Origin of the sequence: Ligilactobacillus salitolerans, from assembly GCF_003864415.1 — a bacterium.
GTDB classification, from domain to species: Bacteria; Bacillota; Bacilli; order Lactobacillales; family Lactobacillaceae; genus Ligilactobacillus; species Ligilactobacillus salitolerans.
In genome coordinates this window covers 1-57,671 of record NZ_BFFP01000010.1, presented here as the reverse complement: position 1 = coordinate 57,671, position 57,671 = coordinate 1, and the positions used below count along the sequence as shown (strand labels likewise).

48 protein-coding genes (1 of these 48 running past the window's edge) are annotated in these 57,671 nt (G+C 43.6%); 17 read left to right on the top strand and 31 right to left on the bottom strand.

Annotated elements, in window-relative coordinates; genetic code table 11:
- From LFYK43_RS04295 to LFYK43_RS04280, 4 genes are all read right to left on the bottom strand, one after another.
- On the bottom strand, positions 1-317 hold the 5' end (the start) of the coding sequence (locus LFYK43_RS04295) for a dipeptide epimerase (protein ID WP_124975779.1). The gene continues 754 nt to the left of window position 1, outside the view; the window shows 317 of its 1,071 coding nt (coding positions 1-317); its start codon is at positions 315-317; the stop codon falls past the left edge of the window.
- A 140-nt stretch (positions 318-457) separates the two neighbouring features.
- Positions 458-1,300, bottom strand: coding sequence for a formate/nitrite transporter family protein (locus LFYK43_RS04290; protein ID WP_229717948.1), 843 nt, complete (start codon positions 1,298-1,300; stop codon positions 458-460).
- Positions 1,301-1,826: 526 nt separating this feature from the next.
- Positions 1,827-4,289, bottom strand: coding sequence for a flavocytochrome c (locus LFYK43_RS04285; protein ID WP_124975775.1), 2,463 nt, complete (start codon positions 4,287-4,289; stop codon positions 1,827-1,829).
- A 15-nt stretch (positions 4,290-4,304) separates the two neighbouring features.
- Positions 4,305-4,847: an NADPH-dependent FMN reductase gene (locus tag LFYK43_RS04280; RefSeq protein ID WP_124975773.1), complete on the bottom strand. Its 543-nt coding sequence runs from the start codon at positions 4,845-4,847 to the stop codon at positions 4,305-4,307.
- Positions 4,848-5,107: 260 nt separating this feature from the next.
- Between LFYK43_RS04280 and LFYK43_RS04275 the strand changes: the two genes are divergently transcribed.
- Both LFYK43_RS04275 and LFYK43_RS04270 read left to right on the top strand, forming a co-directional pair.
- Positions 5,108-6,046 carry a LysR family transcriptional regulator gene (locus tag LFYK43_RS04275; RefSeq protein WP_124975771.1) on the top strand — a complete coding sequence of 313 codons (939 nt, stop codon included), beginning with the start codon at positions 5,108-5,110 and terminating at the stop codon, positions 6,044-6,046.
- Positions 6,047-6,255: 209 nt separating this feature from the next.
- Complete coding sequence (locus LFYK43_RS04270) at positions 6,256-6,573, top strand: hypothetical protein (protein WP_124975769.1); 318 nt, start codon at positions 6,256-6,258, stop codon at positions 6,571-6,573.
- A gap of 282 nt (positions 6,574-6,855) precedes the next feature.
- On the opposite strand, the gene LFYK43_RS04265 is transcribed toward LFYK43_RS04270, so the two are convergent.
- From LFYK43_RS04265 to LFYK43_RS04200, 14 genes are all read right to left on the bottom strand, one after another.
- Positions 6,856-7,578: an ABC transporter ATP-binding protein gene (locus tag LFYK43_RS04265; protein ID WP_124975767.1), complete on the bottom strand. Its 723-nt coding sequence runs from the start codon at positions 7,576-7,578 to the stop codon at positions 6,856-6,858.
- A gap of 14 nt (positions 7,579-7,592) precedes the next feature.
- Positions 7,593-8,297 carry an ABC transporter permease subunit gene (locus LFYK43_RS04260; protein ID WP_229717947.1) on the bottom strand — a complete coding sequence of 235 codons (705 nt, stop codon included), beginning with the start codon at positions 8,295-8,297 and terminating at the stop codon, positions 7,593-7,595.
- A 101-nt stretch (positions 8,298-8,398) separates the two neighbouring features.
- On the bottom strand, positions 8,399-9,364 hold the full coding sequence (locus tag LFYK43_RS04255) for an aliphatic sulfonate ABC transporter substrate-binding protein (protein WP_439957203.1): 966 nt from the start codon (positions 9,362-9,364) through the stop codon (positions 8,399-8,401).
- Positions 9,365-9,439: 75 nt separating this feature from the next.
- Positions 9,440-10,930 carry an AMP-binding protein gene (locus tag LFYK43_RS04250; RefSeq protein WP_124975766.1) on the bottom strand — a complete coding sequence of 497 codons (1,491 nt, stop codon included), beginning with the start codon at positions 10,928-10,930 and terminating at the stop codon, positions 9,440-9,442.
- Between the two features lie 19 nt (positions 10,931-10,949).
- Positions 10,950-12,119, bottom strand: coding sequence for an acyltransferase (locus LFYK43_RS04245; RefSeq protein ID WP_124975764.1), 1,170 nt, complete (start codon positions 12,117-12,119; stop codon positions 10,950-10,952).
- A gap of 281 nt (positions 12,120-12,400) precedes the next feature.
- On the bottom strand, positions 12,401-13,339 hold the full coding sequence (locus LFYK43_RS04240; RefSeq protein WP_174713959.1) for an ATP-binding cassette domain-containing protein: 939 nt from the start codon (positions 13,337-13,339) through the stop codon (positions 12,401-12,403).
- Positions 13,339-14,412 (bottom strand): ABC transporter ATP-binding protein, encoded by a 1,074-nt coding sequence (locus tag LFYK43_RS04235; RefSeq protein WP_124975760.1) that lies wholly within the window; start codon positions 14,410-14,412, stop codon positions 13,339-13,341. The genes LFYK43_RS04240 and LFYK43_RS04235 overlap by 1 nt, the downstream gene beginning before the upstream one ends.
- Before the next feature lie 29 nt (positions 14,413-14,441).
- Positions 14,442-15,386, bottom strand: a complete 945-nt coding sequence (gene oppC, locus LFYK43_RS04230) for an oligopeptide ABC transporter permease OppC (RefSeq protein WP_174713960.1) — start codon at positions 15,384-15,386, stop codon at positions 14,442-14,444.
- A gap of 43 nt (positions 15,387-15,429) precedes the next feature.
- Entirely contained in the window at positions 15,430-16,926 is a 1,497-nt protein-coding gene (locus LFYK43_RS04225; RefSeq protein WP_124975758.1) for an ABC transporter permease, read from the bottom strand.
- A gap of 177 nt (positions 16,927-17,103) precedes the next feature.
- The gene (locus LFYK43_RS04220; RefSeq protein WP_124975756.1) at positions 17,104-19,068 is read right to left on the bottom strand and encodes a peptide ABC transporter substrate-binding protein; all 1,965 of its coding nucleotides are present in this window, start codon (positions 19,066-19,068) and stop codon (positions 17,104-17,106) included.
- A gap of 540 nt (positions 19,069-19,608) precedes the next feature.
- Positions 19,609-21,393, bottom strand: coding sequence for an ABC transporter ATP-binding protein (locus LFYK43_RS04215; RefSeq protein ID WP_124975754.1), 1,785 nt, complete (start codon positions 21,391-21,393; stop codon positions 19,609-19,611).
- A complete protein-coding gene (locus tag LFYK43_RS04210; protein ID WP_124975752.1) occupies positions 21,386-23,143 on the bottom strand; it encodes an ABC transporter ATP-binding protein in 1,758 nt (585 codons plus the stop codon). The genes LFYK43_RS04215 and LFYK43_RS04210 overlap by 8 nt, the downstream gene beginning before the upstream one ends.
- 144 nt (positions 23,144-23,287) lie before the next feature.
- Positions 23,288-24,616, bottom strand: coding sequence for an MFS transporter (locus LFYK43_RS04205; protein ID WP_229717942.1), 1,329 nt, complete (start codon positions 24,614-24,616; stop codon positions 23,288-23,290).
- Positions 24,617-24,756: 140 nt separating this feature from the next.
- Positions 24,757-26,535: an oligopeptide ABC transporter substrate-binding protein gene (locus LFYK43_RS04200; protein WP_124975787.1), complete on the bottom strand. Its 1,779-nt coding sequence runs from the start codon at positions 26,533-26,535 to the stop codon at positions 24,757-24,759.
- Between the two features lie 369 nt (positions 26,536-26,904).
- Between LFYK43_RS04200 and LFYK43_RS04195 the strand changes: the two genes are divergently transcribed.
- Positions 26,905-27,315: an acyl-CoA thioesterase gene (locus LFYK43_RS04195; RefSeq protein WP_124975750.1), complete on the top strand. Its 411-nt coding sequence runs from the start codon at positions 26,905-26,907 to the stop codon at positions 27,313-27,315.
- An 83-nt stretch (positions 27,316-27,398) separates the two neighbouring features.
- Here LFYK43_RS04195 and LFYK43_RS04190 read toward each other — a convergent pair whose 3' ends face one another.
- Positions 27,399-28,022, bottom strand: coding sequence for a DUF3862 domain-containing protein (locus tag LFYK43_RS04190; RefSeq protein WP_124975748.1), 624 nt, complete (start codon positions 28,020-28,022; stop codon positions 27,399-27,401).
- A 38-nt stretch (positions 28,023-28,060) separates the two neighbouring features.
- Complete coding sequence (locus LFYK43_RS04185) at positions 28,061-28,381, bottom strand: hypothetical protein (RefSeq protein ID WP_124975746.1); 321 nt, start codon at positions 28,379-28,381, stop codon at positions 28,061-28,063.
- A 227-nt stretch (positions 28,382-28,608) separates the two neighbouring features.
- On the opposite strand from LFYK43_RS04185, the gene LFYK43_RS04180 reads away from it, so the two are divergent.
- Positions 28,609-28,887 (top strand): hypothetical protein, encoded by a 279-nt coding sequence (locus LFYK43_RS04180; RefSeq protein WP_124975744.1) that lies wholly within the window; start codon positions 28,609-28,611, stop codon positions 28,885-28,887.
- 507 nt (positions 28,888-29,394) lie between these two features.
- Here the strand turns inward: LFYK43_RS04180 and LFYK43_RS04175 are convergent.
- Positions 29,395-30,009: a sugar O-acetyltransferase gene (locus LFYK43_RS04175; RefSeq protein ID WP_124975742.1), complete on the bottom strand. Its 615-nt coding sequence runs from the start codon at positions 30,007-30,009 to the stop codon at positions 29,395-29,397.
- 30 nt (positions 30,010-30,039) lie between these two features.
- The gene (locus LFYK43_RS04170) at positions 30,040-31,089 is read right to left on the bottom strand and encodes a PTS sugar transporter subunit IIC (protein ID WP_124975740.1); all 1,050 of its coding nucleotides are present in this window, start codon (positions 31,087-31,089) and stop codon (positions 30,040-30,042) included.
- 573 nt (positions 31,090-31,662) lie between these two features.
- Here LFYK43_RS04170 and LFYK43_RS04165 point away from each other — a divergent pair.
- From LFYK43_RS04165 to LFYK43_RS04125, 10 genes are all read left to right on the top strand, one after another.
- Positions 31,663-31,911, top strand: coding sequence for a hypothetical protein (locus tag LFYK43_RS04165; protein ID WP_124975738.1), 249 nt, complete (start codon positions 31,663-31,665; stop codon positions 31,909-31,911).
- 134 nt (positions 31,912-32,045) lie between these two features.
- On the top strand, positions 32,046-33,272 hold the full coding sequence (locus LFYK43_RS04160; RefSeq protein WP_124975736.1) for an argininosuccinate synthase: 1,227 nt from the start codon (positions 32,046-32,048) through the stop codon (positions 33,270-33,272).
- A gap of 22 nt (positions 33,273-33,294) precedes the next feature.
- On the top strand, positions 33,295-34,689 hold the full coding sequence (argH, locus tag LFYK43_RS04155; RefSeq protein WP_124975734.1) for an argininosuccinate lyase: 1,395 nt from the start codon (positions 33,295-33,297) through the stop codon (positions 34,687-34,689).
- On the top strand, positions 34,676-34,930 hold the full coding sequence (locus tag LFYK43_RS12805) for a hypothetical protein (protein WP_229717941.1): 255 nt from the start codon (positions 34,676-34,678) through the stop codon (positions 34,928-34,930). The genes argH and LFYK43_RS12805 overlap by 14 nt, the downstream gene beginning before the upstream one ends.
- Positions 34,931-35,536: 606 nt before the next feature.
- Positions 35,537-36,580 (top strand): ketopantoate reductase family protein, encoded by a 1,044-nt coding sequence (locus LFYK43_RS04150; RefSeq protein WP_124975732.1) that lies wholly within the window; start codon positions 35,537-35,539, stop codon positions 36,578-36,580.
- Between the two features lie 49 nt (positions 36,581-36,629).
- On the top strand, positions 36,630-37,676 hold the full coding sequence (locus LFYK43_RS04145; protein WP_124975729.1) for a branched-chain amino acid aminotransferase: 1,047 nt from the start codon (positions 36,630-36,632) through the stop codon (positions 37,674-37,676).
- 19 nt (positions 37,677-37,695) lie between these two features.
- On the top strand, positions 37,696-38,670 hold the full coding sequence (locus LFYK43_RS04140; RefSeq protein ID WP_124975727.1) for an L-lactate dehydrogenase: 975 nt from the start codon (positions 37,696-37,698) through the stop codon (positions 38,668-38,670).
- A gap of 338 nt (positions 38,671-39,008) precedes the next feature.
- Complete coding sequence (locus LFYK43_RS04135) at positions 39,009-40,604, top strand: Nramp family divalent metal transporter (protein WP_124975725.1); 1,596 nt, start codon at positions 39,009-39,011, stop codon at positions 40,602-40,604.
- Positions 40,604-41,044: a universal stress protein gene (locus LFYK43_RS04130; RefSeq protein ID WP_124975724.1), complete on the top strand. Its 441-nt coding sequence runs from the start codon at positions 40,604-40,606 to the stop codon at positions 41,042-41,044. The genes LFYK43_RS04135 and LFYK43_RS04130 overlap by 1 nt, the downstream gene beginning before the upstream one ends.
- Before the next feature lie 490 nt (positions 41,045-41,534).
- The gene (locus LFYK43_RS04125) at positions 41,535-42,299 is read left to right on the top strand and encodes a CPBP family intramembrane glutamic endopeptidase (RefSeq protein WP_124975722.1); all 765 of its coding nucleotides are present in this window, start codon (positions 41,535-41,537) and stop codon (positions 42,297-42,299) included.
- Positions 42,300-42,322: 23 nt separating this feature from the next.
- Here LFYK43_RS04125 and LFYK43_RS04120 read toward each other — a convergent pair whose 3' ends face one another.
- On the bottom strand, positions 42,323-44,425 hold the full coding sequence (locus tag LFYK43_RS04120) for a Na+/H+ antiporter (RefSeq protein WP_124975720.1): 2,103 nt from the start codon (positions 44,423-44,425) through the stop codon (positions 42,323-42,325).
- A gap of 45 nt (positions 44,426-44,470) precedes the next feature.
- Entirely contained in the window at positions 44,471-45,040 is a 570-nt protein-coding gene (locus tag LFYK43_RS04115; protein WP_124975718.1) for a recombinase family protein, read from the bottom strand.
- Positions 45,041-45,993: 953 nt separating this feature from the next.
- On the opposite strand from LFYK43_RS04115, the gene LFYK43_RS04110 reads away from it, so the two are divergent.
- Genes LFYK43_RS04110 through LFYK43_RS04100 form a run of 3 tightly spaced genes read left to right on the top strand, consistent with a single transcriptional unit; the run spans position 45,994 to position 48,910 of the window.
- The gene (locus LFYK43_RS04110; RefSeq protein ID WP_439957202.1) at positions 45,994-47,019 is read left to right on the top strand and encodes a branched-chain amino acid aminotransferase; all 1,026 of its coding nucleotides are present in this window, start codon (positions 45,994-45,996) and stop codon (positions 47,017-47,019) included.
- A 27-nt stretch (positions 47,020-47,046) separates the two neighbouring features.
- The gene (locus tag LFYK43_RS04105) at positions 47,047-47,985 is read left to right on the top strand and encodes an L-lactate dehydrogenase (RefSeq protein WP_124975716.1); all 939 of its coding nucleotides are present in this window, start codon (positions 47,047-47,049) and stop codon (positions 47,983-47,985) included.
- 28 nt (positions 47,986-48,013) lie between these two features.
- The gene (locus tag LFYK43_RS04100; RefSeq protein ID WP_124975714.1) at positions 48,014-48,910 is read left to right on the top strand and encodes a C40 family peptidase; all 897 of its coding nucleotides are present in this window, start codon (positions 48,014-48,016) and stop codon (positions 48,908-48,910) included.
- A 131-nt stretch (positions 48,911-49,041) separates the two neighbouring features.
- On the opposite strand, the gene LFYK43_RS04095 is transcribed toward LFYK43_RS04100, so the two are convergent.
- From LFYK43_RS04095 to LFYK43_RS04065, 7 genes are all read right to left on the bottom strand, one after another.
- Positions 49,042-49,542 (bottom strand): phosphatidylglycerophosphatase A family protein, encoded by a 501-nt coding sequence (locus LFYK43_RS04095; RefSeq protein WP_124975712.1) that lies wholly within the window; start codon positions 49,540-49,542, stop codon positions 49,042-49,044.
- Positions 49,543-50,231: 689 nt separating this feature from the next.
- A complete protein-coding gene (locus tag LFYK43_RS04090) occupies positions 50,232-51,578 on the bottom strand; it encodes an aspartate kinase (RefSeq protein ID WP_124975710.1) in 1,347 nt (448 codons plus the stop codon).
- Between the two features lie 157 nt (positions 51,579-51,735).
- Positions 51,736-52,401 carry an aggregation-promoting factor gene (apf, locus tag LFYK43_RS04085; protein ID WP_124975708.1) on the bottom strand — a complete coding sequence of 222 codons (666 nt, stop codon included), beginning with the start codon at positions 52,399-52,401 and terminating at the stop codon, positions 51,736-51,738.
- Positions 52,402-52,763: 362 nt separating this feature from the next.
- Entirely contained in the window at positions 52,764-52,955 is a 192-nt protein-coding gene (locus LFYK43_RS04080; RefSeq protein ID WP_229717940.1) for a hypothetical protein, read from the bottom strand.
- Positions 52,955-53,260 (bottom strand): hypothetical protein, encoded by a 306-nt coding sequence (locus LFYK43_RS04075; protein ID WP_124975706.1) that lies wholly within the window; start codon positions 53,258-53,260, stop codon positions 52,955-52,957. The genes LFYK43_RS04080 and LFYK43_RS04075 overlap by 1 nt, the downstream gene beginning before the upstream one ends.
- A 146-nt stretch (positions 53,261-53,406) precedes the next feature.
- Positions 53,407-54,294: a hypothetical protein gene (locus tag LFYK43_RS04070; protein WP_124975704.1), complete on the bottom strand. Its 888-nt coding sequence runs from the start codon at positions 54,292-54,294 to the stop codon at positions 53,407-53,409.
- A 160-nt stretch (positions 54,295-54,454) separates the two neighbouring features.
- Positions 54,455-57,214 (bottom strand): YhgE/Pip domain-containing protein, encoded by a 2,760-nt coding sequence (locus LFYK43_RS04065; protein ID WP_229717945.1) that lies wholly within the window; start codon positions 57,212-57,214, stop codon positions 54,455-54,457.
- Positions 57,215-57,671 lie beyond the last annotated feature (457 nt).

Here is a 57,671-nt window from a genome sequence, read left to right as displayed (position 1 = left end):
TCACAGGCAGCCTTGGCTGGTTCATTGCTTTTGATCGCACCATGCAAGCCCGCCAGCAATTTCTCCCACTGGGTAAAGTCTTGACCAAGCAAATGCGGGCGCAAAACCTCCTTGATCACGGTCAGAGCCGAGTCTAAGGTATCGCCTGTCACAACCTCATTGGCGGTTGCAGCTCCGTGTCCGACTAAACCATTATTTAACTTGATAGTAACCCCGATAGCCGCAATGTCATTGACAGTATGTTTAGCCGTAACAAAGGGATGCTTTAAAGGGGTATGGGTTGTCTGGCTGGTAAAATCTGTAATTGTTAATTTCATCTTACGTTTTCCTCCACCGCTCTAGTTTGCATTTCATTATACACCAGCAAGTCCCACAGCAAGCATAGATGAAACAAAAAACACCCAAAACATCACTCACAATATGTGTGATGTTCCAAGTGTTAAGTTCAATTATGATTTTAATCCACGTAGGTAGATGGAGTTTTATCCAGCCAAGCATAGGTCAACCCAATGACCAGCCCTCCACCAATATAGTTCCCGATCAAGGCAAAGAAAAGGTTATGGAGTACACTCATCAGATTCATGTCATAGATCGTTCCATGGGAAGCGAAGAATGCCAGCGAGAAAGCCGGGAAATTGGCGATAACGTGTTCGTAGCCAAGGAAAGCAAAAATAAAAATGATAAAGATGATAGCGAAAACTTTGCCAGCGTCATCTTTCATCCGCAGGTTAACGAAGAAAGCAGTGTTGACGACTATGTTAGCGAAAATCCCTTCAATCAGGATCTGTAAAGTTGATTTATCTAACTTAGCCGTGATCCCAGCAAACATATAGTTGTCGACCGGCAAATGCTGGAAGGGACCTGTCAACGAGATCAGATAACCAAACAAGATCCCGCCAATCAAGTTGAAGAGTAGACAAGTGAACAGGATCTTGCAAGCCATCCCCAGGCTGATTTTTTTGCGGTAGACGCCGACTGTCATAAAAAGCATGTTGGATGTTCCTAGTTCAGCGTTCATAAAAATAATCATCACTAAAGACCAGCTGAACATGAAGGCAAAGGCAAATTTGCCTAAGCCAGGTGCGACTTTTTCGGTTTGAATTGCCGTGCCAAAAGCAACCGCTGTTCCTAAAGTTAAAAATAAAGTTGCCATCACCGAACGAATGGCGTAGCGCATATAACTGCTGGAAATCAACGTTACCTTATTTTGTATGGCGGCATCAATTTTCTGAAAAAGCGGTGATTGAGTCGGAGCTGCTGCAACTTTATCTTTAGCTGTACCGGCTGGCAGCTCTTCCATAATTGTTCCGGTTTCCATCGTAGTTTTCATCTGTGATTCAAGTTCCATAATTTCTTCCCCTTATGTTTTAAAACTGTGCTGTCGCCATAAAAAAAGCCGCCCAATTCGACCGGCTGACAAGCGCTCTGTTTTCAAGTGCTTTTTTCAATTGGCAACATCACTAATTACTTAACGAATCATAATATATTTCAAATTGTTTGTCAAAGTATTTTTTACTTTCTAAATAGTATAAAATTATTAGGTTTTGTACAATATTTTGTTGAAAACGTCAGAAACCGTTTTCTTTGAAAGACTAATACATTTCCATTAACATATTTTTTAGCTAAATTTATTGATTTACATTAAAAAATAAAAACCGACCAGTCATTCAAAATCAACAGCCCGATCTTCAACCACCTCATCGTCAATGATTGACCAACAATGTAATCAATTTATTTAACCTGCCTGTTTTCCAAGACAGTTCTTTTGCAGCAAAATAGCCGCCAGCTCTTCTCAGAGAATGGCAGCTATATTTGCTTGCTAAATTTTATTTGTCGCTTTGACTAGCGCCAGTGGTGGCATCAGTCTCGACAGGTGCTGGTTTTTCATTTGCAGCCGTCCGTGCAGCAATCCGGCCAAACGTGAAGATGTCCGCTAAGGAGTTCCCGCCCAGGCGATTGCCGGCATGCAAGCCGCCAGCAACTTCACCCGCAGCGTATAAACCGGGGATGACTTGGCCTTCTTCGTTTAGAACATGGGTCTGTGGATCAATTTTTAACCCACCCATCGTATGGTGCAGGGCTGGTTTACGCGGTGTGGCGTAGAATGGTGCTTGTTCCACCTTCAAGTCAAAGACGTCTTTACCGAACTCGGGATCTTTACCGGCGTCAACGTATGAATTATACTTGTTGATCGTCTTTACTAATTCAGCTGGATCGACCTTGATCTGACGTGCCAACTCTTCCAAGGTGTCAGCACGGAACAGAGTTCCAGCAGCGACTTGCTCGTCGATTTTTTCTTGACTGGTATTATAAGCTGTAGCTTTGATGTTATTATCAGCAATCAAGTAGAATAGCCCGCCATTATCAATTGCAGCTTGGGACAAGACATCACGGCTCTCATATTCATCCACAAAACGGTCCCCTTGTTGGTTGACCATCACAAAATTGGCTGGCGGCACCTGCAGTCCAGTAAACAGTTCGCCTGTGACCGGGTCAGAAACTGGCATCATCTGGGTGAAACCCATCCCAACTAAGTCTGCACCAACTGCAGTCCCAAGTTCGATCCCGTCGCCGGTAATTGCTGGGGAATTGGAAGTTGCAATATCATCGTCGACTTTTGTCCAATATGTGTTATACTTCTGGACCATCTTGGTGTTGGCACCAAAGCCGCCGGCAGCCAAGATCACCGCATTAGCGTGAATGATGACTTGCTGGTCATCCGCATTGCGTGCCTTTAAGCCAACAATTTTCCCGTTTTCTTGCAGTAACTTGGTGACCCGTGTTTCCGTCAAGATCTGACCGGCATGCTTTTCAACGTAGCTTTGCAAGGCTGAGATATAGGCAAAGCCTTGTTCTTTAAGCGGTTTATGTCCACGACGCCACTTAGCCCCGACCGGCATTGAAACCTCACTTGGATCAAATTCAACACCAACCTTTTCCAACCACTTAACTGATTCTAACGCATTGTCAACCAGGGTCTTAACTAACTGATAATCGCCGTGGATCTCATTGCCTTTTAAATCAGTTCTCTTGCCGCCCAGATAAGTCTGGATCTCATGCAGCAGTTTAGAATCAAATAAAACATCCTTTCTGCCGGCAAGATATGCATCAAGCTGTGCTTGTAACTGCTTGAAGTCAGCCTGATATTCCGGATCGATCTGGTCGATTGGAATCTCCAGCAGGTGCTTCAGAGTTTCTGCTTCACCTGGCAGAGCCGCAAAGGTGTTTTGCCACTCTGGGTTAGCTGCGTTCATTGGGCCGCCGGCTCTAACCGTGTTTCCACCCAAGGCCGGGAATTTTTCGACTAAGATAGTCTTTTGTCCGGCCTCTAAAATAGTTGCAGCCGCACTCAGCCCAGCACCGCCGCCGCCGACAACAACAACGTCGGCTTGATACTCAGTCGGAGCAGCGGCAACTTTCTTGCTGGCTTTAGGCCGTTTCTTCAAAACATCCGGATTAGCGCCAGCCAAGGCAACTGCGTCCGCCACACCATCAAGCACCCCACGACTGGTAACTGAGGCGCCAGAAACGACATCGACGTTTAATGTTTGCCCGTTTAAGATCTGATCTGGCACCCTTTCCCAGACAGTGTCAGCGATTCCGGTCGTTTCACCGCTCGTATCGATATCGATGTCTTCGATCCGGTCCTCAGAGAAGGTCACTTTCATCGGAACCGTTCCGTTATGACCAGTAGCCGTCACGGCATAGGTTCCAGGCTCATATTTGATTTCTTCCGGCGTATTTAAAACATCTGCGACTTGGATGAACTTTAAGAATGTCTTGAAACATTTGCCCAAAAAATCGACAGTCCCTTGATCTTTCAAATTACCAGCTGCATCAAAAGCAGTCCTGCTGGAACTTAGTAAGAACTCATTGCCTGGCATCACTATGCCGCCGACACCTGGTGCATCAAAAATCTGCCGCAAAGCAAGCTGAGCACTGGCTGAGCCTTGTTTAGTGATTGATGTCCCAACGATCATCACTGGTTTACTATTGAAAGGATGCACTTTATAAGACATCCACTCCAAAAAGCTCTTTAAACTCGAGGGAATCAAACGATTATGCTCGGAAGTAGCGATGACCACGCCATCTGCATCTTCGATCCGTGCAGCATCGCCTGCGATCAAGTCTGAATCACTCTGATCATCCGAAACGTTGAACATTGGGTAATCTTTGATCTCCAAAAGTTCGATCTGTGCTTGCTGTGCAAATTGTTTTTGCATAAATTGCAGCAGCTGACGGGTCGCTGAATTTTCCGAGTTAGTTCCAATAACTCCAATAATTTTCATCTGTTCTACCTCACTTTACCGATTAGCCGCGGCAAATTTTTCGAAATCTGCCATGTGTTCTTCCAAAGACTGCACTTGGGCTTGATCCGTCAATTGTCCTTGCTGATCAAAGACTTGCAGCGAATGCCCCAGCAAAAATTCTTGTCCCGGCAAAACGCGGGCTTTGATGTCTGGCGCATTGAGAATCGTCCGTAGATGACCTTGTGCCCGTGATGTTCCTAAAGCACCATATGAAGCGCCAACGATCAGCACCGGTTTGTCCTGGAGCGGCTGAGTCGTATAGGCGAACCATTCTAAAACATTGATCAAAGCTGCTGGAACTGAATGGTCATATTCAGGTGTCGCGATGATCACGCCGTCTGCTGCGGCGATCTGGTCTGACATTTCTGCAATCGGAGCTGGTGCGACGTGAGAAGCCGGTTTATTAAAGGCTGGGAGATCCTTGACCTCACATAAGCTGATTTCGTGCTGTCCTGCAAAATGCAGTTTAATATACTGCAATAAAGTCCGATTCGTCGAATCAGCAGCATTATTCCCTACTATTCCTACAAATTTCATACGCAATGATTCCTCTCTGAGATAATGTGAATACTTCACTATTTAAACTATGAAAAACTATATTATGTGTTCAAATTAAAGTACACAAGACGATAGCCAAAACTAAAAACCCAGTTTTGTTACTACATTGGCTAGTAACGATCACTGGTAAAAAAAGATAATTGTATTTACACTTTAAGTTTAATGAACAGGCTTGCTTTTGTGAAATACTTATTTTACTATTGTATTATAACAATAATGTTATTATAAGGAGACCAACCATGACGACAAAAGATCCCGGACTGCTCTTACAGTATTTAGATACACTTTTACGTTACGGTAATTTCACTAAAGCTGCGCAAGAGCTGTTTATTTCACAGCCTTACTTAACTCAGTTGATCAAAAGAAAAGAAGACGAACTCGGGGCAGTGATCATTAACCGCCACAGTACACACTTAAAGCTGACTGAAGCTGGCAAGCTTTACTACCAGTATCTGGAAAACATTAGCCGTGAAAATGCAGAATTTAAGCAACGACTGACACAATATAATTCCAAGGAGCAAATTACCCTACGTCTTGGCGTGCTCTCTTCGTTAGGCACCTTCATCTTGCCGCTCTTTTTACCCTTCTTCACCCAGCTGCATCCAAATGTGCAAGTGATTTTGGAAGAAGATATCCCTGAAAAAAGTGAAAAGAAAGTACAAAACGGCGACATCGATTTTTACCTTGGTCAGACTCCAGAAACCGTCTCGCCCAACCTCAATGTCGTCACGGCCGGCTATGAACCTTACTATGTCGTCTTGCCGGAGGGCTCTAATTTTTATGATCGGCGTTTTAAGTTACTTGAGCCCAACTCCTTACCACTGGCAGAAATTTTAGCCGAACCGTTAGTTTTAAGTAAAACGGGGTCTGCAATCAGGCACCAAGTCGACGGATTACTGCACAAAAACAAGGTTGAGCCACAGATCGTCTTTGAAAGTGAGAACATTGAGATCATTGCTGGACTAGCAGCGTATGGAATGGGTAGTACGATCATTCCGCAAAGCATCGTTGACCGCTTATCCGCTGGTAAATTCAACCTTTATCCGCTATCAAAAACAGACCTGATTTTGAAACATTTCATCGCTTACCCTGCAGCCAAAAAATTGAGTCCTTTGGAACAAGAGTTGGTTGAAAGTTTTTCCTCGATTGCAGAACGGACCAGCCAAATTCGCCAATAATCACTTGATCTTGACCGCACCCATAGCAAAATTACAATATCAGCATAAGCAGTGACAGAGTCGCTTGGTAAGCGCTGCCTGCTTCCTTAAATGTGTGACCTTTATGTTACGAAAGCTTTACGAATCGGTAACAATGTATTATCCTATTCATTAGGTTAACTTGTTGGTAACCAGCTTTTAACTGCAAATCAGCAAAAGGAGATTTTTTTATGAGCGAAAGTACACAGGGCATTCCAGCGAAACTTTTGGCAGACTTTGCTGATTATTGTCTGTATCTTTCACCAAATAACGTGATCGAGCAGCGCTTTAGCATGGAACATTTTATCACGGGAGGATATACAGATCGTGAGTTTCCTATCAGCCAGCGCCAATTAAGCCAGTTAGAACAACTGGTAGCTCGCCATAACAATAGTGATCCACTGCAATCAGAACAGATCAAAAAAGAAATTGAAAGAAAATTTTTAACCGAGCGGAACACGACGCTCAGAAGACGAACACATTTACAATCTAAAAGTGACCGAGCCTAATTTGCTTTAAGCGAAATTGGCAATAGCTGCTTTAACCGCTTGGGTACAAATCATGTGCGGCTTCTAAAATGAGCTTGGACAAAGTGATCGATTCTAGTTTTGAATATAGGGCTGTACAGCGAGGATTTCTTTGCCTCAATGTACAACCCTATTTTTTCCAAGTTTTTTTAATTTTTGGTCGATATATTACTGCTTAAACCTTCTCAGGATCTATAGCTTATTGCTTATTTTTACTCCAACCGCTTTGTATTTGAGCAAATTTCAGTCTGTTTACCTTATTTCTTACTCTTGCATGATTTCATCTGTAATTTGATTGGACAAGTTATCTTGCCCTTTTTTAGACTCCTCATCCATTTGTCCCTGAAATTCATTGTGATATTCCTGCACAACTGTGGCATCTTTAACGACAAATATCTTTTGTGACATGCGCACGGCTTCATTAATGTCATGAGTCACCAGGACCATTGCGATCCCTGTATTTTTCCAGATCTGCAAGATCAGGTCCTGCATCTTCATTCTGGTCAAGGCATCAAGGGCTCCTAACGGCTCGTCTAATAACAAGATCTCCGGTTGCGGCATTAAAGCACGAGCCAAAGCAACTCGCTGCTTTTGTCCGCCAGAAATTTGTTTCGGATATGCGGAAATGTACTTCTCCAAGCCAACTTGTTTTAATAAGAAAAGGGCCCGTTGAATAGCTGAATCGTTGTTCTCCCCCAAAGTTACATTATGCAAAATGTCCATCCACGGCAGTAGCCGATCATCTTGAAACATCATTTTGACTTTCGGATTAAGGTTAGTGACTTCTTGACTATCCTGTGTTATCTTGCCGGCTGTCGGTTTTTCTAGACCAGCGATCATCCGTAAAAGAGTACTTTTGCCGCCGCCGCTCATCCCCACCAAAGAGACAAATTCACTTTTGACGATGGATAAGTTAACGTTTTGTAAAACCACATGGTCAGCGTAATGCTTGCCGACATTTTTAATTCCAAGTAATTGTTCAGTCATTGATACCTCCACCTTTAGCTTTGCCATTCCAATAACCAGTCTTCCAAATTTTTGGCAATTAAATCAGATATTTTGCCAAATAAAGCATAAATAATGATGCACAGTAAAATTGTGTCCATATTCGTAAACTGCTGGGCATCATTAGCCATATAACCGATCCCGGAACTGGAAGAAACTGTCTCTGCCACGATCAAAGTCGTCCACATCACCCCTAAAGCATACCTGATCCCGACTAGGATCGTCGGTAAAGCACTAGGAAAAATGATTTTAGTAAACAGCTTGACGCGTGACATTCCATAAGAACGGCCCATTTCCATTAGCCTAGGATCTATCGAGGTAATTCCGTGATAGGTATTGATATAGACCGGAAAAAGGCAGCCAATTGCGACCAAAGTTACCTTGGAAGTTTCTCCGATCCCCATAAACAAGATCAATAAGGGGATCAGCGATAGATGGGGAATATTACGCAGCATTTGGACCGTGCTGTCTAATAACAAGCGGCAGACCTTGGATGTGCCATTTAGGACCCCTAAAATAAAGCCGATACTGCCGCCAAGTAAAAAACCAACAGTGGCCCGATACAGACTGATGCTTAAATTTTTCTGCAGCTCACCCGTTCGTAACAAATTCCAGGCATCAACGAAAATTTCGGTCGGAGCAGGCAAGAGATCCAAAGTGATAATATTGAGCCTAACCGCTGATTCCCAGATGAGCACCATTCCCAGCGGAAGCAGCCAGGGGAGCATTCTTTCAATTGTGATACTCTTTTTATTCAATTCATGTTCCTTCCTTCATGCAAGACAGCAGCCAAAGACTGGCATCATTTTTCAACGTAAGAGCTAATTTGAACTTTCTTTTTGATGACCTTTTGCGCATAAAATAAGTTTGAAATAATCTGTTCTTCCTTAATAGCTCGCTGGCTCATCTTTTGCAGCGCAAATGTGCGCCGCTCAAGCATCCGCTGGACAACCTTCCGATCTAAATCAAGTGCCGCAGCTAATTTTTTAGTTAGCACAGTCGTGTGAGAATTAGCCCACTGCATGTCTTCACCCAGATATTTAACGACTAAACTGTTTAGTTCCTGATGCTTGCTTGCAAATGAGGTCGGAGAAACCAAGAAGTTCCTATTTTGTACGCCAACATCACTCCCGCTCACGACCAGCTTAGCTTGCTGTTTTAATTCAGCCTTGCTGACATACGGATCCCAAGTTGCCCAGGCATCGACCTTGCCCTTGGCAAAGGCTAAGGCGGCAGAATTGGTATCCATATTGACTAAGTTCACATCGTCAGTTGTCAAGCCCAGTTTTTTTAGCGTTTTAAGCACCATGTACTGACTCGAAGTCCCTCTGGTGTAGGCGATTTTTTTGCCTGCAAGATCACTCGCCTTTTTGATCCAAGACTTCTTAGTGACAACAATTCCACTACCTAACGAACGAGTTCCGCCTGCGCCCACAAAGGTCAACTTCGTACCAGACGCCAGTGCTGAAACTGGCGGAGTATCTCCGACTCGACCGTAATCGATCTTGCCTGAAGCCAGTGCCTGCATCATGGCAGAACCGTTTTGAAATTCACGAAAAGACACCGCATATCCTTTAGCTTTCATCTTTTTGACAAAACTTCCGTGCAATTTTGCAATCTCGATCTCGTCACCAGCCTGATACCCAATGACAACTTTAGTCAAGCTTTTATCGTCTTGGCCGTATATTTGCTGCCAACCATAGATGGCGATCAAAGTCCAAACAGTAACTAAAATAATTAGCAGGCTCTTTCGTTTAGTGCGTTGCAAAAACATCCCTCCTGATCCGTTAATCATGCTCCAAGCTTGCTGCTAAGTATGTTCGAGAAAGTTGGTCAAACGTCCTTAACTCATTATCATAGCAAGCTTCGTTCTTTGAATTTTGCCGGTGGAATTTCGGGGGAAATCCTCCACGAAATGGACATCTGCTAATTGTTCATATTTCGGTAAATGAGCTTGACTATACTGCAAAATTTCTCGGCGTCTTTCTGCCAGGTCAAATTTCCAAGTACTCTGCAAAATAACGTACGCTGCCACTTTTTCTCCATAAAGTGCGTCAGCTTCGCCAATTACGGCAGACTCACTAATTGACTTCATTTTATTTAAAACATCCTCGACCTCGACGGGGGGGATTTTTTCACCACCATGGTTGATCATTTCGCGTTTGCGTCCGGTCAAAAAAAGATAACCGTCACTATCAAAATAACCAATATCACCCGTCAATAACCATTCATGAAAAAATGACTGTGGATTGGGATCTACGTAGTCCAAAATCACATGATCGCCTTTCAAAGCGATCTCACCAACTTGGCCGGGCTCTGTCGTAAGTTGGTGCGCATCGGTGTAAATTTTAACGTCGGTCCCAATCGGCAAACCAACTGACCCGATCTTGGCCGCTTTCAGCGGATTTAAAGCGATGACACTTGCGCTTTCAGTCATTCCATAGCCCTCCAAAATCGGAATGTTAAATAAACGCTCGAAATTTTGGTAAGTTTCCTGCGAAAGATTGAAAGAAGCGGAACGCAGATACTTCAGGGAAGATGAACCGGAATAATTTTTCAGTGAATTTTCGTTAACAGCTAAGATCTGAATGATCGTCGGAACTATTGAAGCCCACGTAATCTGATCATTTGAAACTTGCTGCCAAAAATGACTGGCGCTAAATTTGGCGGCAATCACCACTTTTCCGCGTGAAAGACGAGTAGCCAGTAATGAGATAACTTGTGCATTAATATGGAATAACGGCATTAACAACAAAACCGTATCCGCTTGCGTCAGATTTTGACTCTGGATCACATGCTGGGCAGAATGCCAGAGAAGGCCATGAGAAAGCCCGACTCGCTTGGGACTGCCGGTTGTACCAGAAGTATTCATGATCAAAGCAAGGTCCTCATCTTTTGGAGAGCGTGCCTGACGTTGGTTTGGCACCGTAGAACCTGTTTGTAATAAGATTAGATCAGTTTTCTCTAATTGAGTTGCCTGAAATGTCTGTTTGTGACTAATGTTGCCGGAATCAACTATTAGATAACGATAATGATAGTGGAACATTTCTTCTGAGATCTGTTCAAACGGCATTGTAGCAGCGACCGGATGGGCAATTGCGCCGAGATTCCAAATCGCTTGCAGCAAGATCGCATAATTGGCAGAATTCAACAGCCGGATCACCAGCACATCACCAGCATGCACTCCCTGGTTGATCAAGGTCTGCTCCAACAAGGCGACATTCTGTCTAATTTCATTACCTGTGTACCATTTATCCTTTGCTTCATCTTTGATGATCTTTTTGTCTATTTGTTCTTCTAGCTGAGAATTTAAGCTCTCTGTTAACCGTGACATTGACACCGTCTCCTTTGATTTAAATTTTTTCTGATCGTAACAAGATCTTTTCTAGCTTTTGGCTATTAGAACGCCCGATCAATATTCCAAACGGAGGGACTTTATAAATGACCCACGCGATCAGAAATGCCAGTGCTGCCGCTAAGAGATATAGTATTGGACTAAGGACCATCAGAGTCACATTTGACAGCTGAGCTCGCGCTAAAATTTCAGCTAATATGGAAATTGGAATCGTCTGCGCTAAATAGATCCCAAATGAAAGCTTGGCTCCTAAATGGACCAAATGGTCAAGCCAGGGCCAAAGTCCATTGCTTCTGGCATATGCATACTTACGTCCTAGCCAAAAAACGAAGGCGATCATACACAACGCGTAAATTAAAATATATGGCTGATGCGGAGAATGTGCCGCAGCCTCAGATAGCTCTAAAATGTTAATGTCAGCTTGGTATAAAAAGATCGTACCTAAGGAGAGTGTGAGTGCCAAGCTGCAAATCAAGCGATAGTTGCGCATAATGACCGCTTCAACCTGGTCATAGTGAATAGCCGTATATGCTCCAACCACAAAATAAACTTGATAAACTCCGAGGTTAAAACCATAATTGCTAAACAAATACCACCAGCTGGAAGTATCAATGTGCGGCAGCCAGTATTTGATCCCGATCATCAGACAGACTTGAATTAAAATACTTGTCATTACAATAACTAGATGCCCGTTTCTTTTTTCAAAGTGTTTAAACATTTTCAGCAAAAGCGGGAATACTAAGTAGAGTTGCATCGTGACTAACAGATAGTACATATAGAAATGATCACCATATTGAACATAATGCAGCCACTTAGTAAATAGTGACCCAATTGATATAGGATCTTGAGCAAACAAAGCTGTCAGGAGCAGCATAATGGCATTCCACGCAAGGTAGGGAATACCAACGCCTAAGTATCTTTTTTTCCAAAAAAGCAGCCAATTATTTTTGCGCTGATAATAATTTAAGGTCAAAACCAAACCAGTCATAAACATGAAGCCCATCCGTGTAAAATGCAAAGCTAAATGCGTAGAATCCATAAAATTTTCACTGATTGAGTTAGCAGATAAATTATGCGTGATCGTGGTGGTCACATGATTCAATAAAACTCCGAAAATGAAGACGGTCCTCATCAAATCGACCTCATAGAGATATTTTTTTTGCGCCATAACTTCCCCCTTCTTGTTGCCAAGTTACTTTTGGTGAAACTAGACTGGTCATTTTTTAAACTATTCAGAATTTTAATGGTTTAAGCTTAAAAAGAGCTTAAGACAATTGATTTTTCCTTTTCTGAAACCAAAAAAAGCTGCCCATCCCGTTTAGGAACAGACAGCTTGCTCAAGCTATACCAGATTATTCTAAATTCAAATATTATTAACTCGCAGCACTACTTGACAAAGAACCCGTAGAAACATTCGTCATGCCATGCGTTTTTACAGCATCGCATCCGTTATTGCAGTTCTGCTTTGTACTTTTCAGCCTCGTCTTCATTACAGTACACAAAATGACCTGGCAGGATCTCTTTAAAAGTTGGTCCTTCAGTCGAATAATCATGCATGTTAGGGTCATAAACAAAGTTTTTGCGCTGTTTAGCGATGAGCGGATCTGGAATCGGAATCGCTGAAAGCAAGGACTTGGTGTAGGGGTGGATCGGATGATTAAATAACTCCTCAGTTTCAGCCAATTCCAAGATTCTGCCCGCGCGAATAACAGCGATCCTATCAGAAATATAACGCACAACCGACAGATCATGGGCGATAAACAAGAAGGTAACCCCTTGTTCTTTACGGAATTTCTTCAGCAAGTTCAAAATCTGCGCACGAATCGACATATCCAAAGCTGAAATCGGTTCATCCGCAACCACTAACTTGGGATTCATGATCAGAGCACGAGCAATCCCGATCCGTTGTCTTTGCCCACCAGAAAACTCATGCGGATAACGGTATAATTGTTCCGGCAGCAAGCCAACGTTCTCCAACATCTCTTGGACCTTGGCAACCCGTTCATCTTCGTCTTTAGCCAAGTTGTAGTTGTAAAGTCCTTCGGAAATAATATAATCAACTGTTGCCCGTTCATTCAATGATGCAGACGGATCCTGAAAAATCATTTGAATTTTACGTTCGATCTCATACTTTTCTTTTTTAGAGATTTTACCGTTAATTTGTTTCCCGTCAAAAATAATTTGCCCGTTGCTGGTTGGGTTGATCCCTAAAATAGCACGACCAATCGTAGTTTTACCAGAGCCTGATTCTCCTACTAGGGAAAAAATCTCACCCTTATGGATATCAAAATTCACATCTTGAACCGCGACAAATTCAGACTTACCAGAACCAAATGTGATTTCTAAATTCTTAATAGAAAGAAGAGTTTCTTTCTCACTGTTGTTCATCATACTGTCTCCTCTTTAGTAAAATCGTCAGCGGACATTTCAAGCATATGCTGATGAAGATTTAGGATCTGCTCAGGCTTTTCAACCTGAGGAGCCCGCTGATCTAACAGCCACGTTTTTGCATAATGCGTGTCCGTAACTTTGAACATTGGCGGATCTGCCTTAAAATCAACCGACATCGCATAGCTATTGCGGGGTGCAAAAGCATCTCCGACAATTTTTTTGTACAAAGAAGGCGGTGTCCCTGGAATCGACTTTAATTCTTCTCCTTTTTTTGCCAACTGAGGCAGTGACGATAATAAGCTCCAGGTGTATGGGTGACGAGAATCATAAAAAATTTCTTCACTCGTCCCAATTTCCACAATTTTGCCAGAATACATGACGGCGATTCGATCTGCAATTGAGGCAACCACGCCTAAATCATGGGTAATAAAGATAATCGTAAAATGATACTCTTGTTGGAGTTCTTTGATCAAATCCAAGATTTGCGCCTGAATCGTAACATCCAAAGCAGTGGTCGGTTCGTCACACACTAGGATCTCTGGTCGACATGCCAATGCGATCGCAATCACGATCCTTTGCCGCATTCCCCCAGAATACTCGAAAGGATATTCATTGTAGCGTTGAGCTGCATTCGGGATCCCGGTTCTTTCCATCAATTCAATTGCCAGCTTCTTGGCTTCCTTTTTGGACTTGCCTTGATGCTTGATAATAACTTCTGAAATTTGTGAACCGATGGTATGGATTGGATCCAATGAGGTCATTGGGTCTTGGAAAATCGTGGCAATTTCTTTACCGCGAATTTTATCCCATTGCTTATTCGTTTTCAGCTCATTCAAACGCTGATTTTTGTATGAAACAGTTCCATGTGAAATACGGCCATTCTGCTCAAGCATACCAGTGAAGGTCTTGATCAAGACTGATTTACCAGAACCAGATTCACCTACGATTGCGAGAGTCTCATGTTTTTTCAAATCTAACGAAATGTCATGGATCGCTTCAATTTCGCTCCCGCGAACCCGAAAGCTGACATTTAAATTTCTAACTTCAAGAATATTTTCTTCCTGCGCCATAGTTACCCCTCCATTACTCTAGCGAATCCTTACATATGCGTCTTAGGATCTGATGCATCAGATAAACGCTGCCCGATTATATATAGCGAAATTGTAATCAGAGCTAAAACAAGTACCGGCAGCCAGAAAAGGTACGGGTAACTCGTCATATAAGGCGAATACTGCGAAATCAAACGACCAAGCGAGGGCACGTTTTGGCTTAACCCAACTCCCAGAAACGAGAGAAAAACTTCATAGGAAATAAAGGACGGCAACGTTAACGACACATCTGTCACAATAACTGATGTCAGGTACGGCAGGATATTCTTGAGGACGATCCTTTTGGTTGATGTCCCTAAAGTTCTCGAAGCAACGTTATATTCGCGATCACGCATGATCATAACCTGCACCCGCATGAAATAGGCAGTCCCGATCCACGAGGTACATGTCATGGCAAAAATCAGATTCCAAAAGCCGTTACCAAAGGCATAGGATAACACGATAATGATCAATAACGAAGGAACGTTGGAAATGACGTTATAGATTTCGAGCATGACCCGGTCGAACTTCTTAGAAACACCCCAGATGGCACCGACAATGACACCAATTCCTTCGATGATCAGTGATGCAATGACACCAATTGAAATGGAAGTCCGTGCTCCGGCCCAGATGGCATCAAATAAAGAATTGCCATTCGCGTCCGTCCCAAACCAATACTTAGCATTCGGAAAATTGTAGCGGGCGCCAAAATCATTGATCTTGCTAACATTGGAGAGATCGTAGCCGCTAAACAGCGGTTGTATGAACGACATTAATAAGATAATAACGATCAACACCAGCATGAAAATGGTTACCTTACTGAGAAAGAAATTTTTTGCGACTGAACCCCAATAAGAATACTTGGTCGTCCCAATTTTCTCATTTTCCTCTTTATCAATTGTGACAACTGCAAAATCATCAGCCGAAATATTATCACGTTCGACCACCGAATTCATTTCATAAATTTCAGTTTGTTTAAATTCTTCTTGCTGTGCGATACTAATCATCTCCCTTGCTTGCAAGATTGATCCGTGGATCAACGATTGCCATCAATATGTCTCCCAAAAGAACTGAGAGAACGCCGATCACAGTGAAAATAAATACTAAACCAATAACGACCGAGTTGTTATGCGACAAGATCGCATCCGGCAGCATTTTCCCCATCCCAGGCATAGCGAAAATGTTTTCTGTGATGGTAGCCCCGCTGATCAAACCTATGATGCTTCCCGGAATTTGCTGAACGATCGGGATCGACGCATTCTTAAAGATATGTTTGCGGTAAATTTCATTGTCTGTCAGGCCTTTGCTGCGAGCGAATTTAACATAATCTGACTGTTGCTGATCGATCATGTACCTTCTAAACCAAATTACCAAACCAGAAACGGATAGCAAGCCCAAGATGACGGTTGGCAGGACCCAGGAATTAAAACTACCTGCACCTTCCGTTGGAAAGGAATCTGGTAAACCAAATAACTGTGATCCAATAAAGCGGAAAGCGTAAATAAAGGCCAAACTAGGAATAGCAATCAAAACAGTCACTACACCTGTGCCGATCCTATCAAAAAGCTTGCCCTTATAACGAGCCATAAAGAATGCCATTGGGATCGCAATTAAGTACGCTATAAGCAAGGCAAAAATTCCGGCTTTAAACGAAGTTCCAACCATTGAAGGGTCTTCATAATTTTTACCCAAACTTGTATATGAATCTTTATACCGCTCGTAACTGAGGCCATTTCTGTGTTCCTTAGTCTGATACTGTCTGGTATAGACGTTATCTGACGAGTTGATGGTAACCCCTTTGCCTAAGTCATATTTTTCGGTTACAGCCGAGCCCTGTCTGCCAGCAATCACTTCAACAACAGAATTGCCTCCAAAAGTCGGGTATGATGTTCCTAGGTTAAAGTGAATGATATTTTGATGGATATACGGGAAAGAACTATTAAAATAGATCTGATAGCGATATTTAGTGCCAGATCCGACCAAAGCCCAACCGACCCATTTATCCTTTTTGATTTTTAAATAACGTTTTAAATGCGGATTATTCTTATCGTGCACACTCCATGGCGTATCTACTTGGATCAAATCACCGTAGAAACGCCCTAACCGTTCCCATAACGGCAAGTCTCTGGTGGCATAGTATCTTTTACTCTTCGGATATGTTTTCACTTGATAGCCATTTTCTTTAGCCCATTTATTTAAGACTTTGAAATTCTGTTGACTTCGCTTGCCAGATACTTCAGTCCCTGGAGCTGCTTTTTTAGCCTTAGCCACCAGCGACTTGGTATCTTGATAATCCAGATAATTCATCTTATGATAGGCTGTATTTTTATAATCAAGCAATTTATCCGGATCTGAAGCGAGTTTCTGGATCAAAGGATCTTGATCAAAGACAGCACGTTTAGGGATCAGCGTGTAAATTAAGATATAGGTGATAGTTGTTACTAAGAAAATACTCACAATAGATCTCAGTACCCGAAAAAAGACATATTTTTTCAATCGAGAAATCCTCCTTCATTGCTAGGATCACCGGTTTATCCCTTGATTTCAAAATTGAATTTTAAACTAACAGAAGCGGCGCAAACAATATTGCACCGCTTCTGAAATTAATTCAATTGAATTAAAAGGTAATAAACATGCAATCACTTTTTGAAGTTATATACTTAGCTATTATACTTACTTATCAGCTTCGGCTTGAGCTGTCTTGTTTCTTTCTTTGTTCCAAGCTGCTTTTGCCTTGTTAGATTGAGCTGTTGTCACTGTTTTCGACTGGAGCTTCATGAACTTATACTTGCTTCCGCTCAAACCGGTGTTAGCATACGATTTGGAGAACGGTACAACCTTAGTTACAGAAGGTGTTCCCCCATCAGAATAAACAGGAATTTGAATCCCGCTGTCTAACAAAGCAGCTGACGCTTTAGCAAACAATGCATTACGCTTGTTAACATCTGTTGTTTCTGCTTCAGCTTGATCAAGCAATGTTTCATACTTGTCAAGACCATATGTCTTAGCAGCATTGGCAGATTCTTTGTTGCCAGCTGTCAAACCAAGAGTTGACAACATTGAACCAGATGAAGGCTTGTAGATATCCAAGTAGCTTGAAGAATCTTCATAGTCAGGGCTCCAGCCAGAGGCGTTGCTGATATCAAAATCAGATTGAGCACCTGTTGTAGCTTCATAAGTTCCAGCTAAATATTTATCTTGAGAAAGCAATTGGATGTCGATTTGAACGTTATCTTTACCCAAGACACTTTCAATTGACTTCTTGAAGGACTTAGCCTGGTTAACACTTGTTTCAGATTTTTCGCTTTCAGGAAGATCAAGCTTGATTGGGAAGGCAACTCCTTCAGCTTGCAGTTCCTTTTTAGCGGCTGCTAACAATGCCTTAGCTTTTTCTGGACTGTATGTGCCGTCCTGACCATCAGCCAAGTTGACGCCGGCTAATGGGCTTGAAAGAGCACTTAATTCTTTTTCAACAGCAACGTTGTAGTTTTTGCCGTCGACAGTTGCAAAGGTTGGAGGGATGATCTCGTTACGCAGAGACTTCTTAGCACCTACCTTACCAACATTTTGCGCGTTGTATGATTCTTTATCAAAAGCGCGTTGAATAGCTAATCTAAAGTTTTTATTTTGAATTGCTTTTTTAGTATTATCTTTTTCTTTAGAAGTTTTCTTATCCGTTGCGTCGTAATTCTTACGGTTCAAGTTAAAGGTGAAGTTGTAAGTTGCCGAACCTGGCAGTGACCAAACGATGTTATTCTTGTTGTCTTTTTGAACATCTTTATAGCCGGCTGAATTAGGATAGACACGTGAAGTCGTGTTAGTGCCTTTCTTAAATGCCTTATATAAGCTGTCAGGATTGGACATATCGTTGTAAGTCAACTTAACCTTCTTGATATGAACATTCTTCTTATCCCAGTATTCAGAGTTGGCTGTTAACTGAACAGTTGACTTAGCGGTAAAGTTTTTCAAGATATAACCGCCATTATACAAAATACCGCTTGGCTTCATTTTACCGAAGTCATCACCGGTTTCCTTCAAGAATTTAGCATTAACTGGGAACATAACCCCATAAGTCAATTTTGAATTCCAGTAAGATTCAGGCTGGTTCAAAGTATACTGGAGTTTATATTTACCAACTGCTTTCACGCCAACCTTGGAGAAGTCCTTAGTTTTACCGTTGACGTAATCGTCCAAACCTGTGATCGAGCTTTGAACAACATAAAGGGTTTCTGACTTAGCTGCAACAGCGTGTTTCAAGCCAGTGACAAAATCTTGAGCAGTAACGTCGCCGTATGTATTACCTTCGCTATCTACCCATTTAACACCTTTTCTAATGTTGTAGGTGTACGTCTTTCCCCCATTGCTTTCCTTCCAAGACGTTGCCAGATCAGGTTTAATATTCCCATACTTATCATTTTCAACCAAACCATCGACAAAGTTAGCAAAAATATCACTATTCGTTTGTCTGGACGAAACAGTATAATCAAGTGTTGTCGGATCGGTGGTGTAAACATAACTATAAGTGGATGTAGATGACTTATTACTATCACTTGAAGAACTGCTTTTACCAGAGCAAGCAGCTAAAACGACCCCGCAAGTCAAGACCGTTAAAGCCACACCAAGCCTTTTTATTTTCATTTAAAACCCTCCCAAAAAGTTAATACTAAAAAGAATACGAACCTTAAAAAGTGATTAGTTAAGATTATAATTGCATTAAAAAGCAATGTCAATTATAAATCGCAAAAAAATGTTCTTTTTTTCATTTTTTTGTGCGTTAAGAAATCGATTCAAAGTTTATCCTTGACCATTTCTTGAAAATATCTTTTTCTTTTATTGTTAGCAGTCAATGCTCTTTATTCCCACTGAAAAATTAAAATTTTCTTGTTTTACTTGCTCAAAAAATAAGTTTTAGTAATCTCAATATTAACTTTGATAAGAAAAATTAGAATTAAATTTATTTCGTCTTTTTGTTCTTGATCAAAAGCAGTTAATTTGTTTGCCAGCCATTTTAAACACTCACGAAAATGGAGCCATAGTGATAACAAAACTTGAGCGACAAGCGCCCTGCAGCCTTGCAGGACCTGTTTTGTTAAAATTGATTCATCATTCGAATAAAATAAAAGGAACATCACGCCATTGCTTAGACTGTGATGTTCCTTTTTTTTATTCCCTGCTCGCTTAGTGGGCAGCATTTTGTTTTTTGATCATATCGTAGTACATTCCGCGCTTGGCCAATAGTTCATCGTTAGTTCCGCGTTCTATGATTCTTCCTTGATTGAGCACTAATATCTGATCAGCATTTTGAATCGTTGATAAACGGTGCGCGATCGCAATTGTAGTCCGGCCTTTTTGAATCTGAGCCAGACCATCCTGGATCATTTTTTCAGTTTCTGTATCGATGTTTGAAGTGGCTTCATCCAAAATTAGGATCTTTGGATCAGTTGCAACGGTCCGCGCGAAGGCAATCAGCTGTTTTTGCCCAGTTGAATAGCTCGCCCCGCGTTCGATGACCTTGGCATCGTATTGCCCCGGTAACTGTTCAATAAACTGGTCGGCATCAACAAATTTTGCTGCTTGCTTGACCTGTTCATCCGTAATCTTGTCATTAAACATCCGAATGTTGGATTTGATCGTCCCATAAAACATATAGGGCTCTTGCAAAACTAATCCCATCTTGGCTCGCAGCTCTGCCAGCGGGTAGTCACGGATGTTCTTGTCGTCAAGTAAGATCTCGCCTTCACCGAATTCATAGAAACGCATCAAAACATTGATGATTGATGTCTTGCCGCTGCCTGTTTGACCAACTAAAGCAACAGTTTCTCCCGGCTGAGCGACAAAAGAGATATCTTTCAAAATCGTATGCTTACCATCATATGAAAAGGTCACATGCCGAAACTCAACCTTGCCGATGGAAAGTTCTGCGGAGGCTTCTTTGTTTTGCTTTGGAGCCAGCAACTGTTCATCCATGATCCGTAAAATTCGCGAACCAGCCACCATCCCATCTTGAAAGTCGCTGAAGCTTTCCATGACACGGGATAAAGGATTATAGAAATTTTCCAAATACGTCACAAACGCATAAACCACACCGGCGGCAACATATGAATGTAAACCTTGGACCCCAAAGATCCCCAAGACCATGACCGTCCCAAATGCAAAAAACAAATTGACGATCGGACCAAGAAGTAAAGAGTTGACCCGAATCATTGCTTTTCTAGTTTGATAGTACTCGCCGTTGACGTCTTCGAATTCTTGAGTGATCCGCTTCTCCTGGCGGAAATCCTGGATCACATTGATCCCTGTGATCGATTCTGCCAGCTTGTTGTTCAACAGACTAAGCTTCGTCCGCATTTGGCGGTAGACGCGTGAACTGTACCTTTGATAGTACCAGATCGTAATTGCCAAAAACGGCATGAAAATCAGCAGCCACAGTGCAATTTTTCTGTCAGTAGTGTACATTGCGATAAAAGCAGTCACCATCGAAAAAATTGCCACGATCAAGCTGCTAAACATTTCCCAGAAATTCTGAAAGGCCATCGTGTCGTTGGTCAAGCGCGAAAGGATCGAACCGCTTGGGACTTGATCAAAATAGCGCATCCCTAGGGTATGCAGTTTTTGGAATAATTTGCGCCGTGTGTCCTCCAGCATGTATTCGGCACCCATGCTGGCCAGATAGGTTTGCCCAAATTGTGTTAAGGCTTTGGCTACCATGCCAAAGAAATACAGCCCGGCAAAAAACCAGATCACCATTTCATCCGCCTTGCCAAAAGCCAGGTATTTATCCATAAACCGCTGAATGATTTTGGGCAGGAGAATATTGATCAAGCTAACGGTCGCGGCGAAGATGATCGAAAAATAGAAGTACCACTGAAATGGTTTGGCTAATAAGAAGAGCCGCTTAATGATCCGCAGCTGCTCTTTAGCTGGAATGCTGTGAGCCCAGACAGACTCATGCTGGTTATCCATTGATATCTTCCTCCTCATCTTCAGTTTCTAAGGCCTGTAGATCGAATGTCTCCGCGTACCAGCCATTTTGAGCCATTAATTCGGCATGCGTCCCGCGTTCAATGATCTTGCCATCATCCATCACTAGGATCTCATCGGCATTCATAACCGAACTTAGGCGGTGCGAGGCAATGATCGTCGTTTTATCCTGGCGCTCTGCCCGTAAAGTCCGCAAGATCCGGGTTTCCGTTTCAGCATCCACCGCAGATAAAGCATCGTCTAAGATCAAGAGCTCAGGATCGATCAGCAAAGCACGAGCGATCGCGATCCGTTGGCGTTGCCCGCCAGAAAGCGAGATCCCCTCCTCACCGACTTGAGTATCATAGCCGGCAGGAAAACTGCTGATTTGCCCTGCTAGATCGCTTTTTTGGGCGGCTAATTCGACTTCCTTTTGTGAAGCTTCCGGTCGTGCAAAACGAATATTTTCCCGCACGGTATTCGAAAATAAATAAGTTTCCTGCGGTACATAGCCAATTGCCGGGATCAAAGCATCCAACTGATAATTGCGTAAATCGACCCCATTAAAATAAATTGCACCTTGGTACTCGTCAAATTGGCGTAAAAGCAAACGAATGACTGAGCTTTTACCCGAACCGACCGGCCCGACTAAGCCCAAAGTTCCGCCTTCTTTTAAGGTAAAATGGATCTGTTGCAAGTTGTTTTGCTGCTCATCCGGAAATTTAAAAGAGTCGATTGCATAAACCAGATCTCCATGCGGTTCTTCAACCACTCCATCGTTTTTATCCAAGATACTGCTGCGCTTGTTTAAGATCGCATCGATCCGGTCATAACTGGCATTGCCGCGTTCGAGCGTGTTAAAGAGCATGCCAATGGCAAACATCGGCCAGACCAGCATCGATAAGTAGGAAACAAAAGACACCAGTGAACCTAAAGTGATCGTTCCTGCGATCACTAGGTGTCCGCCGTAAACGATCGTCACAACATAGGAAATAGCCATGATCAGAGTCGTAATTGGATCAAACAAAGCATCCAACCAGCTAACCTTGCGGTTAATTTTGATCGTATCATCGATCTGTCCGTTAAATTCTTCAATGTCATCTTGTTCCTGACCAAAGCTTTTGATCACCTTAACTCCGCTGATACTCTCTTGCGCCTTATTATTTAAGCGCGAAAAAGCAGCCTGCGACTCTTTAAAAGCAATGTGCATCTTGTTGCCCAAAACTCGCGACATGACTGCCAACAACGGAAACGGAAGGACCGCAATCAAGGTCAGGCGCCAATCTACAACTGTCATCATCGCGATCAAGGTCGTCCCGCCAGTAATAATGGAATCTGCAAATTGCAAGATCCCACCACCAGCCACACGTTGGATCGCCGACAAATCATTAGTAGCGTGGGCCATCAGATCTCCGGCTCGGTAGGCCTGGAAAAATTGGGTATCCATTTGCATGTAGTGCCAAAAAAGTCGTCCCCGCAAAACTGCTTCTAATTTAGCAGATTCTCCCCAGATAGCATTGCGCCAAATATAACGTGCGCCATACTGGGCAATTGAGGCGAAAGCCAAGATCACCAATAAAAAAACCAGGTCATGCACCTTTAAATTTCCACGGTGGATCAGATCAACCAGCCGTCCGATCACCCAGGGAGAAACAATTCCCAGCAAGGATGTGAGCAGTAGACCAACCACGCCGATCGAATAGGTCTTCCACTCTTGCTTAAAGTACCATCCCAGCTTAATAAAAATACTCACCGAATAGCACCTCCTTTTTTCTTAATCTTTTTTTAATGAATATTCCATTTATACCATACCAGCGGATAAAAAACTAGCAGACAAATTCACGACAGACAGCCTAGTGACAACATTTGTTATTTTTAATTAGTTGTCTGAGAAATATCACTCTATGTGCTCGCTTACTTTGACTTGCGCGTCAAGCTCAGCCTCGTTTTTAATTGCTTTCATCATCAACGGTATCATGATCAATGTATAAACCAGCATCACTGAACCGTTCACAATAAAAACCAAACTGCCATGCAGAACTTTTTGAAAAACGATGGTATAAAAAATTGTTCCCAGTGGTTCAACAGATGTGTTGGCAGTTGTTAAAAGGGTCGAGACCCGCCCCAATAATTGTGTAGGTACGGTCTGCTGCAGTCGAACCATGATAGTCACGTTCAAGACAAGTAAAGTGATCCCAATGCTTGCCATAACTAGGCTGCCGATGACCGAGACTTGTGTTGGATTTTGGGTAAACTTGAGTGTACCTCCCAGCAAGCTGATTTCTACGCCCAGTAAAATCATTGGAAACATCAATCTTGTCTTTAAGTTATTACTTTTAGAAAAAAGCCCCAGCAGCAAGCTTCCTACAAGCATCCCAAATGAGAAGGCACTGTTTAAATATCCCACAGGCGTATTGCCGAACCCAAGCTGGTTTTTGATTACAAACGGCAGTCCAATGTTGAGTGAGGTAAAAATAAAATTAAGCACGATCGCAATTGCGATAACTGTGGTCAATAAGGACCGTTTCTTCAGGTACACCAGTCCTTCTTTAAAGCCCTTGAATTGACCCTGCAAAGTATTTTGTACGGTCGACTTTTCTTGTTGTACCATAGGAGCATAGTGAAAGTGCATCGTTTGTAAGATCAGCCATGAAAGAGCAGTCGCGCCGATCTCTATATAAATAAACATATCAAAACCGACGACACTGTATAAAGCAGTGCCCAGTGCTGGAGAAGCGATCGTTGCCAACGAACCAGCTCCTTGCACAAGTGAATTTAATTTTTGAATTTTCTGCCGGTTAACGAGTTCATGCACCGAGGAGGTATATGTCGCGTTATTGATGTTGACCGAGAATGTATTGATAATTAGAAACAAGACTACCGGCACTAATTTGCCTGCTCCAGCAAAGCGGTCGATCGCCAGCGCGAAAATCACTAATGCCAATAAACGTAAACCGGTACTGAAATTCAATATTCGCTTGTGCCGGTGCCGGTCAACCAAATTACCGACAGGTATCAAGCAAGCCAGACCGACCAGCGGTGTAATGATCATTTCAATGCCAAAACTAATTGCCAAGTGAGTCTGATCGAGCAGCATCAACCCCATCCCAAAGGCAAACATATCACCGCTCAGACTCCCAATAAAACTTGTCGCAATGTCCTTTGCAATCTGCCAGTTAGATTCACGATCGGTGATAACCGCTTCGTTAAGTCCTTCTTTTTCCAAATCAAACACCCTCTTTGCTTGTAATTTAGCGTACAAAACGCCAAAAATAAAGGCGTGAGTTGCAAGTGGTATTAATTTAAGTCCAAGCGGTCAGTTCCTAGTTGTCAAACTCATAGATCAACTAGCTTAAAAAATTCAACTCATTTCAATTTAGCAGAAGTCAATGACAGGCTGCTCCAGAATTCGTTATTATCCACGCGCAAGTCAAAACCTTTGACACGTTTGTTGACTGTACTCCATTGGTAGCTATTATCTGTCGCCACATAAGCGGCTTGCTCGTTCATATACTCTTGCCATTCTTTAAACTTCTCCGCCCGATATGAATCATCAAAAGCTCGTTCGCTGTTCATCTCTTTGAGCAGCTGGGTGTTTTTCTTGGTGACAAAGTGGCCCATATTTAAAGGCGCGTCTGCACCGTATAACTGGGTTGGTGTCGGTTCAGACGAAAGACTCCAAGCAGCCGCGAAAATGTCGACCTTGTTTTGTTTGGGCTTTTGGAGCAAGTCATAGAAACTGTTCATTTCCATTTCCTTGCCGTCCGCCAGCTTAACGTTCAAGCCCACCTTTTTCCAGCGCTTCAGGTACTCTCGATAAGCTGCGTGGCTCGCTGAGTCGCCTTGCATCACTCCAAAATAAATAACCAACGGTTTGCCGTTTGGCCGAGTCCGCCATTTACCGTTTTTCTTGTAACCGGCTTGATCCAGCAATTCAGCGGCTTTTTGAGGGTCATAAGAAAAGTGCTTGGCAGATTCAGCAGTATACTTATCGAAAATTGGCGGAATCAACGTCTTAGCACTCCATTTGACCCCATTACCATATTTTTCATTGATAGCTTTTTCATTGATGGCATACATCATCGCCTGCCGTAATTTTTTATTAGCCATTTTCGCGTGGGGGTCCATCACATTTCTTTGTTGGCTGGTATCATACTCGCCCAGATTAAAACCAAAATAGTTATAACCCAGCTTGGGCTGCCCCACGATCTGATAGTTTTTCAGATTTTTCAATTTTTTATAGCTAGTTGCGCGCATCACACCCGTCGGCGATGTGAAATCGTATTTCTTGGTCTGGATCGCCTTGTCAATACTATTCGAAGAAACCACACTGATCTTAATGTGCTTGATTTGGGGTTTCTTGCCCCAATAATACTTGTTGGGCGACCAGGATGTGGACTCGCCAGCGACAATTTTGTCCAATTTATAAGGACCAATGAAAACCGGATTTTTACGTACTTGAGCTGAAGCGGCCAATTTATTGAGCGCAATTCCTTGATAGTGATGATAAGGCGCAACTGTACCCCAGACAAAAGAATTTCCCAAAAATTTCATGCTGGGGGACAGCGCGCTGTAATGGATCACAACAACTTTGCCGTTTTCGCCTCTAGGATAGGTAAAGCCAGAAATAGTTGCAGCTTTACCGGTATGATATGCAGACATGCCTTGGATCCGTTCAAAATCAGCTGAATATTGCGGAGAAGGAGATCTTGGAGCAGCGATTATTTCATAGGGGTACTCAACGTCGCGCGCGATGACCGGTTGACCGTCAGACCATCTGGCATTGGCACGGATGGTGATCGTCACCGTATTATTTTTCCGATCTAGTTTTTGGTCGGCCAGGCCCCCCTTAATGATCTTAAAGTTCTGATCAACATTAAATAGATTTCCGTTGCCGCCAGGACTAAAAACACTAGTATCTTCGGCATTGCTTGCTAAGGTAGGCTCAGAGATCCCTCTGAAGGGCGAGTCGTTAGGTTCAGCCACTTTCAGCGTGCTATTAGCATCAGCACTTTGACTAGTTTTACGCGGATTTTTATAGTTTGGAGATAATTGAGCCGGTTCAACTTTATTTTTAGAACTGACGGCCTTCTCATTGCTGCCGCAAGCGGCTAACGACAAGACAGTCAAGAAGGTTGCGAACATAATGGCACATTTTTTCTTGATTTTGTTCAACTTCTTTCCCCCTAACTACAAATTGAGCGGTCCGCTGTCACGTGCATTCTTGTCTTCAACCGCAATAATTACTGATACATTTTATGATATTTGTCTAAGATTATATTAGATAAATCACACCTTTTCAACTCTTTATTTTAATTTTTTTCTAATTTTAGATAAAAGACGAGGTCTTATCCCAGTCTATCGATTCCCGCCGTCGTTGAGCTAAAAAACTTCAAAGCTGACTTTACATTAAAAATTATTTTCAGCTATTTTTAATTTTTTAATTCAGATTTAGCTCTGATGTAATGTTAAAATAGTGGCAATACAAAATTTTATACAAGAGGTGGAAGTCCTATCAAACCATATCAGCACAAGGTCCAATACTACGAAACCGATCAAATGCAAATCACCAATCACACCAACTATATTCGTTTCATGGAAGAAGCTCGCAGCGACTTTTTAGAACAAATCGGCTGGCCATATAACAAACTGGAGGAGCAGGGGATCATTTCACCAGTCGTTTCTGTCAACTGTAAGTACAAGCATACGACCGGCTATCCGGACCTAATTACGATCAAGACAGCCGTCACCAAGGTCAGCCGTGTTAAACTAACTCTGGCTTACACCATGAAAGTTGATGAAAAGATCGTTTGCACAGCCGAAAGTTCCCACTGCTTTCTAGACCAAGCAGGTCAAATCTTGGATGTCAAAACCCAATTTCCGGAATTCTATCAGACCCTAGTTGACTTACAGGCTGCAGACTAAATTTAACTAGCTATTTTAGGCAAAAATAAAAACGCCTCTCCTGCTGAGAAAATTTTCTTCTCAGCCAAAAGTAGAGACGTTTTTTAGTGCAGATCACTTTGTGTCTTGGCAGCTAATCTGCCGTTTTTAAACGAAATCGTCAGGACCACTGTCGTCTTGCCTTTTAAGTTAGTCTGGCTAGTGTAGGTCCATTGTTCACTGCTGATCCCATAAAAGCGTTCATTGTAGGTATAGGCATTCGGCGTACCGATCAGGCGCACCACATCTGTTTTTTTCATTCCAGGCTGCAGAGCGTCAAAATCTCTGCGGGTGATCCGCTTGGTTTCGTCGCGCTTCAATCCCTTGATCGATTTAGAAACTGCGTGCCCTTGGTTAAAATAAACAAAAACGCGAGAATATTCGCCTTCCTTAGCGACTTTTTTCCAGCCTGCCAGCTGCGTCGAAACACCTTTTTTATTAGTTTCAGCTACATTTGCTGGTTTACGACCGAAAAGAGCCGTCACATCTCCCAATGAATCGCCTTCGGTCGAGGAAAGTTCAATCGAATTGAAATTAGCCAGAGTCAAATGATTAATTTGTTCATATCGATTCTTGATCTGCAAGCCAATAAAACCAATGATCAGCAGAATGGCCGCTGAGATCGCAAAATGTACCCAAAAAGTAGAGCGCTCATCTCTTCTGGGCGAATTTTGATTGCCTTTTACCATAAAATGCTGTGCCCCCTGCTGTCTATGCGTTAGAAAGTTTAAGATAAAACAACATTTAAATAAAGTTCTCCTTGGATGATACCAACGTCCAAGCCGGTCTGAGACGCAAAGCCAGCGGGATCTTTGATCACAAAATTTTTGACCCGGTAAATTTTAGTGACCCCTGCTTGTGTGGTCACGATCATCCGTTTGCGCTTAACATCTTGCGCAAATTGCTGTGCTTCTTCAATTGTTTCGAAACTGACCAAATACCGGGTGTTCAGACTGATCGAAAAGTCTTTGATCAAACCGGCCTGGCGTTGCTGCTTCTTCCCGTTACTGTCAGTATACTCTAGTCTGACTTCTTCGAAATTTTTCATTCTGCCGGCCCCTTTTCTTTTGAAATTATGTACTGCATAAACATATTTAGTTTATCTCCAGAATTCCGCGTCCGATAATGCTCATATTTTAACCGCACTGTTTCGCCCTGTTATTTAAATTCTATAACAAACTCCCGCCCGTGACCAATCATTCGCTAACAAGTCCGCCAATAATTCATGTATAATAATAGGCAAGACACAACGACGTATCATAAGGGAGGCTCTTCATGAAAATCAGAGAATATACATTTACCCAAGAAGATATCGAGATCCAGGCCCAAGAAGAAGATTCCTGGCAATTTCGTGCCGGTTTTATTTATCCCGTAGTTGAGGAAGAAGATTCTAACGAACTTAAGGTTTATTTCCATCTCTTACAAAGCGATGGCAGCCTGCACCAGCGTGTCCTCGTGATCGAAAAACAAGAATGGGCGGCTTGGGTCGATGCAGAACCCGCCATCCACGTGATCCCTGCATCAGACATGAATGCATTTCTCACGAAATACTGATTTTAATCTTCAAAAGCTTTGAAAATTTGGCTTTCGCCAAGTGCACTTGATAATTAGTGTGTTAGATGTCTCGTCAAAAGGCGCAGTGTTGTCTCTAGAAAATTGCAGCAAGCATCCGATGGATGTTAGCAACTACAAGCCGCTTCAAAGGCGGTGGCATAATTACGTTAGACTACTAAAGTCGTCCCATAACTCGCCAAAGTTATAGTGGGGCGTCTTTTTATTTGTCCTAGGTAAGTGGCCATTTTTAGTTGGTCATTAATTTTTTAAGTAAAGACGATTCACCCTTTAAAATTTCGACTAATTCAGCTACATATTATCCATGGGGCTATTATCCTCTTTTCATGTTTTGCGGTGATTACATGTATAAGGATATTAGTCCTTTTTGGTGTTTAACAAGCACTATTCTTAGGCTGCACAACTTCGCGAACCTTCCAAGTAAAAGAACTGCCTCGTACAAAGCTCAGCGGCTTGCAAGATGCAGTTCTTCGTCATCCAATTATTCTCCTACCAAAGTTCGTCCTGTTTTTGCAGCTGGTCTGCCTCAGTCAGTTTGCGGACGACCCGACAAGGATTTCCCACCGCCAAGACACCAGCCGGAATATCTCTGGTCACCACGCTCCCAGATCCGATCACAGAACCTGCCCCGATCGTGACACCAGGATTCACGATCACGCCAGCTCCTAGCCAGCAGTTATCTCCGATCGTGATCGGCTTGCCATACTCGAGCGTTCCAATTTTGTCTCCAATCAGGTGTGGATTTCTGTCTCGCGGCAAAAGCCCATGCAAGGGTGTTGCCAACGTGATGTTTGGCCCCAAAAATTCATTATTTCCGATCCTGACCGGACAAGTATCCAGGATCGTCAGGTTGAAATTAGCGTAAAAATTATCCCCAACCATTGTCTCGCTGCCATAGTCAACGTACAACGGGCCCTGACAAAAGACATTTTCTCCGTGACTGCCTAACAATTGGTCAAGCAGTTCCTGTCTGGTTTGAGTCTCACCATCAGTAGTTTCGTTGTACTTTTGACATAACAGATGAGCGCGTTTAGCTTTTCGCCGGCAAACCGGATCCTCTGGGTCATAGAGTTTGCCAGCGATCCTTTTTTCATCGTTAGTCATCTTTAGTTCCTTTCTCAAAGCTGAGCTAGTTTAAATTTCTAACTGGTAGTCTTTTTCGCTGACAAGCGGGATCAGCTTGGTAAATATGTATTTAAATACCAAAGCCAGCCCGACCGGTGCGACAATATAGACCAGAAGTGCAGTCAAAATGTTGCTGGTGTTCCAGCCGCCTGCTGACAAATTAATGTGATTTAACGGTCCCACCAAGCCAGAGATCCCAAAGCCTGCACTCATCGGAGTTCCCTGCACATTGAAGAAATATCCGAGTAAGCCTAAAATCGCGGCATTGGCAGCCACTGGGATGAAAGTTTTGAAATTACGCACAAGCACTGGCAAAGCCATCTTCGGTGAGCCCATAAAGATCGCCAGGCTGGTCCCATGCGGATTGACCTTCCAACCCATGATAGCATAACCGAAACCAGCTGCACAGATTCCAAGGTTAGCCACACCCGAACCCAGGCCTGAAAGCGAAACTGCTAAGGCGATCCCTACCGTAGTAATTGGCGAAAGGATCATCAAGGCAAATACTTCAGCCAAAAGTACTGACATTAACGCGGGCTGCAAAACGGTGAGTTGTTTGACACCGACACCGACCCAAGCCGTGATCTGTGAAACATACGGGTAGACCAGTAAGCCTGCAACCCCGACAACTGCCAAGAGTAGCGGCGGGATCACTAACAGACTGAATGACTTGAGTTTGCCGCTCAGTAACAAGATCACTAACGCGCCAACACTGGCAGTCAAAATCATGTTGATGATGTCGCCAGTACCTTTCAGCAGCATTGCCCCGTTCTTGAAAATTACCGCGCCTGATGCCAAATGGGTCGCTAACCCCAGCGAAAATGTCTCGATCGGAGTAAAGCCAAAACGCAATCCGATTGAGATCCCGCACACGACGCCCATCAGCGAATTAGACATCGTCAATGCATTCAAAACGATTGTCAACTGCGGAAAGCTTCCGACTAAAGCCTTAAATATTTCTGAGAGCAATGCCCCCGGGATCAATACAACCACGACCCCCGTTGCTACACCATTCAAGATATTCATGATGAAAGTTCGTCCATCCATGTCTTTTGTCATTTGAAACTTCCCCTTCCTTAATCGTTCCACCAGTAATGGATCTTAGTTCGAAATTACAAGCATCCGCTTTATCCGAGCCTTGTGATAAAAAAACGTCCCCATTGCACAACTAATATGCAACAGGGACGATGCGCTGACACGACCGCGGTACCACCCAGCTTCGAAAACAGACTGTTCTGTCTCCACTCTTGTCAGATGATAACGGTTCTGTTTTCCGAACTTCGATCGCCGTATTTCGCAGCGTTATCCTGATCGGTTCGCAGCTTCCACCGACTTTCTTTCACCCAGATAACACCCTACTTGAGGTGGCGATTTTTAAGTTAGAGAAATATTAACATTTAGTTAAAAACAAGTCAACATGTTTTTAATTTTCCCTTTGCTTAACAGCATAAATCCTATCCAGAGTATGTCCTTACCCCCCTACTCACATTTCTCACCAGCTAACATAAGTCTGTCAGTTTATGATTTTCTTGCAAAGTTTGCCATTTACTAAACCAGCCTCCATTTTTAGTTTGCTTTAAGCTCCAGTCGGTAAATTGAAATCGTCAAAAAAACAAACGGAGGTCCTCTAAAATGTTACTAGACCAATCAAGCATTAGTAAAAATGTTGTTGCAGCTCAGATTACGAAAGTTTTTTACCCACACATCATCGTTAGGACCGAAACCGGTGATTACTGGTCGCTGGAAATTTCCGAAGGCGAGCGTTCTGACTCCGTTTTCTGGGAAGAAATGCGCCGGATCCTAAAGGCAGCTTTATGGATTCCAGTTGGTAAAAAATACCACCAGCTCTTAGATAACGGCTGGATGGCGCCGACATACTAAAACGTTAAAAATTCATTATTTTGCATTTTTTGTGAATAATTTTGGCTTTTATTTGTATATTAACTAAATTAAGGTTGCTTTTTATGTATATTTATTCTATTATTAGGTCAATCATTTTTGGGAGAGTGAATAATATGAGTAAAGAAAAGGTAGTTTTAGCATATTCCGGCGGACTGGATACATCCGTTGAGATCGCCTGGTTAAAAAATCAGGGCTACGATGTGATCGCATGTTGTATTGATGTCGGTGAAGAAAAAGACTTAGTCGAAGTACAGAAAAAAGCCAAACAAGTTGGAGCAGTCGGCTCAATTGTGATCGATGCCCAGCAAGAATTTGCCGAGGAATTCTGTCTCACCGCCCTGCAAGCACATGCCTACTATGAAGGAGAATATCCGTTGATCTCCGCACTCTCCCGTCCTCTGATCGCGCAAAAGCTCGTTGAAGTCGCCAAAGAGTACGGAGCAATCGCGATCGCCCACGGCTGTACCGGTAAAGGCAATGACCAGGTTCGTTTCGAAACAGCGATCCACGCTTTAGCCCCGACGATCAAAATTGAAGATCCGATCCGTGATCAGCACATGTCACGTGAGATGGAGATCGAATACGCCAAGGAAAACAATATCCCGATCCCGATCAAGAAAGAAAGTCCTTACTCGATCGACGAAAACCTCTGGGGTCGTGCCAATGAATGCGGCATCCTAGAAGATCCGTGGGCTGCAGCACCAGCAGATGCCTACGAGCGCACACTGCCACTAGAAGAGGCACCCGACCAGCCAGACTACCTTGAGATCACCTTTGAAAAAGGCATCCCAGTTGCTCTAGAGGGTGAACAGTATCCACTGCATGAACTGATCAAAAAAGTCAATCAACTTGCCGGCAAGCATGGTATTGGCCGGATCGACCACGTTGAGAACCGTCTGATCGGGATCAAGTCACGCGAGATCTATGAGGCACCAGGAGCAGAAGTTTTATTAACTGCCCATAAGGATCTTGAAGATTTGACGACCACGAAAGATTTGGCACACTTTAAACCGCTAATCGAACAAGAAATTGCCAATACCATCTATAACGGACTCTGGTTTACCCCATTATTCAAATCTTTGCAGGCTTTCTTAAAAGAAAGTCAAAAAGAGGTCAACGGGATCGTCCGCGTCAAATTATTCAAGGGCAATGCGATCTGTGAGGGCCGGAAATCAGCTAATTCCTTGTATGATTTAAATCTAGCTACTTACACAGATGCCGATTCCTTTGACCAGGAAGCTGCCGCTGGTTTCATCAAACTCTACAGCTTGCCTTCAGTCGTCCACTCACAAGTGGCGCAAAAAAACGCGGCCAAAAAAGTCGATAACTTAGAGTCTTAAGACACGCGAGGATGAAAAAACAATGACTAAAAATCAAATGTGGGGCGGTCGTTTCGAACACGGTAATACCGCTGATGTTGTGCGCTTCAACGCTTCGATCCAATTTGATCAGCGTTTAGCCAAACATGACATTACAGGCTCGCTGGCGCATGCCAAGATGCTGGTCAAAACCAAAATTTTGTCCGCGAGCGAAGGCCAGCAGATCATTGCTGGTTTAGAAGCTTTGCAGGAAAAGTTAGTAGCCGGCCAACTGGAATTTTCGCCTGACTACGAAGATATTCACATGAATATTGAAAATTTACTCAAAGAAGAAATTGGCCCCGTCGCTGGTAAACTGCATACTGCTCGCAGCCGCAACGACCAAACTGCCACTGACATGCATTTGTTTATGAAAGATGAGCTGGCAAGCATCAGTGCCTTGCTTAAAAATCTGTTGCAGACCTTGGTCAACAAGGCCGATGCCAACGTCTCTACACTCATGCCAGGCTATACTCATTTACAGCATGCGCAGCCGATTTCTTACGCCCATTATCTGCTGGCCTACTATGAGATGTTTACACGCGATTTGGGGCGTTTTCAAGCAGCACAAAAAAGTGCCGATAATTCGCCTTTAGGCGCAGCTGCCTTAGCGGGTACCACTTTCCCGATCGACCGCGAGTACAGTGCCCAAGAGCTTGGCTTTGCAGCAGTTTATCAGAATTCGATCGATGCTGTTTCCGATCGTGATTATTTGCTCGATTTTCTCAGTGCTGCAGCAACGTTAATGATGCACCTCAGTCGTTTTTGCGAGGAAATTATCCAGTGGAATTCATATGAATTCGGCTACCTGGAGATCAGCGACCAGTATGCAACCGGCAGTTCGATCATGCCGCAAAAGAAGAACCCAGATGTCGCAGAATTGATCCGCGGAAAAACCGGCCGTGTTTACGGTGACCTGTTTGCCATGCTGACCACACTCAAGGGCTTACCTTTAGCCTATGACAAAGACCTCCAAGAAGATAAAGAAGGTGTTTTTGATGCGCTCGACACGGTCAAAGACTGCACTTCTTTATTTACCGGAATGTTAGCAGAGCTTCAAATCAAACCGGAAAAAATGGCTGCTTCGCTGACTGACGATTTTTCCAATGCGACTGAATTAGCCGACTATTTAGCCGCCAAGGGCGTTCCTTTCCGGCAGGCACATGCCATTGTCGGACAACTCGTTCACTACGGGATGGAAAATCACCTGCCGTTGCAGGAGATGCCGTTGGAATTACTGCAAAAAGCTGCGCCGCAGATAAAAGCAGATGTTTACGCAGATCTCGCACCGGAGAATGCTGTTGCACGCCGAGTCTCTTTGGGCTCGACCGGATTTGAACAAGTTCGCTTTCAAATCCAACAGGCACAACAAAAATTAGCAAATAATGCAGAAAAATAAAGCAATAACCGCCAGCCCACTTTTTTCGGGATGGCGGTTATTTGATGCAGTCGCCTGTTTGTATCAAAAGATGGTGAGTTTATCAGCCAATCTACACCTCTTTGCCCGAAACATGGTGAGTTTACCAGCTAATCTACACCTCTTTGCCCGAAACATGGTGAGTTTACCAGCTAATCTACACCTCTTTGCCCAAAACATGGTGAGTTTACCAGCTAATCTGCAGAATTTGAGCAGTCCCTAAAATATTCTTTTATTACTTAGTGCCCCAAGGTGTTGCTGGGACGCAGCACCAGCAAATTGAACAAACATTTAAAAAAATTTTGATGTTGACGGTTGACAGGACCTCACACAAAGTGTTAAGTTTTAAAACAATTAAATTATGATTAAAGGCTGCAAGGAGAATTTTATCTTTTGGCGTGAGCAGAGAGTCGCTGGTTGGTGCGAAGCGATTCACTAAGATCGATAATGATCATCTCTAAGCTATGCTGTGAAAGTCCTGTGATTATTAAACAGCATTGGGTACACCCATTATTGTGTCAGCGTATCGCATAATGCCGTACGTGAGAGGTTTTTTAATATAAAAACAAACTTAAGGTGGTACAGCGCCGGTAACGCCCTTAACTTTTGCCAAATTCTGGTAATAGTTAAGGGCGTTTTTTTATTTCTTTCAACACAGCTTAGTAATCGAAAATTCTGTCAATTTCGGGAGGTGAGGTCTATTGGAACCTGGTATTAGCGGCTTACAAAACAATTTCATCTGGCAGGAAAAGACGTACACCTCTTTAGCTAGAGCGTTTGCGTCTTTCTCACCAGCAGTTTAACAACTTTAAGAAAGAAGGAGAACATCATGAAATATGCAGTATTGGGAGCAGGAGCGATGGGATTAAGATTTGGTGTTTTATTGCAGGAAGCCGGCTTAGATGTTGACTTCGTGGACTCCTGGGACCAGCAGGTTGAAACGATCCGTGCCCAAAAAGGAGTCTACGTTTCTAGAGACGGGCAAAACAAGCACCTTGTTCCAGCCAATATTTATTACCCGGAAGAATATTCAGGCGACGCAGATGTTCTAGTCTTTTTCACCAAGCAATATATGCTGGCAGACCTCTTGGATCGCTGCGCGCCCTTCTTCAACGATACGCAATATGCCTTGACCTGTATGAACGGCATGGGCCACGTTGAAAAGCTTAACCAGTACTTTCCGCCTGAGCGTGTGATCGGCGGGACAGCCATGATCGGCACGGTTTTGAATAAAGCCGGCGATGTTGATTTTATCGGCCAAAAAGGCGCCGGTTCGGTCAACTTTGCCAATCAAACCGAAAAGTCTGATGAGACAACTCAACAAGTTGTCCAAGATTTTAAAGCAGCCGGCATGAACCCGACTTTAACCAGCAATTTTACCGGTACACTGATGGCCAAGGTCGTTTTCAATTCTGTGGTCAATACCCTGTGTACGATGTTTAAGATCCGGATGGGCGAATTTATCCAAGCCCCTAGTGTCAAAGATCTTTCACTGCAGCTGATCAATGAAGCTTACGATGTCTGTGAACGTGCCGGCATCACGCTGCTTTGCAGTCGGCACGAGGAATGGGAACAGGTTGTTGCAGTCAGCCGGACCGGTAATCCACTCCATTTTCCCTCGATGTACCAAGACTTAGCCAACGGCCGTCACACCGAAGTTGACTATATCAACGGCTACCTTTACGACCTCGGAAAAAAATACAACTACGAAGCAACGACCCATAACTTTCTGCGGAACTTGGTCCATCTGACTGAATTTACAGACAAATTCGATGTCGACGGCTTCATTGACCAGGTTTTGGAAGATAACAAAAAGAGTGAAGCAGCGAACGTAACTTTAGATACCAAGGAAGACCTGGCAAAATTTGCCTAGGACTTACCACACTGAAAGAGAATTAAATCGGCATAAGGAGGCCCTTTTCATGAAAGAACAAGTTGAGAACTTAGATTGGAATAACTTAGGATTTGCATACCATGATCTGCCTTACAGCTTTGAGGCTAAATTCAAGGACGGCCAGTGGCAGCCGGGAAAACTGACGACCAAGTCGACGCTGGAATTTTCGGAAGCCGCCGAAGTCCTCCACTATGGGCAGGAAGTTTTTGAAGGCTTAAAAGCTTACCGGCGCAAAGACGGTCAACTCAATTTATTCCGGCCGGAATTAAACGGAGAACGAATGGTCAACTCAGCCAAGCGGCTCGCGATGGAGCCCTACCCAGTTGATGCCTTCGTGGATTCCGTCAAACAAGTAGTCAAGGCCAATGAGGATTTCGTTCCGCCGTACGAAAGCGGCGGTTCACTCTATGTTCGGCCGTTCATGGTCGGCACTTCCAGTGTTGTTGGTGTGCAGCCGGCCGTCGAATATACCTACCATGTTTATGCTACCCCAGTCGGGGCTTACGTGAATGGTTTGTCGCCTGCAGCCTACACAGTTAGTCAGTATGACCGTGCTTCTTATGCGGGAACTGGTCAAGCCAAGACATCAGGCAACTACGCCAGCAGCCTGATCGCCTCAATGCAAGCACATCAAGACGGTTTCGCTGACTGCTTGTTTCTCGATCCGCGCGAACATAAATATGTTGATGAATTTGGCGGTGCAAACTTCTTCGGGATCACAAGAAAAGGACAATTTGTCACACCCAAGTCCAACTCGATCCTGCCTTCCATCACTAAGCGTTCCTTGCTGACCTTAGCCAAAAAGCAAGGCTTAAACCCTGTAGAAACCAAGATCCCATTTGCAGATCTCGACCAGTTCGTCGAAGCTGGGGCGATCGGGACCGCTGCTGTCATCTCACCCGTGGGTTCGCTGACCTATCAAGGCAAAAAACAGATCTTTTACAGTGAAACTGAAGCCGGCCCAGTCACGACCAAGCTTTACAATGAACTGCTTGGGATCCAATACGGCGACCGCCCTGACCCGGAACACTGGACCCAGACCGTGGAATCAGGCAAAGTACTTAACAAAGCATAAGAAAAGAGAGGTAGAGAATATGACGAGAAAAGCCGGCGTTATCGGAATGGGCCACGTGGGCTCAACGGTTGCTTATTACATGGTCACTTCCGGATTGGTGGACGATCTAGTTTTGATCGACTCTAATGAACTAAAAGTCAACGCGGACGCAACTGATTACCAAGATGCAATGGCGAACCTGAATTATCACACAAATGTTACGGTCAATGATTACTCTGCCTTAGCGGACGCGGATGTGGTCGTTTCAGCTGTCGGCAAGATCGATTTGCAAGAAGACAACGAAAAACACGACCGTTTCGTTGAATTACCTTTTACCAAACACGCAGTTTATGAAGTCGCTGCAAAGTTAAAAGAAGTTGGTTTTAACGGAGTTCTGATCGACATCACCAATCCTTGCGATGTGATCACATCCCTTTACCACGAATTCACTGGACTGCCATACAACCAAGTCTTAGGGACAGGGACGCTACTAGATTCCTCCCGGATGCGCCGCGCAGTCGCAGCCGAACTAGAAGTCGACCCGCGCTCAATTTCCGGCTATAACTTAGGTGAACATGGTAATTCCCAGTTTACTGCTTGGTCAACAGTTCGTGTCTTAGGCGAGCCGGTCGCTGAAGTTGCTGCCAAACGTGGTTTAGACCTCGCTAAACTTGATGAGGATGCCAGAGCCGGCGGCTACACCGTCTACCACGGCAAACACTATACGAACTATGGCGTTGCCTCAGCGGCAGTCCGTTTAGCAGCCACTGTTCTCAGCGATGCGCATACTGAATTACCGGTTTCCAACTACCACGAAGAATATGGGACCTACTTGTCTTACCCAGCCATCGTTGGGCGACAAGGCGTGGTCGAAAAGGCCCATCTCTCTTTGACTGCCGACGAGGAAACCAAACTGCAGCAATCAGCTTACTATATCAAAACACGCTATGAAGATACATTAGCCGAACTGACAAATCAGCAGCCTAACAGAATTTCTAACACATCTTTGAGCTAATGTCTAAAGGTTACAATTTAAAATATCTCAGGACTTGGGCAATATAAGATATTCTCAAATTGATTTGAGTGCTGACTACAAGTCGATCGAAGTTTGAGCATGTTGGATGTATGTTTGCCAAACTTTGTTCCAAACGGCGACTGATCGGTTGCATGTTTGCTTAAATAACTACCAAAACGCCAGCAAATTTTCGAAGGACAAGAAAATTTGCTGGCGTTTTTTGCAACTGATTTTTTGAATTAAAGTCGCCTTAATTTCAGTGTACCTAACTTTTTGTTTTAATATCCTTAAATTTATTGTACAATGAGTTTGTTCTAAAAAGAAAGGTGGTTTTTAAAATGAGCAAAAACAAGTCAACGGCTCATAAGCATCATTTGATTCAATATGCAAATGGTCCGTCCTTAGAGGAAATCAACGGCACGGTTGAAGTGCCTAAGGGTAAAGGATTCTGGAAGACGTTATTTCTGTATTCTGGACCTGGTGCCTTAGTCGCGGTTGGTTACATGGATCCAGGTAATTGGTCAACCTCGATCACCGGTGGACAAAATTTTTCTTACCTGCTGATCTCAGTGATTTTGATGTCGAGTTTAATTGCCATGTTGTTACAATATATGGCTGCTAAACTGGGAATCGTAAGTCAGATGGATTTAGCGCAGGCAACACGAGCTCGGACTGGTAAAACTCTCGGTGTTATTCTATGGATCATGACCGAATTAGCTATTATGGCAACCGATATTGCTGAAGTTATTGGTGCAGCCATCGCCCTGTATTTATTATTCAACATACCATTAGTTATTGCCGTTTTCCTGACCGTATTGGATGTCTTGCTGCTGCTATTGCTAACCAAGATTGGGTTCCGAAAGATCGAAGCGATCGTTGTTTGCTTGATCCTAGTGATCTTAGGTGTCTTTGTTTACCAAGTGGCTTTGTCCGATCCTAATTGGGCTGGGGTGTTCCGCGGCTTCGTTCCCAGCGGTAAAACATTTGCCAGCTCGCCTGATATTGCTGGTATGACCCCAATTTCCGGTGCTTTGGGTATTATCGGTGCTACCGTAATGCCGCATAATTTGTACTTACATTCAGCTATTTCGCAAACAAGAAAAATTGACCATAACGATCCAGAAGATGTCGCACGCACTGTTAAATTCTCGACTTGGGACTCCAACATTCAATTATCATTGGCTTTCGTGGTCAACTCACTGCTTTTGATCATGGGTGTCGCTGTTTTCAAATCAGGCACAGTCCAAGACCCTTCATTCTTTGGTTTGTACGCAGCCTTATCTGATACTTCCAAATTAAGTAATGGAATATTGATTGGTGTCGCACGTTCTGGCATCTTGTCAGTGCTATTTGCCGTAGCCTTACTAGCTTCCGGCCAAAACTCCACGATCACTGGAACCTTAACCGGCCAAGTAATCATGGAAGGTTTCGTTCATATGAAGATGCCCTTGTGGGCCAGACGTTTAGTGACCCGCCTGATTTCAGTGATCCCGGTTTTGATTGCGGTTCTGACCACGAGCGGTAAAAGCGAAGTTCAACAACACGTCGCCATCAATAACTTGATGAACAACTCACAGGTATTCTTGGCATTTGCCCTGCCATTCTCGATGCTGCCCTTGTTAATGCTGACTAACAGTCAAACTGAAATGGGCTCGCGTTTCAAAAATACGCTGTGGGTCAAAATCTTAGGCTGGCTCTCCGTAGTCGGACTAACCTATCTCAACATGATCGGCTTGCCAAGTTCAATCGAAAGCTTTTTTGGTGATCATCCAACGGCTGCTCAAATCACCCTAGCTGACAATATTGCGTATGTCCTGATTGCTTTGATCCTAGCTCTTTTAGTTTGGACAATAGTTGATCTGTATCGGGGCGACAAGCGTTTGGCAAAAAAAGATACTGAAATTAAAGCTCAAAGTCAAGGGGGAAATGTATAATGGCAGAAGATAAGACTAAGTTTGAACGAATTCTAGTAGGTACTGACGACTCGCACGATGCCCAATTAGCCTTCCAATATGCAATCAACTATGCCAAAGAAAATGACGCTGAATTATTTATCGTTGCTGTACTTGAAAGTGATGAAATGAATGTTTATCAAGCATTAGATGATGATTATATTCACGGTGAACGTAGAGAATTAGAAAAACATCTTCGCGATTATAAAGAAGAAGCCAAAGCCGCGGGAGTCAATCAAGTCCAAACTGTAATTGCTGAAGGCGATCCAGGAAAAACAATCATCAACGAAGTGATCCCACAGATCGAACCTGATCTATTAGTCATCGGTTCATTCGACAAAAAAGGCGTCGCTCGGCATTTTGGAAGTCAAGCCGCCTACATGGCAAAAAACTCACCAATTTCTGTGTTGGTCATGCGTTAATAAGTATTTCTTAAAGGTTGACTAAGGTAAAGAATCGCTGCCAGCAAAAGATGTATTCAGGTGACTGCCCTAAAGTTGAAGATATATCCAAAGAAGAATACTCGCTCACAATTTACGACTTAGTCCACTGCTCAGAGCTTTCTTTAAATATGTTTACACTTCACTTTAGTGATCATCACATCGACCTCAACTAGCATCAACCCTGGGGTGATGCTACTTTATACCAGAGCAATGGTCTAGATTTATTCGGTAAAACGCTGAGAAAAAAAGCGCCTCAATGAATAGCTTCACAAATTTTTTTGACAAAAACGCAAAATAACGCAAGCCGTGCAACTAGCAGCTTGCGTTATTTTTGTTTGATTTTATTATGGTTTTCTCCTAAAAATATGAGAATTTTTGGCATCCAATACTTTTTGCAGGCAAAACTTTAAACTTTTCGAAGTATCAATGATATCATTATGATATTAAATTTTTGAAAGGAGTCTGATCCATGCTGCTTGAAAATCGCTGGTCATGGGGCCGACAGTTGTATTGGGGAGTTATTTTGTTTCTGCTGTTTTTCTTTGCGAGTCTCTTCTTCTACGATGTCTCCTTGGATTTTAAAGGCATCGCTAACCTCGTCATCGCTTCCTTTGCCCTCTTTATTTTCTTTTTGTCTACTCGAACTTTCAAACTTTTATCAAGCAAGATCCATCTTGATAAGCCTCTTCAGATCACCGGAGGATTGGCTGTACTCGCAGGCTTGCTCATGTTTATCGTCGGCGGGAGCCCCGCTCATATCGTGGCAGTCTTTCAATCAAAAACCCCAGTAATCAGTACTGTCGTTGCACTGGCAGCCGCGATCCTGGAAGAGTCGGTCTGTCGCGGTCTTTTTCTTTCCGGCTTCGTAGGACTCGGTGCCTACAAAAGCTCTCACTATCAATTAACCAAGGCATCTGTCTACTCCGCGTTGCTTTTTGGGGGACTCCATCTCTTTAATTTACTAGGAGCCAACCCTTCAGCAGTTTTTCTGCAAATTTGCTATACCTTTGCACTGGGAGTCTTTCTGGCAGCCTTACGGATCACAAGCAATGGTTTATTCTTGCCGATCTTACTGCATTTTTTGCTCGATTGGGTCCCGCTCGATGCTCCAAGACAAGCTGGCAGTTCCAATTGGGGTATGACCTTACTGGTTTTTTTGCCGCTCCTGCTTCTCAGCGTGACCTACTTAATTTTGTTAGACCAATCTTTGCAAAAAAATAGTGCTGGTGCTTAACACACCAACACTGAAACAATGTCTTAATCTCCGCCAACACCTAGCGTCAAGGCATTTTCCGAATAGTTGATATATGTCCGGAGCTTGACGGCGTCTTTACGGGTGATCCGGCCTGACTCCAGCATAGATTGCACTGAAGCTCGTTGAGCACCGAGCGCTACGATCTGCAAACGCGAACGCTGTTTTTGATACTCGGCAAACTCAAAGTTGGACTTGCCTTTGATGCGCTCGATCCGGTTACGGTACATGATCACCAGATGATAGATCGCATTACGGTTAATTTTTTTATTATCGACCTTATCATTTGAGACAAAACGTGACAAAGCCTTGATGGCTGCCTTGGCTGATTCGCGGTCCGCCAAGCGGGTCTCTTTCAGTAGATCCTCAGTTTCTTTATCAGATCTTCTAACATGGAAATACCTATGAAACAGCCTGCGCATGCGGCGGAAATCGAGCACGATATTTAAACTCGAGCGCCCGCTTAACCGTTCTGCGTTCTTTAATTCCTGATCAAGACGGTATAAGGACTCTTGATAAACTTCCTCACTGATCTGAGCATTTTTGTAAAGCCTGTCAACGGCCTCATGTTCACCAGCGATTCCCACTCTGCGCAAGGTCATTTCATTTTGAACAGCAGTCTCCACTTGATCATCATCCCTGATCTCCATTTCGATCTGCCGTTCGTAATTCTGATAATCGAGGATGAGTTCATATGCTGCTCGTTGGTTCTTAGTGGTTACTTTTTCATTTAGGCGTTGAATTGCTGTCCGGGTTATGATCAGATATGCTTCATTTTCTGTCAAATAACGCGGCAGTTCCTCTTCATCTTCCTCTTCTTCATTGACCTCATCAATTGAGCTGCCTCGAGTCACGATCGGACCAGCGTTTGGAGCAACAAGCGGCAGGGTCACAACGGCTGCGATCAAACTAAAAATCACAACCCCTGAAGCAATAAACAAGACTAGGTCTCGTTCCGGAAAGCCTGCACCGCTTGGCATTTTTAACGGCAAAGATAAGATCCCTGCCATGGTCACGGCACCTCTGACACCAGATAAACCAGAGAGTAAGGCGTAGCGAAAGGCACCTTTTTTCTTTTGGCCCTTATTTTTCTTAGTTGGAAAAATCTGGTAGACATAAGTCCAGATGATCCTAATGGATAAGATCACTAGCCAAGCAAAAAAAGCATAGCCAACCGCCTGTGTTGTGCTGAAACGTTCACCTTCGATCACGTTGCGCATTGCTGTCGGCAAAGCATTCCCCAACAACATGAAAACAAATCCGTTAAGTAAATAGTTTAAAACGTCCCAAGTTGTGGTAGAAACGACCCTAAGTTCCGGCCGATATTCCACGGAACGTGTTCTGCCGAACTGGGTTGTGACCCCGGCTGCGACAACACCGATCACACCAGAGGCGTGTAAGACTTCTTCAATTACAATGTAAATTAGGAAGGGACTGATCAGTTGGATCGCGGTATGAAAAACAACATCGTCGACACCGTTTCTTAAAAGAAGTTCTTGAAGTAGATCAAGCAGCTGAGATAGGACAAAACCTGCGATGACTCCGACAATACTAATATAAATAAAGTTGCCGGCTGCAGAAGAAAGGGAGAAGGTTCCAGTTAGAACAGCACCTAAAGCATATTTAAATGCAACCAAGCCGGAAGCATCGTTGATCAAGCTTTCACCGCTGACCAAGTGCAGAACACTATCCGGCAATTTGGCTCGTTTGGCAATGGATTGCACGGCAATCGGGTCAGTCGGCGACAATATCGCAGCTAAAGCAAAGGCTTCTGCTAGAGGGATCGACGGTATAAAGCGATAAATTAAGTAGCCGCCCACGATCGTGGTTAAAAAGACCAGCAAAATTGCATTTCCAAAAATCGGGACCCGCATCCGCCAGAGTTCGCGTTTAGGAAAACGGCGGCCGTCGGTATAAAGCAATGGTGCAATAAAGACCAGCAAAAACCAGTCTTGCGTTAAATTAATTTCAAATTGCCCACTTAAGGACGTCAGCAGCCCCAAGACGATTTGGATCAAACTCAATGGGACCGCGGGTAAATAATGGCTGATCACATTTGACACCAAGATCAACAGTGCCAATATGATAATAATTTCTATGATATGCACGTATAAGATCACTCTCCAAAATTAGTTTCAGGCTGCATTATGCGTTCACAGCTTGTTTTCGATCTTCTTTTTGATTCGTTTTAAAGTTGACACGGAAAAGCCTGTCTTTTGAGCAACTTGCTGATAAGTAAAATCACGTAATAAGAGATAAGCCTGGCGCTTTTCTTCGGTGATCAAAGCTGGCGGGCGCCCTTCATGATAATTCGAATTAAGCATCTTGGCCCTCTTTTTACCGGCCAGCGAACGCTCACGGTACTCAATTTTTTCCATGAGAGCAACTTTTTTGAGCGTTTTTAGGATCAACTGCCCCCGCCCAGACTTATCGATCAACCCAAGATCTAAGACTTCGACAAAAATATCTCTGGCGAGCAATAAATCACACAGCTCAACCAGCTGTTTGGTTGAATCAGCGATTCGGTCAACAGTAGTTACGGCTAAGACATCATTCGGCTGCAGAACGGCCAGCAGCTGACCAAAAGAAGTCCCATCTTCAGAAATCTCATCACTTTGGTCGATGTAGATCCTCTGTTTAGAAATACCTTGACTAGTTAAAAGCTGTAGTTGTTCAGGCTGGCCAGAGCCGCAAAGTGAAACGCGAATATACCCATATTTCATAGAAAACCTCGATTAATAACCGGGCAGAACAAAAACGGAGAGCCGCAGAATTTTCTGTCTTCCACATTATGCTGGCTGGGCGGAAAAGTTTGGCTGGTTCGACCCGAGTAAAATGACAAAATACACACAGTAACTAAGAGAATTATAACAATTATCAGCCCCAGGCTCAAATAATAAGTACTTTCTGACCCCAAAAAGTTGATTCTCAGCCAAAGTGTGCTCTAACCATCGGCCAGCAAGTCTTTTTTCATATCATTGTATCTTTTCTCCTCGGCTTCACACACCAGCAATAATTCATTATAACCTCCACCACTTTAATTGCAGAAAAATTCAAAAAGCAGATGATTTTGAACTGTAATTTTCCCATTAGATACGTTGTTCACAATCAACTTCCAGATAGAACACATTAAAAAAGTCTTTTTCAAACATAAAAAAAGCCTAACCGTGACCCGGCTAGGCAAGAGAGAGAAATTTATGTGAAAAATATCACTGAAATTAGTATAGCACGATTTTTCGTTTTTGCATACTATATCACAAAATTTTTCTGAACAATTTTTATTGACCTGCCGACTTTATTTTGCAAAAAAATGTTGACATCCAATAGCTGCTGCGTTAAATTAGATTTTAATTAAACAACGATGAAAAACGCTTTGACAAGGATCGTTTTTATTTCGGCTTTTTAGAGAGCCTCCGCTTGCTGAAAGGAGGTATGGCTAAATAAAGACCACTCACCTTCGACGCGGCAAAAGTGATATTAGCCTTTGCTGGCTTGCCCCACCATTATTGGGAATGCAATTAATGATTAATTGTACCGAGCTCATTGGATCAGCAATGAGAAACAATAGGTGGTACCGTGGAAACGCCCTATCAGGTCTCAGACCTCTTAGGGCGTTTTTTTATCGTTGTTGATTTTTATAAATTTACCTTGTTCTACTATCAAAAGGAGGATGTTGATGATGAAAGAAAAAGCAGCAGATATGGATTGGAATAACTTGGGTTTTGAATACCACGATCTCCCATACAGCTTTGAAGCTAAATTTAAAGACGGCAAATGGGAAAAAGGCCATTTGACAGAGAAATCAACCATTGAACTCTCAGAAGCCTCTGAAGTCCTGCACTATGGGCAAGAAGTTTTCGAAGGCTTGAAGGCATACCGGCGCAAGGACGGCAAGATCAACCTGTTCCGTCCGGAACTAAACGGTCAAAGACTGGCGAACTCCGCTGCCCGCCTTGGCATGGAAGCCTACCCGGTTGATGACTTTCTTGATTCTATCAAACAAATCGTCAAAGCTAACGAAGAATTCGTTCCCCCATACGAAAGCGGCGCGACGCTTTACATTCGTCCTTTCTTGATTGGGACAAGTACTGTCGTTGGGGTGCAACCGGCTACTGAATATACATACCACGTCTATGCAACTCCGGTAGGGGCGTATGTCAACGGGCTCAATCCAGCAGCTTACACGGTCAGTGAGTACGATCGCGCAGCGTACGCTGGAACTGGGAGTGCCAAAACCTCCGGCAACTATGCCAGCAGCCTGATTGCTTCAATTCAAGCACATAAAGACGGCTACGCTGACTGCTTGTTCCTTGATCCGCGTGAACATAAGTACATTGATGAATTCGGCGGAGCCAACTTCTTCGGGATCACTGAAGAAGGGCAGTTTGTCACACCTAAGTCACGCTCGATCCTCCCATCGATCACTAAGCGTTCACTCTTAGAGGTCGCAGAACGTCAAGGCTTGAATCCGATCGAAACACAAATTGAATTCGCCGATATCGACAAATTCGCTGAAGCCGGTGCGATGGGTACTGCTGCAGTCATTTCACCTGTCGGCTCGATCACTTACCAGGGAAAAAAGCACGTCTTTTATGATGAAGAAAAGACAGGCCCTGTGACAACCAAGCTTTATAATGAATTGATCGCTATTCAATACGGCGATGCTCCAGCTCCAGAAGGTTGGGTTCAAACTATCGACTAAGGCATTTGCTAGAGGAGGTAACAATAAATGGCTAGAAAGATCGGTGTGATCGGGATCGGCAACGTGGGCAGCGCCATTGCCCACCACATTATCGTGCAAGGAATTGCTGATGAATTAGTTTTGATCGATCAAGACACTGCTAAGGTTGAGGCTGATGCAATGGACTTCACAGATGCTTTGGCTAATTTGGAAAACCACACTAAGATCATCGTGAATGACTTCTCTGCGCTAGCCGATGCAGACGTAGTCTTTTCCTCGATCGGTAATATCCAGCTGGCTAATGACAATCAAACCAATGATCGTTTTGCTGAGCTGCCCTACAATAGCGCGGCAGTGCGCGAGGTTGCTCCGAAAATCAAAGCTTCCGGCTTTAACGGCGTTTTGATCGTGATCACCAACCCCTGTGACGTGATCACTGCCCTATACCAGAAGTATACTGATTTGCCCAAAAACCAGGTCATCGGAACAGGTACCCTATTAGATTCAGCACGGATGAAACGCGCAGTAGCTGGCGAGCTCAAATTAGACCCGCGTTCGGTTTCCGGCTATAATTTGGGCGAACACGGCAACTCGCAGTTCACCGCCTGGTCCACGGTGCGTGCTCTAGGACATTCGATCAGCGAGATCGCACCGCAAAAAGATATTTCGCTGAGCACGCTTGACCAAGTCGCACGGGATGGAGGATTTGTTGTTCTAAAAGGCAAGCACTGCACTAACTACGGGATCTCGGCCGCAGCGGTTCATTTGGCCAAAGACATCATTGGCGATGCCCACAGTGAACTGCCAGTCTCGAATTATCGCGCAGAATATGCAACTTACTTGTCATATCCCGCAATTATTGGTAAAAACGGTATAGAGGAAAAAATTCAGTTAGACTTAACTGAAGATGAAAAAGAAAAATTACAGCTGTCAGCTGATTTTATCAAGCAAAAATTTGCCGAGACAATTGCGCAAGATCAAAGCTGACAGTTGCACGAAGGGATCATAAGAACCGATGGAGAAACTGAGAGTAAAAGTACCTGTTGCCAATCTATGGCGTACAAAAGATGCACCACGTGAAGTTGACCAAAAAATCCTGCAAGGTGATGCTAAGGGTTGGGTCGCGGGCATGTCCGATCAAGAAACTATCCAGCTCTGTGATGACGATATGATCGACAGCCAGCTGCTGTTCAATGATGAAGTTGTGGTGGAAAATAAAGAGGATGGCTGGATCAAAGTTATCGTTTTGAATCAACCGACCCACAAGAATAAATTGGGCTATCCCGGCTGGATTCCAAGTGCTTCACTGGGCCCGGCTATTCCAGAACAAGAGACGGCCAAAAGCCAAGTGACTATCAAGGTTAAAACCGCCATCCTCTCTGACGCACAAAACAAGCCGCTGGCTGAATTAAGCCTTGGCACTGATTTGGAAAAGCTGGCTGAAGAAAACGGTAAGATTCAAGTGGCAACCCCGCTTGGTATCGGCTATATTGACGCAGAAGCGGTCAAGGTCCCCGCTGACTTGGTCGGTGCAAACGACGGCGAAACGATGGTCAACATCGGCAAACAATTCTTAGGGATGCGCTATCTTTGGGGCGGGATCAGTGCCTATGGGTATGACTGCTCTGGTTTAGTCTGCGGCTTACACCGTGCGCTAGGAATTATTCTTCCCCGTGACGCAGATGACCAGCAGGTCAATGGCGATCCGATCGATGTTTCGGAAATTAAACCCGGTGATTTGATTTTCTTCGCCTATGAGCATGGCACTGGTAATGTTCACCATGTCGGTATGTACATCGGCAACGGTCAGATGATCGAGTCGCGGACTCCGGGTAAAAAAGTTGACATTGCGGCTCTTACAGAACCAAAATTTGCCGCTGAATATGCTGGCTACCGCAGATACTGGCATTAATTTAAGCTAACAAAAAGGCTGGAGTTTATCTCCAGTCTTTTTTATTGCCAGTAGTTTACTGGCATTTATCTATAAACTTCACTATTAATTACGTCCGAGCTGCTGTAACAATTCGAGCAGATCCCTGCTAATTATGCATATTCATGCGCCATCTTAGCAGCGATCGCAGCAGCTAAAGCGCCAATTAAATCATCAATAAATGTATTGACGCGGCCATTTTTTTGCGTATCGAGCTCTTTAATGATCCCATGTTTAACACGATCCAAATAGCCAAAATTGGTCACTCCGATCGTTCCATAGATGTTGGCGATACTAACAGCAATGGATTCATCAACGCCAAAAACACCCGAATCATTGGCGATAATGTTTTGCAGCGGCTGTTTGAGCTGGCCTTCAGTTGCCAGTCTGTCCAACTCTAAGGCAACCATCGCGTTATTAAGTACTTCGCGTTTGGAAAGAACTGCATTAGCTGCATCCAAAAACTCTCCTCGTTTGGCCTCGGGGAAAAAATCCTTCTGCAAATCAAAAGCAATATCAGCAATCTTTTCTAAAGTGATCCCGCGTGCAGCGAGTTCACCAGTAACAAAATCATGCGCTGCCTTATCTGGGTACCTAAAATCATTTGTTCTCACGGTTCCTCCTCCTCTTCTGGTTTCATTAACTTCAGCTTAGCATACGTTGCACGCGATGGACATCAATGTGTTCTCAACATTTGTGAGCTTAGTTTTTATTCTTGTGTTACTTTGCCCGATCTACACGAGTTTAGTTGCTAATCTCGCCCTCTTTTGGTAAAACAGGTGGAGTTTACGTGTTAATCTCACCTTCTTTTGATAAAACAAGTGGAGTTTACGCGCTAATCTCACCTTCTTTTGACAAAACAGGTGGAGTTTAGGCGTTAATCTCACCCTCTTTTGACAAAATAGGTGGAGTTTAGGCATTAATCTCACCCTCTTTTGACAAAACAGGTGGAGTTTACGCGCTAATCTCACCTTCTTTTGGCAAGGCGAGACTCTGCCCTATTCTACGCGAGTTTAGCTCCTATTCTCGCGTTACTTCGACTAATTTACATGATTTTAGCATTTTACCTATTCTCAAACCGACTCTTGAGCATTTTTATCTACTTCTGTGTTGGAATATGCTATCTTATAGGCGAGGATAGTTAAGTCTTTGATAGTTCTCTACACCAGTCGTCCAGCAGTTGGACGGCTTTATTCTTTGCAAAAAATTTCCCTGTTCGTCGCGAAAGCGCCCTATAATTGTTAGCCAGACAAACTAACAGTTATGGGGCGCTTCACTAGTACTGAGAAATTTTTGAATCTGCCTAAAAGAAGGCTTGATACAGCGCCTTGATCGCCGTTTCTTCGTCTTCTTCTTTTAACGCAAACATGATACTGATCCCTGATGAACTCTGGTTAAACAACCGGATCCCGATCCCGGCTTCTGCCAGTGCTGTCATAGCTTTGGCGGCGGTACCGATCGTTGTGGCCATCTTTTCACCCACCAGCATGATCAATGTCAAATTAGTCTGTCGGTGCACGTCGTCAGCTTCTAATTTTTCCTGTAGTTCATGTAAAAGCTCTTCTTCTTGTTGAGCAGGAATTTGATTTTCCTTAACAACAAGAGACATTTCGTCGATCCCAGTCGGAATATGCTCCACACTGATACCATGATCTGCCATAACTCCCAAAGCTTTATAGCCGATCCCGACTTCATCATTCATCAAATATTTGGCAACATAAATCGACTCAAAACCATGCGAACTGGCCATCCCGGTCACATCGTGATCACCGATCGGTTTGTTTTTGGTGATCAGTGTTCCCGGCGCTGTCGGATTATTCGTATTTTTAACTTCGATCGGAATGTTTGCCATAATTGCCGGCCGGACCGCTTCATGGTGAAACACCGAAAAGCCAGCGTAGGAAAGTTCACGCATTTCTCGGTAAGTCAGGTGATGAACCTGTTCTGGCTGGGAGATAATATTGGGATTGGCGGCATAAATTGCATCCACATCCGTAAAGTTTTCATATAGATCCGCGTGCACCCCATTTGCCAGTACTGCCCCAGTGATATCTGAGCCGCCGCGTGCAAACGTCACTTTCTTCCCGCTTTTTGAAACCCCAAAGAAGCCTGGGAATACGATTCTTTGCGCACCTAGCTCTAATTTTTTCAAATTCTGATAAGCTTCAGGCAAGACTTGCGCGTGTCCAGGTTCATCGCTGACATAAAGTCCAGCCGCTTGCGGTGAAACGTATTTAGCCGGCAGGCCGCTTTGTGTAAAATACAACGCGATCAGCTGTGCATTATTGTCTTCTCCACTAGCTTTGAAAGCATCTAACTGCTCTGGAAAACTGGCATATTTTTGACTTAGGAGCGCAGAAAAATTAGTTTCAATCAAATCTGTGGCTGCCTGACCCAAAGATAATTGGTCAATGATCAACTGATAACGTTCTTTAACAGCATTCAAAGTCTGCTGGTAGTCAACTTTGTTTGCGACTTGTTTGGCCAGTTTTATTAAGAGATCCGTAATTTTTTTGTCCTTGTCAAACCGTTTACCCGGAGCAGAAACCACAATAATTTTCCGTTCTGGATCCGCCTTAATAATATTCAAAACTTTAGCCAACTGAGTCCCGTCCGCTAACGAACTACCACCAAACTTAACAACCTTCAAATGACCACACCGCCTATTTCTAATATATTCCTAATCTTTTTATTAGAATAACAAAAATTGAGCTTTTTTTCAAAACTATTTTGCAATTTATTTGATGAAATACAAAAAACCCAGGCAAGCAATTTACCCGGGTTTAGAAATTATTTGACCTAACTGCTTAATACCAACCGTACTGGTCAGAATGCTTCAAAGCGTTAGCCCATGAACCATATCTGCTGGAAACATATGCGTCAGCAGTCTTTTCTTGGTTAGCTTCTGAATAGTCGCCATTCAGCATTGATTTGGTCAACTGATACTTGCCGTAGTAGTTGCCATTTGAAGCAGTGTATGAACCGCCAGATTCACGTGCTGCAATTGCTGCTTTAGCTGCTGCTTCAGAGGAGCTCGATGAGCTGCTTGAAGTAGTAGTAGAACTCGATGTACTTGTGTTAGTGGTTGTTGATGTTGAAGTCTTTTGTTGCGAAACAGCTGGTTGTTGTGTTGAAGCGCTAGCTGTTTGCTGTGCTTGAGCTGGTTTTTGCTGCTGAGTCTGAGCTGGAACATAAGCCTTTTGCTGTTGTTGTGGAGCTGCCTGCTGTGTTTGTGAAGTTGCAGCTTGAGCGTCAGTCCCAACTTCCAGTTTTTGGCCTTCAAAAATCAAGTTGATGTTAGACAATTTGTTAGCTTTTTCGATCGAATCAACTGTAACGTTATGTTCTTTAGCGATCGATGAAAGTGTGTCACCTGCTTTAACAGTAACAGTGTCGGCACTAGCTGCCAAGGAACCTGCTGCCATCATTCCGGCAGCTGCTGAGATAGTTAATAAAGTCTTCTTAAATTTCATAATATTTTTCTACTCTCCTATGATTTTGCACTTAGTTTCTTGCAGGTCACTAAGGACCCGCTGAATTGCTTCAACGATGACTAGTATAAGCAAGACAAGTTACATGCAAATAACATGAGAGTTAAAAAGAAGCTCGTTTTTGTAAAACCTGCCGACTTCTGTAATTTTTTGTAACGGTTCGCTGGCCAAATTTTGGATTTGTTCGACCAAAAAACTGGTCTGAACCATTTCTCTAGCCAGCTGGAATATTACAGAAAATCCATTTCTCAACTGCTAATTTTACAAAAATTTCCAAAATTAGCGCAAAAAAAATATATTTTCACCAAATTTAGGCAAAAATTGCTGTTTTTGGCGCTATCGTCCTACACTTCAAACCATAAAAATCTGAAAAAAAATAAGAATAGCGGCAAAGTGATCACCGCCAGCAGGACTGTTTCCACGTTAAAGTTCAAGACCAAATAAGTACAAACATACAGAATATAGCCTAAAACCGCGAAAGTCGCGCACGCCAAAATCAAAAAGGCTGCAATTTTCTTAGTGATACTCAATTTCATTAACTTTTTCTTCCTATCTGCTGAACCGTTAGCACGCCGGTAAAAAGCTCCTGGTGCTTCGAATCAGATATATTAGACTGATGATATTCAAATCCTTTAACTGCCACTGGATGGTAAGACCCAAAGAAATTTTTGACTGTCAAGGTCGCAGACCGACTGCTTTTTTCAAACTGATGAACAGCTGCTAAGTCAGTGAAAAAAATAGCGTAACGCTCACAATCTTCTTTTTTAGAGCCAAGCTCTTCCGCTTGATAAAAATATTGTTTTCCCTTGGTACTTAACCGTAAACTATTCCTTTCAAACATAAATAAGCCTCCTGAAAAGAAATCATGAGCTGTTGCATAACGGTGCAGCAGCCCTGATCAATTAAGTTTCAACTGCGATTTTGTGTTCTGAAAAATAGTGCCAATTTCTATTGTATATCCTCAGCTGAAAATATGCACCTTGCTCTTTAGACAAAATGCTTTTCAGTCAGAAAACTTTTGAGCTTGACCCCAATTTCCAGTGCTTTATTCGGCAGACTCCGCGATCCGGGATCAAATTTTCTCAATTCACGGTAGCTGTTAAACCTGACAATACTTTGGGCAGGAAAGATCTTCAAGTTAACGCTAGCCTGCTGTCCGTCCATTAAGCAAGTCTCCCACCGCAATTGAGCTTGTTGGGGATCATTGGCCAGCCTGATCAACCTCAACCGGATCGTTTCCGCATCATCTTTGGTCAGGTAAGCAAGACCCAACGCTTCCAATTCTTCCTGCCTGACCTGCCTATTTGGGCTCCGCAACCCATACCATGAGTACAACTCGTACTCAGAAAAAGGCACCGCAGCGCAATATAGATTAGATGAAATCAGGTAACAATTCTCCAGTTGCTCGTTCAAAGCCGCCAAAGCCGCTAAACTGTCGGCGTGTCCTGTATCCAGATCAGTTGCTAGCTCAACCTGAAATTTTTTCTTCAAATAACGATATTTTTCGACCTTAGAGTCAGCAATTATCACGATTTTGGTAATATTTTTTTCTTGCAGCTGCTTGATTAATCGTTCAACCGTTCTTTGACCCTTAGCTTCTAACAAATCTCTTTGCTGGTCAAAAGTACTTTCTGGTACACTCAGACTCGGCTCAGTTGCCATGATCACAGCTTTTTGCGGGCGTGAAAACTCCATCAGCTTCCGACCAGCTTCGGTCACACATAAATTTTCAGTCACCAGCCCCTGTCTGATCAGCTCGGCAACACAGTCTTTAACCTTACCCAGAGAAAGTTTGCTTAGCTTGACTAGGTCTGCCAGGCTCTTGCTCCTTGTCAGATAAATTTGCTTGAGTACTTCAGCTTGGGCGACGCTCATCTCGCTTCCCCCTTTCACTCAAAACGACAGTCGTTAATATTTGCTTTTATTATAGCCTGCCTAACTATAAATGGTCACTCAGCTTGCTCAATCAGCTTTTTAACAAAAAAGATCCCATGATCATCAGTTTTACCTAACGACCATGGGCTCTTAAAACTACCTATTCATTTTCGGAACCATTACCGCTTTCTTGCACAACTGAGCTTGGACCAGGCTCGTAGGTCACACGATTATGCAGCAGCTGCATGACTGCCCACAACAAGATCAGGCTGACCGCAATAAAAATCAGCATGATGCCAAAGGACGTCATGATCTGCCCAGAACCAAAACCACCAGTCAGCGCTTCACGGAACCCATAGACTGAATAAGTCATTGGTAAGAAGGGATTGATGGCTTGGAAGAAGCCGTGCATGCCTGTGGTGATCTCGATTGGGAATGAACCGCCGCTTGCCCCTAATTGAATCACCAGTAAGATCATTCCGATAAACCGGCCAGGATTGTCCAAAGCAACCGCTAAGAACATCACGATATACATTGCAGCTAAGGAGAAGGTAATCCCGTTCAGCAGAAAGCCGCCGACATTTTGCGGATGCAAGCCAACTACCATCATCAGTAATAATTCAACTAAAGCATTACCAATCGCGACTAGCCCGCCAATGATCACTTTGCTGCCAAACCATTCAGTAGCCGTGCTTTCATCACTGCCCATTTTGCGCAGTGGATAAACTAAATTAAAGACCAACGCGCCAACATAGAGTGCCACAGATAACATGTACGGCGCTAAGGCAAAACCGTAATTTGGCACTTTACTGTAGTTACTGTGCGCTAACTTCGTTGGAGCAGCGAACATCTGCGCATTTTGCTTTTTCAAGTTAGTCGAGTTGACTTCATGAGCTCCGTCCTGCAAATTCTGAGCCAAAGTTCCGGTCCCTGCAGCAACCTGGCCGGAAGCAGAGTTTAACGTGTCAGAATTGCCAGCTAATTTAGCGGCACCATTGGCTAAAGTATCCAGGCCGTTGACCAGAAGAGGGACTTGACCATTCAATTGGCTTAAACCGCCAGCGAGAGTGTCTGACCCTGAAACCAGCTGGCCGCCATTTGCAGCTAACTGGCTAGTCCCATTGGCCAACGTGTTGATCCCTCCGACTAGAGTTGGGACTTGGCCGTTCATCGTATTCAAGCCATTACTGAGTTGTCCCGCTCCGCTGCGCAGCTGGGTCCCATTTTGATTAAGCTTTTGGGCCCCATTTGCCGCAGTCTTAACGCCATTCAAATACTGCGTTAGTCCAGGAATAACCGTATTAAACTGCGAGTTCTTCGTAATTGCTGCGATCTGTGCTTCAAGCTGTTGACCGCTAGCTGCAGGTTTGAATGTATTTTGACTAGTACCATTTACCGAGCCATTCAACTTGGCAGTAGCTGTCTGTAATTGAGTTGCAACTGCTGCTAACTGCGCAACACTGTTTGAACTATCGCCGCCGCTCTCTAATGAAGTGATCAAAGTATTCAGCTCGGTCAGCTGCTTCTGAGCTGCATCTAGCTGGTCTTTTGCTGCCGAAAGCTTAGTATTGACACCACTCGTTGACTGTTTAATTTCATTTAGGATCTCGCCGTTAGCTTGAGCATTCTTGGCCGTTGTAGTTAAAGCCTCGATTACACCAGCATTTTGTAATTTTTGCTGGTCTTCTGCAGACATCTTCTTGATTTCTTGCAAAGCTGTGCCAGCTTTCGTGCCACTTTCAGCATCATTTGTACCTATTTTCCCCAAGATACCCGCTAAAGAAGTCATAGTAGTTCCAAAATCTGCCAACTGCGACTTCATGGCAACTGTTGTGTTTTGAAGATTTTGTAGTTCTTGCTTATTTTCAGGTGTCAACATACTTGAAAACTTATTTAAGGTTGGCACGATCTGTTCTTTAACGGCATAAGAAACCTGCTGTCCCAACACATATGTGCCAGCAACCCCATAGGGTAAGCTTTGCAGCTGCTGCGCAGCCCCAGCTAATTTATCAGTGCTTCCTGCCAATTGCTGCAAACCGCCATTTAACTGGCTTACGGCACCTGTATATTGCTGAACTCCACTATTCAAAGTCTGCGCACCGCCATTTAGTTGACTAACGCCCTGTGCTAAAGGACTGGCTCCAGCCTGTAAGGTTTGAACACCAGAATTAACTTGACTAACTGCGCCAGTATAGGTGCGCAAGCCGCGATCCAAGGCTAAAGAACCGTCTGCTAACTGAACGATCCCCGCACTCAACGGTTCAACCCCAGAATGCAGGGTGATCACACCATTATTCAAAGTTTTGACTCCAGCTGTGTATGTTGTTAACCCATTGGTCAAGGCCTTAGAACCGTCATTTAATTTAACTGCTCCTTTGGCAGCTTTGCCAAAACCAGTGCCAACTTGCTTGACCACGCCAAACATTGTATCGGCATATGCCGTAGAAACTGTGCGGGAGACTTTACTATTTAACTCGCCAGCAGCTTCCTTGGTGATCACTTGACCGATATAATTCAACGAATCATTGGTCTGATACTGCAAGTTCATCTTACGCGGATGCTCGTCTAACACAGTTCCTGCATTTTGCGAAAAATCATCTGGGATCTTGACCACCATATAATACTTATGGTGCGCCATCCCGTCTTGAGCCCTTTTTTCTGTCACAAAATGCCAGTCTAAACCAGACTGTTTCTTCATATTATTCACTAATTGCTGCCCAACATTGAGTTTTTGTCCGCGAAACTCAACTGGACGGTCATTATTCACTACAGCAACCGGTAATTTATCAACATTGCCGTAGGGATCCCAGACCGATTTCAAAAAGAACACCGAATATAAAAACGGGATCAGCATAATTCCTAATATCGTTGCCAAAATGATTTTATGCCGCCAAATCATGGCAAACTCCTTCTGGATCATCTTCACCAAATCTCACTCCTCAACTGAAATTAAACCCCTTAATGGATTTCAATAGTCCATAATATACTCCAAACGTCTATAAAAGACAACTAGGAACAGCAAAAAAAATATTCTGCTATTTTTGGAATTCGCAACAGCCTGTTGGACAGGAACTGGCTTGGACCTCACTTTGCTATATCAAGGTCCAAGAATCATCGGCTTGGGCCCTTCTTTCAAATACTTTGGTCCAAGAATCACCGGCTTGGACCCTTCTTTCAAATACTTTAGTCCAAGAATCACCAGTGGTATGCTACCAACATGGATTTCCAGTTAAAATAAACGAAAACATCTTAACGTTAGGAAGGTGTTAGCAATGCGAAACTATCGGGTAGACATTCCAATTGAAGTAAGAATTAGAGCGGCAGAAGCAGTCATTAAGAATCATGAAAGTCCTTACCGAATTAGTAAAAAATTGGGA

What these genes read in the sequence shown, in the direction of transcription:
- oppC (WP_174713960.1), bottom strand. Translation starts at nt 15,386, where the DNA reads ATGAATTCGGTGGTCGAACGTGATAATATTTCGGCTGATGATTTTGCA.
- LFYK43_RS04105 (WP_124975716.1), top strand. Translation starts at nt 47,047, where the DNA reads ATGGCTAGAAAGATCGGTGTGATCGGGATCGGCAACGTGGGCAGCGCC.
- LFYK43_RS04180 (WP_124975744.1), top strand. Translation starts at nt 28,609, where the DNA reads ATGAAAATCAGAGAATATACATTTACCCAAGAAGATATCGAGATCCAG.
- LFYK43_RS04065 (WP_229717945.1), bottom strand. Translation starts at nt 57,214, where the DNA reads ATGATCCAGAAGGAGTTTGCCATGATTTGGCGGCATAAAATCATTTTG.
- LFYK43_RS04290 (WP_229717948.1), bottom strand. Translation starts at nt 1,300, where the DNA reads ATGGAAGAGCTGCCAGCCGGTACAGCTAAAGATAAAGTTGCAGCAGCT.
- apf (WP_124975708.1), bottom strand. Translation starts at nt 52,401, where the DNA reads ATGAAATTTAAGAAGACTTTATTAACTATCTCAGCAGCTGCCGGAATG.
- LFYK43_RS04135 (WP_124975725.1), top strand. Translation starts at nt 39,009, where the DNA reads ATGAGCAAAAACAAGTCAACGGCTCATAAGCATCATTTGATTCAATAT.
- LFYK43_RS04075 (WP_124975706.1), bottom strand. Translation starts at nt 53,260, where the DNA reads ATGTTTGAAAGGAATAGTTTACGGTTAAGTACCAAGGGAAAACAATAT.
- LFYK43_RS04145 (WP_124975729.1), top strand. Translation starts at nt 36,630, where the DNA reads ATGAAAGAACAAGTTGAGAACTTAGATTGGAATAACTTAGGATTTGCA.
- LFYK43_RS04115 (WP_124975718.1), bottom strand. Translation starts at nt 45,040, where the DNA reads ATGAAATATGGGTATATTCGCGTTTCACTTTGCGGCTCTGGCCAGCCT.
- LFYK43_RS04125 (WP_124975722.1), top strand. Translation starts at nt 41,535, where the DNA reads ATGCTGCTTGAAAATCGCTGGTCATGGGGCCGACAGTTGTATTGGGGA.
- LFYK43_RS04140 (WP_124975727.1), top strand. Translation starts at nt 37,696, where the DNA reads ATGACGAGAAAAGCCGGCGTTATCGGAATGGGCCACGTGGGCTCAACG.
- LFYK43_RS04275 (WP_124975771.1), top strand. Translation starts at nt 5,108, where the DNA reads ATGACGACAAAAGATCCCGGACTGCTCTTACAGTATTTAGATACACTT.
- LFYK43_RS04190 (WP_124975748.1), bottom strand. Translation starts at nt 28,022, where the DNA reads ATGGTAAAAGGCAATCAAAATTCGCCCAGAAGAGATGAGCGCTCTACT.
- LFYK43_RS04110 (WP_439957202.1), top strand. Translation starts at nt 45,994, where the DNA reads ATGATGAAAGAAAAAGCAGCAGATATGGATTGGAATAACTTGGGTTTT.
- LFYK43_RS04150 (WP_124975732.1), top strand. Translation starts at nt 35,537, where the DNA reads ATGAAATATGCAGTATTGGGAGCAGGAGCGATGGGATTAAGATTTGGT.
- LFYK43_RS04240 (WP_174713959.1), bottom strand. Translation starts at nt 13,339, where the DNA reads ATGAACAACAGTGAGAAAGAAACTCTTCTTTCTATTAAGAATTTAGAA.
- LFYK43_RS04175 (WP_124975742.1), bottom strand. Translation starts at nt 30,009, where the DNA reads ATGACTAACGATGAAAAAAGGATCGCTGGCAAACTCTATGACCCAGAG.
- LFYK43_RS04235 (WP_124975760.1), bottom strand. Translation starts at nt 14,412, where the DNA reads ATGGCGCAGGAAGAAAATATTCTTGAAGTTAGAAATTTAAATGTCAGC.
- LFYK43_RS04270 (WP_124975769.1), top strand. Translation starts at nt 6,256, where the DNA reads ATGAGCGAAAGTACACAGGGCATTCCAGCGAAACTTTTGGCAGACTTT.
- LFYK43_RS04070 (WP_124975704.1), bottom strand. Translation starts at nt 54,294, where the DNA reads ATGAGCGTCGCCCAAGCTGAAGTACTCAAGCAAATTTATCTGACAAGG.
- LFYK43_RS04220 (WP_124975756.1), bottom strand. Translation starts at nt 19,068, where the DNA reads ATGAAAATAAAAAGGCTTGGTGTGGCTTTAACGGTCTTGACTTGCGGG.
- LFYK43_RS04165 (WP_124975738.1), top strand. Translation starts at nt 31,663, where the DNA reads ATGTTACTAGACCAATCAAGCATTAGTAAAAATGTTGTTGCAGCTCAG.
- LFYK43_RS04280 (WP_124975773.1), bottom strand. Translation starts at nt 4,847, where the DNA reads ATGAAATTTGTAGGAATAGTAGGGAATAATGCTGCTGATTCGACGAAT.
- LFYK43_RS04160 (WP_124975736.1), top strand. Translation starts at nt 32,046, where the DNA reads ATGAGTAAAGAAAAGGTAGTTTTAGCATATTCCGGCGGACTGGATACA.
- LFYK43_RS04200 (WP_124975787.1), bottom strand. Translation starts at nt 26,535, where the DNA reads ATGTTCGCAACCTTCTTGACTGTCTTGTCGTTAGCCGCTTGCGGCAGC.
- LFYK43_RS04215 (WP_124975754.1), bottom strand. Translation starts at nt 21,393, where the DNA reads ATGGATAACCAGCATGAGTCTGTCTGGGCTCACAGCATTCCAGCTAAA.
- LFYK43_RS04285 (WP_124975775.1), bottom strand. Translation starts at nt 4,289, where the DNA reads ATGAAAATTATTGGAGTTATTGGAACTAACTCGGAAAATTCAGCGACC.
- LFYK43_RS04250 (WP_124975766.1), bottom strand. Translation starts at nt 10,930, where the DNA reads ATGTCACGGTTAACAGAGAGCTTAAATTCTCAGCTAGAAGAACAAATA.
- LFYK43_RS04185 (WP_124975746.1), bottom strand. Translation starts at nt 28,381, where the DNA reads ATGAAAAATTTCGAAGAAGTCAGACTAGAGTATACTGACAGTAACGGG.
- LFYK43_RS04260 (WP_229717947.1), bottom strand. Translation starts at nt 8,297, where the DNA reads ATGGTGCTCATCTGGGAATCAGCGGTTAGGCTCAATATTATCACTTTG.
- LFYK43_RS04100 (WP_124975714.1), top strand. Translation starts at nt 48,014, where the DNA reads ATGGAGAAACTGAGAGTAAAAGTACCTGTTGCCAATCTATGGCGTACA.
- LFYK43_RS04130 (WP_124975724.1), top strand. Translation starts at nt 40,604, where the DNA reads ATGGCAGAAGATAAGACTAAGTTTGAACGAATTCTAGTAGGTACTGAC.
- LFYK43_RS04245 (WP_124975764.1), bottom strand. Translation starts at nt 12,119, where the DNA reads ATGGCGCAAAAAAAATATCTCTATGAGGTCGATTTGATGAGGACCGTC.
- LFYK43_RS04170 (WP_124975740.1), bottom strand. Translation starts at nt 31,089, where the DNA reads ATGACAAAAGACATGGATGGACGAACTTTCATCATGAATATCTTGAAT.
- argH (WP_124975734.1), top strand. Translation starts at nt 33,295, where the DNA reads ATGACTAAAAATCAAATGTGGGGCGGTCGTTTCGAACACGGTAATACC.
- LFYK43_RS12805 (WP_229717941.1), top strand. Translation starts at nt 34,676, where the DNA reads ATGCAGAAAAATAAAGCAATAACCGCCAGCCCACTTTTTTCGGGATGG.
- LFYK43_RS04080 (WP_229717940.1), bottom strand. Translation starts at nt 52,955, where the DNA reads ATGAAATTGAGTATCACTAAGAAAATTGCAGCCTTTTTGATTTTGGCG.
- LFYK43_RS04265 (WP_124975767.1), bottom strand. Translation starts at nt 7,578, where the DNA reads ATGACTGAACAATTACTTGGAATTAAAAATGTCGGCAAGCATTACGCT.